Here is a 56,794-nt window from a genome sequence, read left to right on the forward strand (position 1 = left end):
TTATGTAAAAGACTCTCCGCAATAGTTGCGGAGAGCCTTTTTGTTAGTTATTGTATGAATCTACATATTTAATAGTCTGCGGTTTCTTTTAATTTCGGTGCTGCCTTTAAAGCGGTAAATAATAACCCGGCCCCTATGATAAACAGCGTTCCGGTAATGAAAAATACGGAAGAGATTCCAGCAATACCGGACAGGATCCCTCCAAGGACTGGTCCGATCACATTACCGAGGAATCTCAGGCTTACGTTATAGCCCAGTACTTCTCCCTGGATAGATAGCGGTACAGCCTGGCGAATGTAAGCTGTCATACATGGGATCAGTCCGCCAAGCTGGATGCCAAACAAGAATCGCAAAATAACAAGCTGCCAGAGATTCGTAACAAATCCCTGAGGTATGAAAAAGACGGCAGCGAGAATTAAAAGAACAAGCAAGATTTTTTCATGGCCGATGCGATCCCCTAGCTTCCCCCATTTTCTGGTTGCCAGCAAATTCCCGAGTCCTGTAATAGAAAAAACGATTCCGGCAAGAAAAGCTATATTTTCAGCGCGGTTTAATTGAGTGACATACAGGGATAATATCGGTTGGATGCTGAAGTTTGCAATTTGGATCAACATGGCGATGCTCATAACAGTAACGAGCACAGGTTTAGAGAAAACATGGCGAAGTACCTGTTTCATCGAATAGTTTTCCTCAGGCTGCTGTTTATGGTTTTTCTCTACAACAACTTCTTTCGTCCCGAATAATACTAGTACACTAGCAAACAAAATGACGCTGGACGTTAAAATAAATGTGTACGTAAATCCTACTGAGTCTGCAAGGGCCCCTCCGATGATTGGTCCGAGCAGGGAACCTGAAACAGTGCCAGTTTGCAGGGTGCCAAGCGTCTTACCAGCAATTTTCTTGGGAGTTTGTGCAGAAATAAATGCGAGAGAAGTAGGAATAAAGCCTGTCACAAACCCCATAAACAACCGAAGTAGAAAAAGCTGCTCTACGGAATGGACATATCCCATAAGAAAAATACTCGTTGCAATTCCTGCACTTGTAGTAACAAGTATTTTCTTACGGCCGTAGCGGTCTCCGAACCTTCCCCATAATGGAGAGACAAAGAAAGCAACTAAAAAAGTGACCCCAAAAATAAATCCTGCCCATTTTTGGACATATGCATCAGAATAATTGCCGAATGTTTCGATGTATAACGGTAAAAAAGGCATAACCATCGTGGCGCTTGCCGCTACAAAAAAATTGGCGAACCACATGATGGCAAGGTTTCTTTTTTCTGTCTGGATAAAAACACCTTCTTGTGATTATTATTTCGTATCACTAAATATTATAATCGATGGGAAAGTTAATATGAAAGAATATGCTTCTTCTATTTCCGGATGAGCAGACCAAAAAAAATCGAGACAGGAAGGACAAAACCTGAGGAGTTATAATAAGTGTGATTTGTATCACACTTTCATTTGAAATTCTTTGCTAAAGTTAAATTGAAACAAGAAGTAATATAAAAGAAGGTGGCTTATATGGATATAACCAGCCAGACAACGTATGACTTAATCGGCGGTGAAAGATCGCTTCAACAGTTGGTAGAGGCGTTTTACCCAAAGGTCTATTCTGATCCGCTTTTGAGCCCTCTGTTCAACGGAGATATGAATGAAATCATGAGAAAGCAAAAAATGTTCCTGACCCAGCTTTTAGGGGGGCCGCCCCTGTATAGCCGAGAGTTTGGACCTCCTGCAATGAGGGCAAGGCACATGCCGTTTGAAATAACGCCTGTTAGGGCACAAGCATGGCTTCGCTGCATGAGAGAAGCGCTGGATGAAGTTGAAATGGATGGGACAATCAGGGAGCTCTTCTTTGCAAGGCTCTCGCAAATCGCGGGTATTATGGTTAATGCGAGCGATAAAAATGAAAGGGAGGATTAATCATGCAAACCTTTGCCATTATCGTTATTGTCTTTTTAGTCATTATGTCACTCGTCGGCACACTAATGATCGGCGGCAAAAGTGATAGGGATTATATGAACCGCTCGAAGAAAAATACGCTGACAATTTCTTTTATCTATGTCGTAAGCACTTTCATTTTCTTAGGCATACTTGGTATATATATGTATTTAACATAAAGAATACAAAAAAGAGAGGAGCTCCTCTCTTTTTTTTGTTAATAGCAGATTTGTTATTTATCATGGAATGCGTTTATATTCTAAACTTTTCCGGGCGTCAAGATTCGCTGGGCGCTGAATTTTCGTCTTCTTTGAGCAAGGCAGGGAAAAGGATGTTATTTTCCAGGTGTATATGTTCAAATAAGTCTGCTTCGAGCTCTTCTAGCTTATTATAAGTGAGCTGGTAGGTCATACATGCTCCTTCAGGGGTTTGATAATCCCTGGTGACTTCTCTTAATCTTTTTAACAAAAAGCCAGCTGTTTCATGTTCTGTCTCCAGATCGCCGATACCGTATTTTAATATCTTTAACAAGGATGCTGAACGGGATTTCTCATATTGCTTTATTAATGGAAATGTGTCAGTTTCTTCCTGGATGGTATGTTGTTCAAGTTCAAGCTTCAGGTTGTGGAAAAGTTGGTGTACCTCTTTTAACTCTGGATGATTCCTTCCATGTACACGAAGGACCTTTGTTACATATCCGCTGATCTCAGGCAAAACTGCGTTTAGGTAGGCGTGATGCATATTGATTATATGGTCTATCAACTGGGAGTAAGGCGCATCCTTCCAATTCTTTTCTTGTTTGTTTTGTGTATTAGCATACACGAGATTTAATTTATTAAGAACTTCTTGTTCGTTAAGTTGCTTTTCTTTTATGGCTTCACCTATCGGCCTGTTTCCTCCACAACAAAAATCAATACGATATTCTTTTAGAATTCCGCTTGCAGCAGGTAATTGTGTTACAATGTCCCCTGTTTTGGTGGTGCTCGAAAATATCGCTTCCATCTTTAGTCCTCCAATCTATTATTTCTATGGTTAAAGTGTAATATGTTTTATGTCGTTTGTTCGTGATGCACATCACACGTGACCTATGTTTTTAACACGTTTAGCGCTAAAACAGTATCCAACTTGTTGGAATCGAATATATATACCGTAGCAGGAAATCCATTTTCCAAAACAATAGATTAGGAGTGGGCGCTGATGAGAGTGGGAGAAAGAATGCCAGAACTTATCGGAGAATCTGCCTGGCTAAATGGCAGAATTGATAAAAGATATTTATTAGGTAAACCATCTATTATCCATTTTTGGTCTGTGAGCTGCGGATCGTGTAAGCGTTCGATGGAGCAGTTTAATCAACTTCGGGACCGTTATGCTGATCAGCTAGAGATCGTTTCGGTCCATATGCCCCGTTCAGACAAAGACCTTGATATCGATCTGGTAAAAAAAACAGTCAGGGATCTTGGAATGACGCAGTCTGTATTGATCGATAATGATCATGCTGTAACCGATGAATTTCGTAATCGGAACGTGCCGAGTTATTATTTGTTTGATCATGAAGGTAAGCTTTATCATGTTCAATCCGGGGACAGAGGAATGAGACTGCTTGAAAGAAAAATAGAGAGGCTTTTATAGTATTTTTCATGACCCAAAACGGGTCTTATTTACCGTATAAGGAAGTATATTTTTTTAGCAAAGATGGGCTACACGTCGGTGAAAAGTTTAGGAATATAGCTCTAGGAGCAGCTACGACTCCGTCTGCCCCTAAAGGCAATCGGTGGGTTTTCTTTATTTGGTGTCCTACTTTCCCTTTTCCAGGAAGGACAGTTATTATTAATATATGGAAAATAGTAAGGGAAACCTTTCCTAAAGGAAGAGGAGATATTGTGATTCGAAGAGACGGACTGGTTCCGACAACAGAAAAGGAGCGGATAGAATCGATCGATGTGATGAGAGGATTGGCTCTTTTGGGAATCTTCTTTGTAAACATGCTTGATTTCCACTCTCCCTGGTTATACATAGACGAAGATATGTGGTGGGAAACAACAACTGATAAAGTTACTGTTTTCTTCATTGATGTTTTTGCTCAGGCAAGTTTTTATCCGCTGTTCTCGTTTTTATTTGGATTTGGGATGATTCTCTTTTTTGAAAAAGCACGCCAAAAAGAAGTTGCGTTCTGGCCGGTCGCATTACGAAGACTGCTTGCATTATTGGTGTTTGGAATAGTACATGCTTTTTTAATCTGGCATGGAGATATTCTCATCACTTATGCTGCCGCAGGAACCCTGCTTATATTATTTCTTAGGGTAAGGGAAAAGGTTCTGTTTTACCTTGCGATGGGATTATGGCTTATTCCGTCTTTTTTATTAACCGGCCTGCTGGTAATGAATGACGTATATACACAGGGGGATGGGAACTACCAGCAGGAAAGTGAGATTAAACAATCGATCCAGGTTTATGGTTCTGGTTCTTATGCGGACATTACGATACAGAGAATCCACGACTGGCTTTATGTAAATGGAGGATTTTACTTCTTCTTTATTATTCTATCTATTTTTCCGCTCTTTTTGTTCGGAGCATATTTTGCAAAGAAAAAAATAATCCATTATCAATACAGAGATAGAAATGCTTTAAAGGCTGTACTTATCTGGTCAATTGCAATCGGACTTCCGATTAAGCTTTCGCCTTACTTGCTTTCTGGGAGCGGAGTGGAATTTTTACAGGATAGTATCGGGGGCCCACTTCTTGCTTTAAGCTATATTGTAGCTGTTGTATTGCTTGAAGATGCAGGCAGGATGAAGAGAGTGTTTTCGGGTTTGAAAAAGGTTGGCCGGATGTCGTTGACGAATTATCTTTTCCAGTCGATCATTAGCACTTTCATCTTTTACAGTTATGGCATTGGGCTCTATGGGAAGATCAGTTCACTGACAGGCTGCTTGTTTGTTGTGGTGATCTTCTCGATTCAAATTTTGTATAGTACTTTCTGGCTCAAGTCTTTTTCCCAGGGACCGATGGAGTGGGTCTGGCGTACAATAACATATTTAAACGTACAGCCTTTAAAAAGAAGGAAAACAAGTAGTTAGTAAGGAAAAGTATCTGATTGGTTTGTTGAGAGATACTAATGGGTAGAGGTTTTCCAAAGGAGGCTGCCATAATGACTTATGATTGCATAATAGTAGGGGGTGGAATCGCAGGATTACAGGCTGCGATTCAACTTGGCAGATATAAACGAAATATACTGGTGATCGATTCTGATGACGGGCGTTCCACTCTTTGCCGGAGTTACCATAATATTCTAGGATGGCCTGATGGTGTCAGTGGTGAACATCTGAGAAAGTTAGGAAGACGGCAGGCAACAGAGCTGGATGTTGCGTTCCGGGAAGCCAGAGTAGAACAGGTTAACAAAGATAACTCCGGTCATTTTGTTGTTTCTGATCAAAACGGCGAACAGTATAAAGGAAAGTGCATGCTCCTTGCAACAGGAGTGAAGGACCGAATTCCTCCGATCCCTAACATTGTTCCATGTCTTGGATTGACGGTATATGTTTGTCCTGATTGTGACGGCTATGAGGTTTCCGATCGAAAAACAGTAGTGATGGGGTCGGGAAACGTTGGTGCAAATATGGCGATCACGCTCTCCTATTGGACAGATGATCTCATCTACGTAAATCATGAACTTGTAGAGCTAGACGAAAAAACTGCTCGAAAACTAAAAGAAAAAAACATCCGGTACATTGATCAAAAAATAGCGAAAGTAATCACGGAAGAAGAAGGAACTTTTTTAGGTGTTGAGTTAAAAAATGGTGAAACCGTGGAAGGCGAGCGTGGTTTCGTTGCATTTGGCGGTAATGAAGTGAAATCTGGCCTTATCAAAGAGCTGGGGATAGAGCGGTTTGAAAATAAGCATATCGTGATTGATCCGAGGACCAAAATGACCAGTGTAGAAAACCTCTGGGCTGCCGGCGACGTAGTCGCTCACTCTGAACTCGTATCCACTGCCATGGGGGACGGGTCTCAGGCTGCAATCTGGATTCAGAAAAAATTGCTTGAAATGGATAACTAAATCATTTGAAAAGCTGACTCTAATGGAAGATACTCTCATTGACACTGTAATTTATTTAAAAATAATGTGTAGAGATGTCTAACCTTCTTTGAGTCAGTTTTTTTGATTAACACGAGCGGGAGGAAAAGGGCTATGATCATTGAAAAGGCCATTCAAATTGCTTCTAAAGCACATGATGGACAGTATAGAAAAGTTACTGATATTCCATATATTTCGCATCCGTTTACAGTTGGAATGTATTTGTTAAAAGCTGGGTGCGATGATGAAGTAGCCGCTGCTGGAATACTTCATGATGTAGTGGAAGACACTGAATTTACTTTAGAGCAGATAGAAGAGCTCTTTGGTAAAAGGGTTTCCAGTATTGTAGAGGGATGTTCCGAACCGGATAAATCTCTTCCATGGGAAGAAAGAAAAATACATACGATCAACTATTTAAAAACTGCTTCCCTTGAAGTGAAACTCGTTGCATGCGCTGACAAACTCCATAACCTGCAGACTATTTATGAGGATTATCAAGAGCTGGGGGAGAAGGTATGGGAAAAGTTTAACAGAGGGCGAGATATGCAGGAATGGTACTACAGGGGTGTAAGCTTAAGCCTGAGCGAGAATCTTTCAGGAAGCGGACGTGACCACTCCCTTTTTTCAAAACTGCAGGAATTGGTTGTAACGTTTTTTAGATAATGATCTGTAAAATAACAGTAATACATTCCAATGCATAATTTCAGGACAAACGGGTATTAACTTATATAGCCAAATAATAAGACATAATAAGGAGGTAACAAAATGGATTGGTTAATACCCGTTAGTGTTGCAGTAATTGCTATTGCGTTTGCTGTACTTACTTATTTCCTAGTGAAAGTATTAAAATCAGCAGAAGATACGTTAAATCATACAGCTGAAACAGTAGATAACTTACAAACTCAATTAGATGGAATCACAAAGGAAACGACAGTCTTGCTTCATAAGACCAACTTGTTAGCTGAAGACATCCAGGATAAGTCAAATGCGCTGGATCCAACGTTTGAAGCTGTAAAAGAAATGGGAGACTCTTTGAAGGCGGTAAATAATGATCTGCAGGATACAACGCAAACCGTTTCTAATGAAGTGAGTCAGAGATCAGACAAAATTTCTGAAGTTGTTAGGTGGAGTAACACAGCGATGGCGCTATGGAGAAAGTGGAAGTTAAACAAAGCGGAGACGAACAGACTTAAGGAGGAATTGAATTGAGTCAAAATCGAGAAGTGATCGATGTTCATACCGAACCTCGTCTTCCGGCTAATACTGAAAATAACCTTACGCCTGTTGATCGGGAGAGAGAGGTTATTCGAGTGCAGGACAATGATAAATCGCTGCTTGATAAAGTAAAAGTGCCTGCGACGGCCGCTGTGATCGGAGGAGCTGTCGGAGCTGCGGCAGGCGTACTTCTTGCTCCAAAGTCAGGAAAAGCACTTAGAGAAGATATTGGAGAAAAAGCTAATCAAGCAAAAGAAAAGTCAAAAGATCTTACTCATAAAGTCTCAGATAAAACTTCCCAGCTAAAAAACAAAGTGAAGAGTATGAAAGATAAAGGGAAAAAAGAAAAGACAAGTTCCTCTCAAGAACCGAATGGCTATACGGTACGAGCCGCAGCGGATGCTCCGATAACGGAGGAAAATGCTGATGCTGTTGTAGCGAGGGACATCGAGGTAGTTGTTGAGGAAACACCCCGGGCGAATTCACTCGAAGGTGTGGTTGAAGCAGATATCGAACGTACCGAAGAACGGGCACCCGGCGATCCTGACACGCTTGATGAAGTAGTCGATGACGATGCACAACGAACAGTCAATCGAGCGCCTGGTGATCCTGAAACGCTGAATGATGTGGCAGAACAGGATTTAGAAGAAGCATATAAAGATGACGATAAATAAAGTGGAGCGTCCGTTTATAACGGGCGCTTTTTTTGATTGAATAAGAAACAAGAATAGCTGCGCGTCCACAGCCCCCGGGAAAACAGTGTATGGTTCTGAAATAAAATATTAAACGACAATGTTTGCAGGAATTTAATACTTTAATGTAGTAATTTTACATAAAGGAAAAATCAAGAATTTCCCAACTAGAGGAGTGGAGGAACTTGGGAAAAACAAATAGAGTGGATTCTCTTGCTGAAAAGGCACTGTTTGAAAGTAATAAGCGGCTGGAGAAGTCTGAAAAAATGGCCCATATCGGCCATTGGGAATGGAACCTGCAAACGGATAAAATCTCACTTTCGAAAGAGATGCTTCGAATTTTAGGATTAAATGGGCTTTCTTCCATAACGTTAGAAGAACGATTATTACTTGTTCATCCAGAAGATCTGCATTATTACGCTGACAGCATTACAAACAGCAAAGAACTTAATCTTCCTTATGATATTGAATATCGAATCATTCAACCTTCCGGGGAGGAAAGGGTTGTTCGTGAACAGGCCGATGTAAAGGAAAAGCATGGCGAAACATATATTGTTTACGGAACAGCGCTTGATATAACTGAAAGCAAACAATCAGAAAAGGCGCTCTGGAAGAGTCAGTATAATCTGGCAAAGGCCCAGCGGATCGCACGTCTTGTTAACTGGGAATACGATTTGATTACCGGGGAACTCACCTGGTCTAATGGTGTATATGAAATCTTTGGGATGGTACCTGAAAAAATTGAGGATTTTGCAAGGCTCATTCATCCTAATGATATTGATTTTGTCGTGAAAACTGGAAACGAAGCAAAGCAAGGAAAACCATACAATATTGAATATCGAGTCATATGTCCTGACGGAGTGGAAAAAGTGATTTATGAACAAGCGGAAGTAATTTATAACCGGAACGGCAGAGCAGAGCGGATGCTTGGAACAGTCCAGGATATTACAGAGCGAAAAAAGACAGAGGAGCATTTACTCAACTCTGAAAAACTTTCACTTGTAGGCCAATTGGCTGCAGGGGTTGCCCATGAGGTGAGGAATCCACTCACTTCGATCAGAGGGTTTCTTCAACTTCTTCAGTCAGGGGTAGAAAGCAATCCAAAATATTATGAAATCATGTTAAAAGAACTTGACCGGATCGAATTTATAGTAGGGGAGTTTTTGTCTCTAGCAAAACCTCAGACCCCTACAATTAAAGAGGAAGATTTAATCAATCTTATTAAACAGGTGATGGCGCTCTTATCCACTCAATCATCCCTGCACAATGTTCAGTTTGTTGAAAAATTTGAACTGGAATCTATCACGGTTTCCTGTGATGCAAACCAGATCAAACAGGTTCTTATCAACGTGTTGAAAAATGCGATCGATGCAATGCCAGGTGGTGGAACGATCACTATAACAGCAGGGCAACAGGCAGACGGGAAAGTCCTCTTGCGATTTGCTGACCAGGGATGCGGCATCAAAAAGGAACGGCTGAAAAAAATTGGCCAGCCTTTTTATTCAACGAAAGAAAAAGGAACAGGCCTGGGGCTGATGATCTGCCAAAAAATCATTGAAGGCCACCATGGTGATCTTCGAATTGATAGCACCTATGGCAAAGGTACGGTTGTTACTGTTATCTTGCCTGTGAGTTATAAACAAAGCCCTGTTCACTAAAATAACTGGATTTGTATACGAGTGCAAATTCCAGCACAATCTACAATTGATCATGCAAGAACTTATAGGCAAGCCAGAAGGCAGTTATAATAAAAAGCATAAAAAAGAGGTTGCCCTCGGAAGGTTCTCTCTTAAAAGGAACTGATTCTTAAGGGTCAACCTCTGTCTATATTAACCAATTATGTTATTTAACATTAGTGCGAAGAACGGTAATCATTCTTTGTTGCTTCTTTAACAACGCGGCGAGCCATAGCAGCATTTTGCTGTTCACGTTTCGCTTTTTCCTCCATCATTTTAATCTCGATTCTACTGGGACCAGTACTCATTTCATATTACCTCCTAAAAATAAGATAGTTTACCTTTCCACAAAAAAAGCAGTTGAAAACCTATTATTTGGAATAAAAGATTAATATCCTACCAAATTACTAAATTAAGGAAAATGTTGAGAAAGGACGATTTTTGTAAATTTATGACTACTTTAAACGAAACGATTTAAAAGAATGATTATTTGTTGCAAAATAAGAATAGTCATTATTTATACTTGTCCTTGAAAAATAATAAATTACTAAACTAAAGGTGGCGCATGGGATGGAAAAAAAAGTGTTAATCGTCGATGATCAATACGGGATTCGTATATTGTTAAGTGAACTTCTAAAAAAAGAAGGATACAAAACATATCAAGCTTCAAATGGTGTTGCAGCTCTTGAGATTGTTAAAAAGGAAGATCCTGCATTGATTATTCTTGATTTAAAAATGCCAGGGATGGATGGCATCGAAGTATTTAAAGAAATCAAGGCGATGGAGTCCAATGCAAAGGTCATTTTTATGACAGCTTATGGAGAGCTTCAGCTTATTAACGAATTTATGGAGCTTGGTGCTCTTACCCATTTCACAAAACCTTTTGATATTGAAGAAGTAGCCAAAACAGTAAAGAAAGAGCTGCCGCTTAAACAAGGCAATAAAGAAATCCATACAGCCGGTGTGACTTCTGTTTAACAAACAACTGCTTATGCCCTTACAGCCTGTTTTACAGGCTTTTTTTCTTATGGATTTTTTGGGAACCTAAGATAATTTTGTTCGTATAAAAGTTAGAAGTTAATTTGAATTAGGGGGAAGTACATAATGAATAACCATGAAATCGATTATCAGCTTTTTGGCGACGACATGCAGTTTGTGCAAGTAGAACTAGATCCAAGTGAAACAGTAATTGCTGAGGCAGGAAGCCTTATGATGATGGATGACGGTATCAAAATGGAAACGATTTTTGGTGACGGATCTGCATCAAGAGGTGGGGTGATGGGTAAGCTCCTTAGTGCCGGCAAGCGTGTTGTTACAGGGGAAAGCTTATTTATGACTACTTTCACTAATGATGGAGGCGGGAAGAAGCATGTTTCGTTTGCATCTCCTTATCCAGGGAAAATCATCCCGATGGACTTAAGTGAACTCGATGGTAAAATCGTTTGCCAGAAGGATGCTTTTCTTGCAGCTGCAAAAGGAGTGTCAGTAGGAATCGAATTTCAAAAGAAAATCGGCACAGGCTTTTTCGGCGGAGAAGGTTTCATTATGCAAAAACTTGAAGGAGACGGGATGGCTTTTGTCCATGCCGGGGGTACGATCCATGAAAAAGAGCTAGCACCAGGAGAGATTCTGCGTGTTGATACAGGATGTCTTGTCGCGATGACCAGAGAGGTTGATTATAACATTGAAATGGTTAGAGGCGTCAAAACAGCGCTGTTTGGAGGGGAAGGTTTATTCTTTGCTACTCTAAGAGGTCCAGGAAAGGTCTGGATCCAGTCACTGCCATTCAGCAGGCTGGCAAGCAGAGTGTTTGCAGCGATGCCTGCAACAGGGGGATCTAAAGGGGAAGGCAGTGTTGCCAAAGGCATTTTTGATATGTTGAACGGAGATTGAGCAAAGAACATAATAAGCAGCCGTGCGGCTGCTTATTTCTTTTTCCTTTTATCAGTGGTTCTTGCCTGATGATTAGGCCATTTTTCTTTTGAAAGCGGAAGGTTTAATTCTTTACCTAACTTTAGCAAATGTTTTTCTTCCTCAGGGGTGACAAGTGTGACAACCGTGCCTTCTTTACCCATTCGGCCAGTTCTGCCTGCCCGGTGAGTATATTTTTCAGGCTTTTCTGGTACATCATATTGTACAACATGTGTTAACTCAGCTATGTCAAGGCCTCTTGCAGCAACGTCTGTTGCCAGAAGAACGTTTATTTTTCCGTTGCGAAAATTTTGTAATGTGGCGGCTCTTTCTGTCTTTTTACTTCCGCCTTCCAGTATTCCAGCATTCACACGTTTTTCTGTTAGCCGCTCGGCAAGCCGTGGTATGAATGATGCATTATTGATAAACACAAGCGCTTTTGCATTTTCGGATTTTATTATTTTTCTTAGCAGGTCAGGCTTATCGCCCCTGTTGGATACAAAGTAAGTATGCTTTAAATTGCGTGTTGAACGGTCATTTGTAACGTTGACTAATTCAGGATTGTTTGAAAGCTCTTTTGCCTTTTCGACTGTTTCTGGAGATAAAGTTGCCGAAAAGAACAACAGCTGTCTGTCTTTTAATGTTGCGTTTGCAATGCCTTCAATTTCTTCAAAGAATTTTTCTTCAAGCATCTGGTCAGCTTCGTCAATAACAATCCTCTTTACTTCATGTACCTTTAGTTTCTTCATCTGGATTAATTCCAGGATGCGATTTGGCGTCCCTACTACAACCTGGGGATGTTCTTTCAGCTTTTTAATTTGACGTTTGATGTCTGCTCCTCCAATAAACGATGCGCTTTTGATAGTCGTATTTTGTGTGAAAGCCTGAACAACCTGATTAACCTGCATCGCAAGCTCTCTGGAAGGAGCGAGAATGATGCATTGAGCCTTCTTTAAGTCCAAGTCCAGATCGTTCAAAACAGGCAAAAGGTAAGCGAGTGTTTTCCCTGATCCTGTAGGGGCTTCGCCGATCACATCGACTTTGTCGAATATCTTCGGAATGGCCTGTTTTTGTATTTCGGAAAAATCCTTAAAGTCTAACTTATTCCATGCCTCTTGTAAAAACGGCTTGAAAGCTTGTATTGAAGTCATGTTAATCTCCTTTATGTGATTCAGTATTTCTGTCTTTTGTATATGCATAGCCTGTTTATTTTACCACACGTTTCCTATGTATAAACAAGAGGGAACATAAGCTTTTAGAAATTTATATTCTTGCTTAGTTTGGCAAGACTAATATCAAACGGTTTGGAGGAGGATAGAATGAAAGGTAAAAAGGAAAAGACAGGAATGAAATCCCCAGAAATGGATGGTACCCTTCCCCATCAGATAAATGCACCATCCTTTACCGATACGGATGAAAAGCTGAAGAAGCCGTTTGTAAATGACTTCGATGTAGTGATCGGAGACAGCTTATATAACTCGAATAATTCACCATTAAATAACTGGAGCGACGAGGTTGACCCGGCCGTTATGGCAGGCGATCAGTGGGTCCATCCGACAAATGATATAGGCTGGAATACAGAGGAGAACAGGGAACTTATCGAGAAGAAGGTACGGCCGAAGGGAACACCCTTTATGCATCCCTCAAAGGATGTCAGCTACTTGCGCGATTAATGAACAAGACTAACAACATAAGGTTGTCAGTCTTGTTTTACTTTATCATCATTTCCGAACATACGTTCAAATTGTTCCATCCCATCTGGTGTTTGTACCGCAATACTTCCGAAAAGATTCCGTTTTCCAGGAAATTCTGGATTCTGGTCCATTCGAATACCCATCTGAGGACCGCCTCCAGGGTCTGATACTATGTTTTCATTATCTCCATCGAAATGAGGAGACCTTGGGTGAAAATCCCTGTCTTCTGCCATTATTCCACCTCCTTTATATAGCCTTCTTCATAAAGTGAAAAGTATACTTCAAAACAGCTTAAATAGGTTTGTTTTGAACTCTGGAAGGGGAATTGGTAACTAGAGGAGTGATACGATGAGTGGTTTTGTTTTACGCAAAATATCCATTTATCTGATGATTGCGGGTATTGTAATCGGATTTATTGTAGGGATTGTTTTAGGCGACTATCCACCTCAATTTGAAGGGATTCAAGAACCGCATCCTTTAAGATGGTTTTTTGCATTTATGGTAGCAGGCATATTTGGGATTATTTCTTCGGTTCTATACGCAGGAGCAGTTGTAGCCGAAACAATAACCGATACGTTTAATGGAGAAGAAATCAAAGATCCGACCGAAAAAGACCTCACTTGATTCGTGAGGCCTTTTGTGTTTATTATTTATGTTTTTTCAGATAGTCATCGATCAGTTCTTCAAGCTTTTCTTCGTTTGGTTCATTTCCTGTATAATCAAAAGTAATTTCATCCACAAAATCTCCATTACAATAAATATGGAGAGCGCCTGTTCTATGGATCGTATCATGTTCAATTTCAAAAATATAACCTTCCCGTTCTATTGCTCCCATTTGCCAACCTCCTTTTTTAGTTACGATTCCCCGGAACGTATTTCTTTAATCCATAATTGATCCTCTCTATACAGTCAAAGAAGGCAAAAAGGCACCCGTAAAAAGGCGCCTTTTCCCACTTAAAGTCATTTATCAACCAGTATTGCGAAGTCCTGCTGCAATGCCGTTGATGGTCAAAAGAATATCCTGGAGCAGTTCTTCGTCAGCTTCGTTTGATTGCCTGTAATTAGAAATCATCTCTACCTGCAGGAAGCTTAAAGGATCAACGTAAGGATTGCGAAGGCGGATCGATTCTTTTATGCTCAAAGAATTATCGAGCAGTTCTTCCTGTTCTGTGATTCTAAGGATAATGCTTTTTGTTGTTTCATATTCCTTCTCAATATTAGAAAAGATTCTTTTTGCTGTTTCTCGATCCTCGATCATGTTTGTATACTCTCTGGCGGTAGTCAAATCAGCTTTTGCAAGTGCCATTTGCAAGTTGTCCACTGTTGAACGGAAAAATGGCCACTTCTGGTACATCTCTTTCATTAGTTCCATATTTTGGTCGTCCCGTTCAGCGAATTCCTGTAATCCTGCGCCTGCTGCATACCATGCCGGCAATAGCTGACGGCTCTGGGTCCAGGCGAACACCCATGGAATAGCCCTTAGATCTTCGAACCTGTTGCTGCCCTTTCTGCTCATCGGCCTTGATCCGATGTTTAGCTTGCCAAGCTCAGGAAGCGGTGTTCCTTCTTTAAAGTATGATAAAAAGTCAGGATCCTGAAATACAAGGGATTGGTACTTAGAAAGAGATGTCTGTGAAATTTCTTCCATCGCGTTTTCCCATATTGTGTTTGATTCGTCTTTTGGATTGTTTAACTGAACAGCAGCTTGCAACAGGGTAGATGTTGCCTGTTCAAGACTTCTGTATGCAATATCATACAGCAAATAGCGTGATGAAAGGACTTCTCCCTGTTCTGTTATCTTGATTCCCGCTGTATAGGTTTCTTGAGGCTGGGACAGGATGCTTCTTCGCAATGGTCCGCCGCCTCTTCCAAGCGCACCGCCCCGGCCGTGGAAGAACTTTAGCTTTAATCCATAGTCATGTGCGACCCTTGTGATTTCCTGCTGGGCGCGATACAGTTTCCAATTTGCTGTAAGCGTCCCGCCATCCTTGCTTCCATCAGAATAGCCGAGCATGATCTCCTGGGAGTTGCCAAGCTTAGCAAGGTGTTCCCGGTAAGCTTTTGTATTGAATAGCTTTTTCATGATCTTCGGTCCGGCTTTTAAGTCGTCGATGGTTTCTAACAACGGTGCAACATGGAGGTTGCTCTCGATTGTTCCATCTGCATGCAAACGATAGATTCCCGCTTCTTTTGCAAGGACGAGAACTTCTAGCACGTCACTTGCCGATTGGGTCATACTGATCAAGTAAACAGAGATAGAACGAGGTCCAAACTCCTTATGTGCTTTTTTAATCATCTGGAAAACTTCAATGATTTTTTGTGTCGAAGCGGAATAATCTTCATACGTTGATAATACTGGACGCGGATCATTCAATACTTTTTCGAGAAGCGCTACTTTTTCTTCTTCATGAAGAGAAGCGTAGTCTGTGGTAAGGTTAACCCGTTTAAATAACTCGTGAATAGCAGCTTCGTGTTCCCCGCTGTGATTTCGAATATCAAGAGTGGCAAGGTGGAAACCGAATAATTCGACCTGGCGGATCAAATTTCTTAGATCGGATAAACGGTAACCCTCTGGATAATGGCTTTTTAAGCTATCGTGGATCAGCATAAGGTCTTTTAGAAAATCTTCAGCGGATTGATAGCCATCTGCACTGTTGCCAACTTCATTTAGCTTTTTAAGCATAATAGTAAGCTTGCAGCGGTAAACTTCATGGCTGACACGCCACTTTTGTTTGTCATCCAACAGTTCGATTTCCTTATTGATAGTATCTAATAATTCTTCTGTTACATGGATTCGATTCGTAGAATGGCTCAGGCTTTTCATTAAGTTCCTGACGGATTCTTTGTATTTCTTTAACGCTTTTTTTCGCTGCTTCTCAAGCGTTTTCCATGTAACTTCCGGAGTGACAAACGGGTTTCCGTCTCTGTCTCCGCCGATCCATGAACCAAACCTTAGAAAATTCGGTACCTGCCAATCTTCCTCAGGGTAAGCTTCAACTAGATTATCCTCTAATTCCTGATGGATATGCGGGAGCACTTCAAATAGTGTCTCGTCAAAATAAAAGAGGCCGTTCGAAACCTCATCCATTACTGTCGGCTTTTTATCACGGAGTTCATCTGTTTGCCACAGCGTTAAGATTTCATTGTATAACGTTTCTTTCAGATTTTCCTTTTCTCTTCTGGTAAGAAAAGGATTGTCCATTTGCTCTAGCTTATCGGCGATCCGCTGATGAATTTCAAGTACCGTCCTGCGCATTGCCTCTGTTGGGTGTGCTGTTAAGATTAACTCAAGCGAAAGTGTATGGATATATTCATGTATATAAGAAGCTGGAACATCCTGCTCTTTTAAAAGCATAACAGCTTCGCTGATTGAGCCCGGCTGGGGCCTTTCACTTGAAGTTAACTGGTATTCCCTCCGTCTTCGAACACGGTGGTTTTGTTCAGCGATGTTTACCAGGTGGAAATAAATCGCAAAGGCGCGAATAACTTGTCGGCGAAGGGAGGGTTCAAGGGTTTTGATTGTGTTTTTTAGTTTCGTAAATGTTGAGGAATCAGGATGGATTCGCAAAGACTTTGTCATTTCCCTGATGTATTCAACCTGATCAAGTACTTCTTGGCCGCCATGATGGTATAGGACATCTCCAAGCAGGTTCCCAAGCATCTTGACATCTCTTCGCAGCATTGCGTGGTTTTCTTGTTGTGATGGTTCTTTTATTGTTGTCATTGTCTCAACCTTTCTTAGAATTAATTTTTCTTATAAATATAATTTTTAGAAAAATCGGTATATTACTATTAATAGCAGGGATTTATATGTTTGTCATCTTTTATGAGGCCAGTGGGGACAAGGGTTGCAGGCTATGAGCAGGAAGATATCAGCGATGGAAACGATTACAAATTTTTTTTGAAAACGGTGAATCGTTGTTATGATTTTCACATCTTTGGCAACAGCAAAACACTATAATTAGGCTATGAAAAATTAACAAAAAGTGCTTAAGATCAATTTTCAGGGCTCTCTTTTCATCATTTTTGTTGTTCTATAAGCTTCACATTTGAGAGGAACTGCGAAGCAATTGCAACATTGATTTCCACTCCGGGCAGTTCGCTTTCCGCGCAACGCTTCAGCTTCTTCGTCAGCAAAAACCGCCTCCAGCCTGATCTTCAGCGATGCTCTTCCCGAAGGACAAGGAAGGCTTCGGCAGCGTTACATCGCACCAAGAAAATGTGAAAATATTTTCGAGGAGTCGACTGCCCTTTGCTCCAATCAATTGATGTTTTTCAAAGATGTTGAACGTCAAAGTATAACTTAGCGGAGGAAATACACGTAGACTCCTGCGGGACAGCGAAGACGTTGAGACCCCGCAAGGAGCGTTTTGTGCGAGTGAGGAGGCTCAGCGCGAGCCCGCGGAAAGCGTAGTTTATTTCCGTAGCGGCCATCCATCCGTTATGTCGCAGTTTACCTTTTTTGTGCAAAAACAACAATCTTTTCGAAAAGAGCCATTTTTAGAAACTAACTATGTGAAAGACATTGGGATTTGCAAAGCTTGCAGAAGAAACAGGAGTCCCGCTGTGGGTCAGGCATGTTCTTGTACCGGGCTTTACTGACCGGGAAGAAGACTTGAAAAAGCTTGGGGAATTTATTAATAGCCTGCAAAATGTAGAAAAAGTAGAAATCCTTCCGTATCACAAAATGGGAGAGTACAAGTGGGAGGCACTGGGCATTCCGAACAAGCTCGTAAATACGAGGCCTCCTTCACAAAGGGAAATGGAAAGAGCTTATACAGCACTCAGAAAGTGTTAGAAATACCGGATAAATAAAACGGGGCTGACTCTTTGTTTTTGAGTCAGCCCCATTGTCTATAATAGTGGCGTTCTATTATTGATTTTAGTTGCTCCCTTGGAACCGCGGTAATATTACCATTTGTGTAACCTTTGGATTTTTCAAACAACGAAAGCCCTGCCTCTCTTTCATCCTTGCGGCTCCGAAGCCGCGCCAGTGCGAATGAGTCTATCGAAAAGCTTTTTAGGGCAATGCCAGAAATAATATTTCTGATGGTGTGAGAAAACACCAGAAACGGGAGCACTTTTAGGTTTGATTTTGTAGGAAATCATTCACAAATTTAAATGATACACTATTTTTTTTGTTTTGTCAACTCTTGCAGGTGTCTATGGAGTTCAGCATTATAGCTTGCTTTCTATAAAGGTGGAAAGCCTGTTGACAAGTTTCATTGTTCCAGAAGCGATATCGCTCTGGTCAATGGTCAATAATGCCAGTTTTTCACCCATGTCTATTGCTTCCTGGAACAAATCGACCAATCTTTTTCCGCGCCTGTCGATCTCAAGCATAAGATCCACTTTGTCTTTTCCAGGGAAAAAGATTACTTCCAATTCATCTAGCTCTCCCCTGAACTCTCTGGTTGGAACAAACTCAAACTCCTGCACAAAAGGAAGCCGCTTCTTAATCTGACGGGGGGCTTTCTCGCATTCTGCTTTTCGCAATTCAAAGCCCAGTTTGTCAAGTGCATCGAGAATGGCTCGAGTTAACCGGTCGGGAACGATGTTTATTTCATCATAGTCAGTCGGGTCTACAGCTTTCTTTATATCCAGAGCAGTTTTCAGCCACACAGGGGTCTTTTTTGTCGTAATTGGTGTATCTGATGGAAGCGTAAATACAAACGGGAGGCGCTTTCTTTCATTCGCATTTACCTTCAGCGGTTCGGTTAGCTTAACTTTTTCGATAACAGTTTCTTCCCGAATCTTTTTATCATCGACTTCGCGCAGGTATTCGGTCATTAAAAGTAAGTAGACGGAATCGATTTCCTGCGCTGTTTTGCCGCCTTGGATAACAACATGGCCATTCATTTCTTCTCCAGGATAGAAAAAATCCTTTTCCAGCTGTGTATCTACTCTGGCGGAACCTATCCCAACGCTTGCCAGCATGCGGTTCATTATTGTCATCGTTCTTCCTCCTAGTATAGCGAATATTTCCTTTTCTTTATTTCTATTATAGAAATCATACTGCTTTCCTGCCTGGGAATTAGATAGTTAGCTTGAAAGGTAAATGGAAACTATTAATAACAAATTCTTTTTCGCTTTAAAGTTATGTGGTAAAGTATTAATGTTATAAAGATATTTATGATTGGTCGTTACTTTTGCACGGCGAATTGAATGCATAGATTAGTAAGGGAGAAAGCGAAATGAATAAAGTAGCAGCCGATATGATTTTGCTGGTCATCACATTCGTCTGGGGAGCGACTTTTGTAGTTGTCCAACAGGCTATAGAAGATCTAAAGCCATTTGGGTTTAATGGGATTCGTTTTTTGATTGCGGTTCTGTTTCTTGTGTTATGGCTAAGTTTATTTAAAAGGCAGTTATGGAAAAAATTTAATATCCAGCTACTGAAAGACGGGATGCTGCTTGGTCTTTTTTTATTTGCAGGTTATGCTTTGCAAACGATCGGTTTGTTATATACCACTTCTTCAAAGGCGGGATTTATTACAGGTCTAAGTGTAGTTCTTGTACCTGTTTTCGCTTATTTTATAATGAAGACTAAACCTTCGCCTCAGGCAATTCTAGGGGTGGTGATGGCTGCTGTCGGGTTATTTCTTTTATCAGGCATGTCTTCCGTTATGATGAACAAAGGAGACTTATTCGTTTTGCTATGCGCCATGGGATTTGGTTTGCATATTGTTTTTACGGCTAAAGTAACTGCGAATCACTCTGCATTATTACTAACAATCGTCCAGATCGGTACCGTAGCAATACTCAGTACAGGGTTCTCTTTTATAGTAGAAGGTCCGCGGGAAATGCTCTCAGCTGTCGCCAACCCTGAAGGATATGTTGTTTTTGCCCTTCTGTTCACCGCTGTTTTTGCTACTTCCTTAGCATATCTAGGCCAAACAGCACTTCAGAAGAAAACCGCTCCAACACATGTAGCATTAATTTTTGTGATGGAACCGGTGTTTGCGGCTGCAACAGCATTTCTCTGGGCAGGGGAAAGATTAAGCAGCACAGGGATTGTCGGTTGTATTTTAATTCTTTTTGGCATGCTTTTAGCAGAAATTCCGTTAAAATTTATCCAAAGAATAAAATCCACATCGCTTAAAGCGTAACAAAGGCGTCCGAGACGGACGCTTTTTTCATATGGAAAAAAAGTATTGTTGCTGGAATTATATAAGAAATAAAGAAAGTGCGCATACATTGTTGTGTGGTCGTGATGCGCGCTATACTTGTGTTTATTTTATTCGCTGCCGTCGTCTTTTTCTTCTTGCTCGTCATTTTTTCCATTTTCCTGTTCACTTGCAGGTACGTCGATAATATCGGTTCTTTCAGGTTCTTCTTCAACTTCATGTCTCACTGTTTCATCCATATCTACCTGCTCACGGATTTCTGAGCTTAACGGAAGGTATTTAAGATGCTGCTTGATAACGGTTTTCTTTGCCATCGCATCAAAGTCTTCCTTCCAGGGACCGATGATTTCCCCTTCATATTTTGAACGGGTGAAGCGTCTCATATGGTTTTCAATTTGTTTCCGGCTCATTACTTCAAAGCTTTCAGAGCCATCTTTAAAACGGATATAAATATAATATTTTGTTACCCGGCCACGATCTTCTGTATCTAAATTCGGTTTGTGGTAAAGAAGCTGGTTAGATCCATAAACTGCTTCAAAATCATCCGCCTCATAGACACCCTGAACGGTAATGGAGGCTACCTGACCAGTGCGGTAAAGCAGTTGAATAAATCCTTTATAACCAATTTGAAATTCGACTTCTAACTGGCCTGTTCTGGAATTATAAAAAGGGATTAAATAAGCTTCTCCGAGCACTCCGGGTTTTAACCCTAATTCTGCTGCCTGCATCACCGCCAGCAGTAATGTCCTGATATCAGCCTGCTGCAGCTTCGGGTTCTTTCTTACCTGCGTATATGCGATTTGCAACAGTTGTTTTGCACTTACCTGCTTAGGAAGGAGTTTTTCAATCTGGGGCCTCATGCGTTCAAAATAATCCTGTAAAGACAATTGGTTTTTTCTTTCCGGGTTTGTTTCAGCCTTTTGTGCCAATTTTTGTTTGATTTTATTGGCGTTTCCGTTTCCGCTTTGTTGATTTGCCATGGAAGACACCTCCTATTCTTTTGCTGAAAACCTGCGATGCGACGTTTTCTTCAGATACTTCTTATAAACTTCTGGCTGTTCTTCCTTAAGTTTTTTGCTGTCAATCCGGTTAGTCGAGAAAGACTTCCAGCTGATGACCGGCTTTCCATTATAAAATCCGGTTTCTTTGTTACCCAGTACGGCCTTTAATTTATTTTCAGCTTCCTGCCGTCTTTCCGCCGCCATTTCTTCTGACTGTTTTGCTTGAAGATAATCATCAAATAAACGCTTTTGTTCATTCGATAATTCAAGGGAACTATCCTGTTCACTATGCGGGTACATTTTTTGGAGAAGTTCATTTGCAGCTTCTGAGCCGTCTACTGGAGGAGGGTTTCGTTTTTCGACATGCTGTGCCCAGAAGTTTTTCTCAATCGTAATCAAATAGTTTATGATATCTTCATCGCGCTTAACGGCTTTATATACAAAGGTATTTCCGCCTATCAACACTGCGATCCACCACTTTTTAAATCCCGTAACCGCCATGTAATGCTGAACCTGTAAAAAATAAGTGTCCGGAATTTGGTCTTCCTTCCAGTCTTCCTTTAAATAAGCAGAAGTCGTTTTGCATTCCAGCCCGACTTTTTTTCCTACGATTAAGCGGTCAACATTTGCGATCATAAACGGATGCTCAGAGTGCTGCAGGATGGCATTTCGCCGTCTTACTCTTAATCCTGTTTGTCTTGAAAACTCATCCGCTATCACATCCTCGAGTACATTTCCCCAGTAGATGCTTTCATTATCAACCTCTTCTGACCATTCTCCTGTTTTTTCAAGGTAAACTTGAAGAGGAGTTTTGTAAGGGTTTAATCCGGCGATTGCAGATGCATCAGAACCTCCAATGCCACGGGCGCGTTCCTGGAGCCATCTGGCCCGGTTCATATCACTCGTAGTTGCTAATACTTTCATATTTAATCCTCCTCATCTTTTTCGATGAAGGCATGTTTTTTATTCTTTTCCACTTTTTGCATACGGTTGAAACATATTGAACGAAAAAAAACACAACCATGGAAGGTTGTGCAAAAAAACGACTAATCAAGAAGAGCACTGAGCAATCCTATTCCTATACCAAGGAGGGATCCGCCGGCAACTTCTGCGGGCTGGTGTCCAAGCAATTCCTCAAGTTCTTCTTTTCTACTCATATGGAACAATCCGGGATGGTTTCCCGATAAAACTTCAATGTCTGCATCAAGGTCGTTTACAAGCCTGGCGATTTCCCCAGTATGCCTTCGGATTCCTTGAGCATCATACATGACGATTATTCCGAAAATAACTGCAAGCGATGTGTCGACCGACTTCCAACCGCTTTTCAGGGCAGTATACGAAGCTAATGCAGAGACGCCTGCAGAATGAGAGCTGGGCATGCCGCCGGTTTGGAAAATTGGCTTCCAATCCCATTCTCCTGTTTGTTGTTTATGGGTAAAAACCTTTAATCCTTGAGCTATCCCTATCGCTGAGAGAGACGTGATAATGCCGCGATTCATAAATTTATTCACCTCTACCCTTAGTGTTTGCCCCCGGCACAAACGTTATTCGATGATTTTGGATTAATGGATTGACGCAATGGAAAACCTAAAATGAAAAAATAAAGGAGGGAAAGGAAATGAAAGCTGTAACGTTTCAGGGAAGAGAAAACATAAAGGTGAAAAAAGTTGATGACCCCAGGATAAAAAGGATGATATGATCGTGCGCATCACAAGTACTGCGATATGCGGTTCTTCATCTTTACAAAAAAACGATAAAAATCCAGGGTGATTATATTATCGGGCATGAGCCGATGGGAATTGTGGATGAAGTGGGGCCTGAAGTCAAAAACGTTAAAAAGGGAGACAGAGTTATTATTCCTTTACGGTAAATTGCGGGGAGTGCTATTTTTGTACCCATGGCCTGGAAAGCCAGTGTGATAATTCCAATGATCATTATGAATCTGGGGGTTATTTCGGCTATACAAAGAAATTCTGAGATTTTCCGGGTGGGCAGGCTGAATACTTATGGCTTCCTTTTGCTGATTCAACTTCCTTTGTTGTCCCTGAAGAGTCGGAGCTTGAGGATGAAGAAATTTTATTTTTGTCAGACATCATTCCTACCGCTTACTGGAGTGTTGACAACAGCGGAGTCAAAAAAGGGGACACCGTTTTCGTCCTGGGATGTGGACCAGTTGGGCTTCTTGCCCAGAAGTTCGCCTGGATGAAAGGGGCAGAGCGGGTAATAGCTGTGGATTGTGTTCCTTATCGCCTTGAACATGCACGCCAAACAAACAAGGTGGAAGCATATAATTTTGAAGAAGTGAAGGATATAGGCCTTTTTTTGAAAGAAGAAACAAAAGGCGGAGCTGATGTGGTAATCGATTGTATTGGGATGGACGGGAAAAAATCTGTTGTAGAACAAGTGGAATCAACATTACGGCTTCAGGGGGGAACGATGGGTCCTATACAATTGGCAACTGGAGCTGTAAGGAAAGGGGGCACCATTCAGCTTACAGGCGTTTACGGTTCGGTATACAATTTATTTCCGTTAGGTGACCTGTTTTCTAGAAACATCACGTTAACGATGGGACAATGCCCTGCTGCACATTACATGCCTGAACTTTATGAAAAAATCAGAAAAAAAGAATTTGATCCTACCGATATCATTACACATAAACTGCCGCTGGAGCAGGCTTCCCATGCATACCATATATTTGACAAGAAAGAAGAAGATTGTATTAAAGTTATTCTTAAACCTTAATCTATAGTGGAAAGGTCATGAAATAACAAGGAAAGGTTAGGCTAAGAAAAAACGGAGGTAAAAAAATGATTCTTAACAGAGAAGATCTGGCAGTTATCCAGCAAGCCTTAAATGAAATGGTCCAAAATAAGACGGATAGTCAGAATATGCAGCATTGCCAGGAACTTTTAAACAAACTTAACAGAACAGAAAAAAATACGAATCCTATGATGAACTTCGATGTTGAGAGTTTCATGAACGATGGGTTCCGATACGATTATGATGACAGCAGTGATTTATATTAAAGTTAGGAGGTCAGGGAATTCATGTTAAAGAAAAAACAAGAAGAACAACCATCTGTAGCACCGGGGGTCGATGACAGGGAAGAATTGGAGCTGGATGCTACCAAAGAAGACATACAATCAGGAAACTATACGGAAGTAACGACTTTATCACTTGATGAAGCAGATCCAAGTTAAAAACTGGGACAAAAGGATATTAGTCAAAGGAAAATCCGAACTATCGACTCAAAATTCTTGAAACAGAATTCGAATCGGTTCGGGTTTTTCTTTTGGGCCGTTTTAGCAGGGGGAGAATTTAGAAGGTGAGGTTTTTAATAGGTAAACCTGTCAATGAGGTTTCTATATAAGGGAAGGTGGTAAAGAATAGTGACTAGACCAGTAACAGCTTGAAAGAAGTTATTAAGTCTTAATCCTCAAAATAAACATGGTTATAAAAGAGTACTATCCAGCAGAAGTTTTTTAGGATCTGGGAGGTGAGATAATGAGTTTAGAAGATAAATTTCAGATTACAAGAGATTATATTCCTATAGGGAAATCGCGGCCTGGAACAAATAATAAAGGCATCACTTTTCTGGTTTCCCATGATACTGGTAACCCTGGATCAACCGCTTACAATAATCGGGCTTATTTTGCGCAAAATGTTGTCTCTGCTTCAGCCCACGCATTTATTGATGACAATTTTATCCTGGAAATTATTCCTCTCGACGAAAAGGCATGGCATGTAAGGTATAATGTTCCATATGATAATAGAATTTTTGGAAAAGATGCTAACGATGCATCGATCGGAATCGAATTATGTTGGGGCGACAATATAAATTTTAAAGAATCTTATGAACGTTATGTCTGGTATCATGCTTATTTATGCCGAAAATATAACCTTGACCCTGAAACAGATATTGTTGCACATTCAACTCTTGATCCGGCGAGAAGAACAGATCCTGAAAATGCGCTTAATCGATATGGGATAACATGGGGAGAATACCTGGCAGATGTGAAAGATTATTATAATGAATTTTTGGATTATGAGGATGTAAAAGCAGGACAAATGGCTGTGCCAGGGTTAGAAATAAGAGGTGTCCAAAAAGATTTTGTCATCCAATACGGAGACAGAGGCCCTGGAGTCAAACGGATTCAGGAATATTTAATAAAAGCAGGAATGGATTTAAGAGAACATGGAGTAGATGGAATTTTTGGGCCGGAAACGCTTGGTGCTGTTCGGAAGTTTCAGAGAATGTATGGCTTGATAGAAGATGGGATTGTGGGACCAAATACGCTAGGCCAATTAAAAAAAGTGTTAAGAAATCCTGGTTTGCAGGGCCAGGAAAATCCGGTAAGGCCCTACCCCGGGCATTATGTCATGATAGGGGACAGAGGCAGGGATGTTGAAGCGATCCAAAGGGCCGTAAACGTTACACCCGATGGGATTTTTGGACCTGTTACAGAACATGCGGTACGGCAATACCAGGGGCGAATGGGACTTCAAGTAGACGGGATTATAGGGCCCGCAACCTGGAATGTTCTGTTTTGATAAGGAATGAAGAAGAACGGGCTGCAAGAAGCAGCCCCATCTTTGTTGAACTATTGTGACGTTCAGAGAACCTTTTATTTTGTATTAAAAGTAAGTTCTGGGATCCATTGATTCATATGGGCGTTAATTTCCTTATACAGCCCCGTATTGCCTGATGACTCGATCGGATGAACGACAAAGTTTTGATCCACATAAGTAGAGATAAAAGATGGATTTTTAACAGTTACAACTTTTTCGCCTCCAACAGACGATTTTTCCACATGCAGCTGCAAGATTCCACCGATATCCTTATAATCCGCATGCTGTCCGGAAAGGAAGTTTCCTAAAGAATAAGCGACAAACGTACGCTCCCCGTTACTTCTTTCTAGCCATTCAAAAGGTTGAAGCACGTGAGGATGGTGACCTAAGATAACATCTGCTCCGGCGTCAGCTACTTCTTTCACAAGCTGCTTTTGTTCAGCAGATGGCAGGCGCTGATACTCATTTCCAAAATGCAAACTTACAACAACAGCATCTGCTTTTTTCTCAGCGTCCTTTATATCCCTTTTGATTCTTTCTGGATTGATAAGGTTTACAAGATAAGGCTTGCCGGCTGGTACAGGAATGCCGTTTGTTCCATAGGTGTAAGAGAGAAAAGCAAGCGAAATATTATTTTTTTCAACGATACGTGTTACTGCTTGATCTTCCTTTGATTTATAACTTCCTGTATAAACCATGCCTATTTTTTCCCAATAGGTAATTGCATTAAAGATCGCTTTTTCCCCACGGTCAAGCGTATGGTTATTCGCGATGGAAACAACGTCTACACCTGCATTTTTTAGGGCATCCCCAATCTCGAATGGACTGTTGAAACTTGGGTATGAAGAAAGCCCTATCGCAGTTCCGCCTATCATTGTTTCTTGATTGGCTATTGTAATATCTGCCTGATCTAAGTAAGGTTTTACTTGCTTAAAAAGAGGATTAAAATCATATGTACCGTTTCCTGAAGCAGCTCGCTGGTAAACAGTATCATGAATCAAAATATCCCCAACAGCTGCAAGAGTAACCGAAGACACGCTAAAAAAAGAGTGAAGCCTTACAGGGTCTATAGTACGGTGATTCGTATAATCAACATCTGCTTTTAACGGATTATCATGAGCGCTCTTTGATTCTGTGCCAATAAAGCCGCTTGATAATAATAAAATTCCGCCGATTAATAAGATAATAAAGCCGAATAAAACAACTGCCCCTTTTCTCAATACCTGCACCTTCTGCCAGCTTATTTTTATTTAATTTAATCCCGTTTCCAAAGTTTTACAAGTCCTTTTTTTATAAAATATGTAATAATTTAAAATATTATGTGTTGCCGGTATAAAAAAAGGGTAAATAGAATGATTCTATTTACCCTAATAACGATATTTTGTTTGTAGAAATTTCACTTTTGGCTGTTTCATAATCAGCCTTCGTTTGAATCGAAAAGACAAATTTCTTGCTTATATCTTCAGGCCAGTCCCTGATAGGCAACCAGGTGATTTTCTTCAGGAAAGATGCCATGGAGAAGTCACCCTTTTTAATCAACTGGTTCAAGGAGAGTAAAGCTTTTTGTGTATAGATGCCATGCAACGGATATGGATTTCCGTCGATTACTGGAATGGCTCCCTCATACCTTTCTGATCCCAACTGATTGACCATATATTCTGCTGCTGATGACGAAATAAAAGGCATACCAGAACCGGCTAGCCAGATATACGGAGCTTTTGCCAGAGAAAAAGCAGCATGCATTCCGCCAAATACGCCAATGTTCTTATAAAAGTCAGTAATGATCCGAACAGTCGGAGGAACGTTTGGCAAAAAAGCACGAGGATCATCAGTCACAATCATCACTTCCCGGGAAACTTTCCCAAGTTCTTTTAATTGGTAGTCCAAAACAGTCCTATCATTGAGCTGAAGGAATGATTTCCTAGTGCCATTAATAAAATCCTTTTTTCCGCCGGCCAGGATAACACCTGTAATCATTTTTACCACCTTCCACAGGTTGTTGATTTTTCTTGCAAAATTGAAGAAGCAACTTCTGGTCCGGCTATTAAAGCCTGGCCAGGCCATTTTCTCTTGCGAAGAATGGCTGCCACCTTCGATTTCTTACTTTTACTTTAAGGGAATTTGAAAATGGATTCTGTTAAATAAATCACAATCCGCTCAAATTCATGTTAGAAAACAAGAACTGTGATGTTGGTCACATCTTGCGGAAAAAAGAACATCTATAATGAATTCATATAGGAACGGAACTATTTGGAGGGACTTTGATGAAGTTAACATGTCCATTTTCTGCGATAAACCAGGGAAGCGAAAACACTCAGTCATTCTCAAAAGAAAACTTAGCTTTGCTTCAGGATGCCATGTATGAGCAATTTTATCCTAAGGGGTCTACTGTTTTCTGGGAGGGAGATGAATCTGACAAACTTTTTTTCATTAAAAATGGTGTGGTAAAACTGACCAAAACAACAGATGACGGAAAAGACCTGGTATTATTCCATTTCCAGACAGGAGACATGTTTGGGGAACTGGAAGACCACAATCATATGGTATATAGCTTTAATGCAGAAGCGATAGCTGATTGTACAGTCGGCATAATCCAACAGCGTGACCTTGAAACATTGCTATGGCAGCATGGCGATCTTGCAATTCAGTTTATGAAGTGGATGGGGTACATGCAACGCTTTACCCAATCGAAGCTTCGCGATCTCATGTTTTTTGGGAAGAATGGTGCTCTTGCATCTACATTGATAAGGATGGCAAACCCATATGGTATTCAGGACGGTTCTAAAGTGCGATTCGCAACAAAGTTTACGAACACTGAACTGGCTGAATTAATAGGAGCTACAAGAGAAACGGTAAACCGCATGTTGAATCAGTTAAAAAAAGATAAAATAATCGACTATGAGAATGGATCGATCGTTATTTTAAACCTGGATCACTTAAAAGGCGTTTGCCATTGTGATGGATGTCCAAAGGATATATGCCGATTATAAGAGGGCCTGCTTTGTTGTTAAAACGAGGCAGTTTTTTTCTTTTGGGTGGAAAATTGGAGGAATGGAGGGGAGGATTCGAAGTTTAAGAGGAAGTTAGTAGGAGGTTCGTAGAGGTCTATAAGAATTTTTATATGTATGAAGCGGGATCGAGGCAGTTGTTAATCAGTTATTCTTGCTTCAGGACAGCTTATTCTTGATTCGCAGAGGTTTATTCTTCCTTCAGGACAGCTTATTCTTGCTTCGTAGAGGTTTATTCTTCCTTCAGAGCAGCTTATTCGAGGTTCATAGAGATTTATTCGAGGTTCATAGAGATTTATTCGAGGTTCATAGAAATTTATTCGTGCTTCAGAAAGATTTATTCCGGCTTCAGAAAAATTTATTCGAGATTCAGCCCATGTTCTGCCCTCGAATACTCCTTTCGTGCAAGCAATTTTTTCGCTTTTCCCCACTTCTGTTCCCACGGAAAAACAACTTTCAACCAAATTGCTCACAGATTTCCCATTCCCTTAGAGGTGTTCATAAATTGGTCAAATATAAAAAAACGGTTTAGTGATTATTATCACAGAATAGAGACTTTTGTTCCAATACAATGTAACCATCAGGAAACAAAAGGAAAGCAAAAGGAGGAAACAACCGATGAGCGTAATCGAAAAAAAGCAATCTGCCAACACGGCACCAAAACACAAGGTTAAAAAGGAAGAAGAAGTTAAGCTTAACGGGACGCTTGTTTCAGTAATGCTGCTTGGATTATTTATTGTTTTATCCTGGGGCGGCATTTACTTGTGGTATTTATCAAGATTTTAAAACAAGAAGCGTATAGGGGGGTTAATACATGCACTTACACAAATTCGAAAAATTATGGTTGATTGTTGGTTCGGGCGCTCTGGTTGTGTTTTTGTTGATTATCGGAATTAACGCGTTTGCGATGGGACATACGCCTCCAAGTGACAATTCAACACTGGATCCGAAGCAGGTGGATCAAACTGCTCCTTTTGATCAGCCGGGTCTGAAAAAGATCGGCGAAAACGAATATGAAGCAGTTATTGTTGCACAGGCATTTACTTTTAATACTGGCGGAGATCTTAAGATTCCAAAAGGAGCTAAAGTCCACTTTAAAGTTACAAGTAAAGACGTAGTTCACGGTTTCCAAATTCCTAAAACGAATGTCAATATGATGATAACACCGGGCCATGTTAACACACTTACTCATACTTTTAACGAAGCTGGCAATTATTTAATTCTTTGTAACGAGTATTGTGGTGTTGGACACCAGGCGATGGGTGTAACGATTGAGGTGACTCCATAATGAGTAAATTGAGTACAGTTGTTGATCGCAGGGACGCTAAGCTAAGTATGGCGCATCTTTATGTAGGGTATGTCGCGGTTTTGATCGGGGCGATCGCAGGCTTGCTTCAGACATTTGTCCGAAGCGGAGCGATCACATTGCCGGCTGGCATTGGATACTACCAATTGTTGACGGCACACGGCATTTTGCTTGCACTAGTTTTTACAACTTATTTTATCGTTGGTTTTTTATATGCCGGAATGAGCAGAACGATGGGCAGGTTTTACGATCTTCCTTACCGCTTAGGATGGCTCGGATTCATAATCATGACAGCAGGTACTGTGTTGACCACCATCATGGTACTTCTGAATGAAGGTACTGTATTGTATACCTTCTATGCACCATTAAAAGCTTCACCATGGTTCTATATCGGTTTGACCCTGTTTATCGTAGGTAGCTGGGTAGCCGGGTTCGGAATGTTCAGGCAGTATTTTATCTGGCGCAGGGTTAATAAAGGCAAACTTTCTCCTTTATTCAGTTTTATGGCCATAATGACAATGGTATTATGGCTTGTTGCGACACTTGGCGTTGCAGTATCGGTAATATTCCAGTTCATTCCCTGGTCTTTTGGATGGGTAGACACGATCAACGTGCTGTTGAGCAGAACTTTGTTCTGGTATTTCGGGCATCCGCTTGTATATTTCTGGTTATTGCCTGCTTACATTGCATGGTATGTTGTGATTCCAAAGATTATCGGCGGGAAAATTTTCAGTGATTCACTTGCTAGATTATCATTTGTTTTATTCTTGCTTTTCTCAATTCCGGTTGGATTCCACCATCAGTTGCTTGAATCAGGAATATCACCGTTCTGGAAATACATCCAGGTTGTCTTGACATTCATGGTTATTATACCTAGCTTAATGACCGCGTTCTCTTTATTCGCAATGTTTGAGCTATCAGGACGTGAAAAAGGTGCCAGAGGTTTGTTTGGCTGGGTGAAAAAGCTTCCGTGGGGTGATGCTAGATTTTTCGCTCCATTCATGGGTATGTTGATCTTTATTCCAGCTGGTACAGGCGGAATTATCAACGCAAGTAACCAGCTCAACCAGATGGTCCATAACACGTTATGGGTAACAGGACACTTTCATCTAACAGTTGCTTCAACGGTTGCTTTAACGTTCTTTGGAATCAGCTACTGGCTCATTCCGCACTTGACAGGCAGAACACTCACAAAACGAATGAACCTATTTGCGAATATCCAGACGATCCTCTGGACAGTAGGAATGTTCTTTATGTCAGGTGCTATGCATACAGTCGGACTTTTCGGTGCACCAAGGCGTACAGCTTACACTACTTATGGAGACCATCCGGATGCGCTTGGCTGGATTCCTTATGAAGTAACGATGGCCGTCGGCGGAACGATTCTATTCATTGCAGTATTGCTTCTTATGTACATCGTGGTAAACCTGGCGTTCTTTGCTCCGAAAGGCGTGGAAGAATTCCCGATTGGAGAAGTTGCAGAAGCGGCTGAAAGAACACCTGCAGTGCTTGAGAACTGGAGACTATGGATCGCTGTATCCGCTTGCTTGATCTTACTTGCTTACACTATTCCGGTAATCGATATGCTGGAGCATTCACCACCGGGTTCAACAGGTTTTAAATTGTGGTAATTCGAAACTATTTAACATACATTAGGGGGAATTAAAATGAAAAAGAAACTGTTAGTTTTAATGTCTGCTTTGTTAATGCTTGCTCTTGCAGCCTGCGGTGGTTCTGACGATGCGAGTTCGGATAGCGGAAAAGGCAGTGATGGCGGATCAGTAACGTTAGAAGCGAAAAACTGGGAATTTGATAAAGAAGAGTATACTGTTCCAGCCGGGGATGTGACAATCAATCTAAAGAATGCTGAAGGATTTCACAGTGTTACGATCGATGATACGGATGTAAAAATCGAAGGGGACGGAAAAGCGACTGCAAATCTAGAAGCTGGAGAATATACAATACGTTGTGCCACTCCTTGTGGAGAAGGGCATACAGATATGACAGCAAAATTAGTTGTTGAATAAAGTGGACCGGGCTGAGTTTAGCCCGGCCTTTTTTATTGTATAGAACAGTTTAACTTTTTAGCAAAGGAGAATGCCAGACTCAGTTAAAAAGTTTTGAATATAGATAAGTGCAACTACGCCCCTGATAGTTTTATGGCCAAACATATTACTGATATTCGACCTATCTCCTAATGAAGCGGGAACGGGTTAAATGCTGTTGCTTTATGATAAACTAAAAATCACTAAGAACAAAAAGCAATAAGGAGCTGTACTATGAAGAAACCAACCATATTATTTATCGGGGCTGGAAGAATGGCTGAGGCTATTTTTGCAGGGCTTGTTAAAAACAGCATGGATCATATTCAGGAAATCATCGTTTCAAATCGTTCAGACCGGGAACGTTTGCAATCGATGGAAAAGAAACATGGTGTAAGCATTACAACCGATTGGAAGCCAGAGGTTAAGCTTGCAGATGTTATTTTACTTGCGATGCCACCAGGAGTCCACTCTCAAATTTTAGAAGAAATGTCACCACTGGTAAAAGGCCAATTTGTTATAACAGTAGCTGCTGGCATAGGTCCTTCTGATCTCGAACAACGGTTACCGGAAGGAACGCCTGTGGCCTGGATTATGCCAAATACAGCAGCTGATAAAGGGGAATCCATGTCTTTATATGCACCAGGCAAGAATGTTGAAGAAAAACATATGCGAATTCTCCAATTAATTCTGGATGGAATAGGGGAGTCTGAAAAGCTGACAGAAGAACAGGTTCACGATTTAACTGCGATTACTGGCAGTGCCCCTGCGTTCTTGTATCGGTTCGTTGAGCTGTTGGAAAATGCTGCAACGGAGCACGGCATCTCAAGGGAACAGGCTAAAAAACTAGTAGGGCAAATGGTATACGGTTCGGCAGTTATGCTGAAAGCAGGCAGTGATGCGAAAGAATTAAGAGAACAGGTAACATCACCAGGAGGTGCTACAGCAGCCGGGTTAGATGTCTTTAGCGAGTATCAGTTTGAAAAGATTGTTAGTGAAGCGGTTAAAGCAACCAACAAAAAGGCACGAGAAGGACACTGATACACGAAGGGAGCTGACACATTGAGTCAGCTCCCTTCTACTGTTACTTTGCCTTTAACGTCAATTTTTCTGATTCCTTCCGATACGCTTCAGGAGTAACATCTGTAAGATGATACTTTCCTGTTGTCCATTCATCGATTTGATCATCATACCATCTGCTCAGTACATGGCCGGATTGGCCAGGTCCTACCACATTGAAACTTTTCGCAATATCTGCTAGATCAACGACAGAACGCCATGATGCTCCATGGTTAACTTCGCCCGTTGCAGAGCTCCAGCCAGCAGCTCCAACAGTCACCCTGCTGCCACCCATCGGTGTGCTTCCAGGGTTAAACAATAAATTCAAAGGTTTTACAGCACTCAATGGATGATTGAATGGAACAGCATGATAAGTTCCCCATTCCCACTTTGCAGGAGTTTTGCCCTGAAGTTCGATGGATTTATCAACGGCCCGTTGAAAAGAAGTAAGCATTATTTTTGGAAGGCCGCCTGCTTTCTGTATCCAGGGTCCAGGGTTACCCCTGTCAGCCTGGCGAATAAGTTGGTCGACGATTTGCGCTTTCCCTTCAAACAGGTCCATCATGTCGGTGTCGATTTTTTCTTCAAATAAAACGTTTGCTGCCTCGAGCATCCAGATATGAAACAGCAGAGGTGCACCGCTGTCAGGATCATCTTGAAAATCCCATTCATTTAGTAGTTGAAGTGCCTTTTTGTCAACAGGTCTCATTTTCTGTCCTTTTAAATGGCTTTTCAATATCGGGATGAATTCTTTTGCTTGCAAATCCAAGTGGTCGAACTGAAGAGACTGCATATCTTTAACAGAAAGCTTGTCTTTCGCTGATAAAACCTCTCTGATCCGGTTCTGGCGATATGGCTGTGCCCATGTGTTCGTTATATGGTAAGGATAAGTATCTCCTGCAATTTTGTTGTTTGCAGTCGATATAAATCCTTCCTCTGGATTAACAATTGTCGGAAGTTCCTTCCATGGAATGAACCCTTCCCATTCATATTCATCTGTCCAGCCAGGGACTGGAACGGTACTGTCTCCATTTTTTCGGATTGGAATGAGACCGTTGGCGCGATAAGCTATTGTCCCGTCGGTAGATGCAAACACAAAGTTTTGTGCCGGTGTATGGAAGTAGGTCAGTGCCTCTTTAAATTCATCCCAATTTTGAGCTTTTCCGAACCGCAGTACTGCTTCCAGTTCTGTAGAAGGCTGTAGTGCTGTCCATTTCATTGAAAGAGCAGTTTCAGGACTATCGTCTTTGGCAAATTCAGAAATAACCGGTCCATGTCTCGTGATTGTCACCTTGTAATCTATCGGTTTCTGATCTTTTACAGTAATTTTCTCGTTAATTACCTCTGCTTTTTCCCAATTCCCATTATACTCAAATTCATTTTTGTCATTCGGATTTCGCTTTTCGATATAGAGATCCTGCACATCTGGACCAACATTCGTTACTCCCCATGCAATGTGTTCATTTTTGCCGAGAATGATTCCAGGAATGCCTGCGAATATAACACCGTTAACCTTAAAGTCAGGAGAATTCAGATGAGTTTCATACCAGATTGCGGGAGTCGCGAGTCCCAGGTGGGGGTCATCTGCAAGATAGGGCTTCCCCGATTCTGTTTTCTTGCCAGAAACTACCCAGTTATTGCTCCCATTAAAAGCGTTTGGAACAACAGCTGATGCAAAGCGATCAGATAAATCAAGCGGTGTTTCCCTTAAAGCCTGCAGCACTTTTGAACCGTCTTCCGGGTAAGAAGGAAAAAGGTCAAGCGCCTCTTCTTCCGTAAAGTTCTGCAGCAGGTAATATCTGAAGGCCTGCCCTTCCCAGTGTCCTCCAAGATCGAATGCCATGTATTTTCCAATGGTGAGTGAGTCAATGCTTGTCCATTTTTTAGGTTCATATCCGAGCAGCATAAATTCGATCGGAAGGGAGCCATTATCTTTCGACTGCTTTATATATGCGTTTACACCTTCAGCATACCAGTCTAAAATTTCCCTGGCTTCTTCTGAATATCCATCAAGAGAAGCTTCAGCAGCTCTCCGTAATCCTAATGTTCGAAAAAACTTGTCTCTTTCAATGGTTTTCGCTCCGATAACCTCACTCAGTTCTCCGGAAGCTTGCCGTCTGCTAAGATCCATCTGAAACAACCTGTCCTGTGCAGTTACAAACCCCTGTGCTATAAACAAATCTCTCATGTTTTTAGCTTCAATATGTGGAACCCCGGATTTGTCCCTGTACACGGAAACGTTTTGAGAAAGCTGGGTGAGAGGGAGCTCCCCCCTGGTAACTGGCAAAGATTTATACAGGACCCCATAACCTACCGCTCCTGCAATGATAACAATTAGCAACAACCCGAGTATGACTGGCTTAATCCGGCTATGACGCCGGGGCTCAGGTCTGACTGGTATCGGTGTATTCATGTTCATCCCCCTAAAAACCTTTTTTTTCTAATTTTACCATTGCTTATCTAAATTTTCTGTCATTTTTTGATAGGAAATGTTTAATAATTGGAAAAAATATAAGATAATAGACTTGTAAAGAAAATTGAGGGGGAGATTTCCATCAGTCCACATTCACAAACAAATTTCAAGAATTATGAAGATTTTTGGCCTTTTTATGTGTCACAGCACAGTAAGAAGTCAACACGGTTCTGGCATTTTATCGGTACAAGTTTTGTGTTTATATGTATATTCCTCGCTGTATTTTTTAAATGGTGGATCGTACTTCTTGCTCCTGTTATCGCTTATGGGTTTGCATGGTTCAGCCACTTTTTTATAGAAGGTAACAAACCGGCAACCTTTGGTCATCCGATCTGGTCTTTAAGGGCAGATTTTAGAATGTACCGTTATATCCTTATAGGGAAGATGGAAGAGGAAGTTAAGCAAGTAGGGAATAAATAAACATTCACTGCAGGAGAATAATACTGCAGGACTGTTGAAACCATGGCCTCCTCGGGGGCTGTTTTTGTTTAGTCTTAATATGATCATTTTGTATAATGAATACATAATCCATAAAAAAAGACAGGGAGGCTAAAGGATGGATGTATTAGAAGCGATTCGAACAAGACGGAGTATCGGTGTTGTTAAACAGGATTCCGTTCCAAAAGATTTGATAGAAAAAATTCTAGAAGCAGGTAATTGGGCACCAAGTCATTATAAGACGGAGCCGTGGAAATTTTTCGTGTTGGAAAATTCGGCGCGAAACAAACTCGGGGATGTATTGGTGGAAATAGCGAAAGAATCAATGGATGACCCAACGACCGAAGAGAACAAGAGGAAGTTAAAAAAGACGGCTGCCAAGCCTTTGAGAGCTCCTGTCATAATAGCTGTTGCGGTCACGCCTTCCCAAAAGAAAAAGGTTATTGAACTGGAAGAATATGCGGCAGTAAATGCCGGTATACAAAACATGCTTCTGGTAGCTCATGCACTTGGCCTGGGAGCAATTTGGCGGACCGGTAAACCTTGTTATCATTCCAAAATGCTTGAACTGTTTCGTTTGTCAGAAGAAGAAAGGGTTCTGGGATTTATTTATATTGGATATCCAGACATGAAGGCACCTTCTGGGAGCCGGGGGCCTGTAGAAGAAAAAACCGTTTGGATAAATTCTGATAAAGACCTGGAAAATTTATAGTAAAATAACAGTATTTTCCAGATTGAATCGATCTGTAAATTCCAAAAGATTTATCTTCTTTCGTAGCGGGTTGAGGTACCCAAGTATCGTTTTAAAGGATAATATGTAGCCGATATATAATGAACAGGAAAAATTACTTAAACGACCAAAAAAAATCCGAACTGATTTAAATTCTGATGAAAGAATTTTGAATCATAGTTCGGATTTTCCTTTGGCTAAAATACTTTTGTCCCAGCCTCTTTTTTTATATAAGTATCTGCTGTGAAAAAGATAGAATCACCTTTTCCATAACCTTTTTTCATTCGAGGAATAAAATACCCCAAATGAATGTTAAAAGGGATGAGATAGTTGGATACAAATCTAATATTAAAGCGGATTGATAGTCTTAAAGAAGAGCTGCTTTCCCTTCAAAAAGAAGATGGTACCTGGCGTTTTTGTTTTGTGAACAGCTTGATTACAGATGCCTATATGATAATTGTATTAAGAACGCTGGAAATACAAGGGACAGAAGAAGAACAAATAATTAAGAGCCTTGTTCAGCGATTGCTATCGCAACAATCAGAGGATGGAGCCTGGCGGTTGTATGAGGATGAAAGGGAGGGAAATCTTGATGCGACCATTCAAGCTTACAACGCATTGCTATTTTCAGGCTATGTAAACAAAAACGATGAAAATATGAAAAAAGCGGAAAAGAGTATTTTTCGACAGGGAGGACTTGAAAAGGCACATCCGATTACAAAAGCATTTCTGGCCGCAAACGGTCAATTCAACTGGCCGCTAAACTTCCATATCCCAATCGGCATAATGCTTCTTCCCAGGGTCCTTCCGATAAACTTTTTCGATTTCAGTTCTTATGGCAGAATTCACTTCGCTCCGTTGTTAGTATTGCTTGATAAACGTTTTTCCATTCAGACTAAATGGACCCCTGACCTGTCGAATCTGCACAGGAAAAGTTTACATTCAATCAAGGAAGAAGAATTGAGAGCGTTATTGCCGTTTGCAAAGGAAATGAACACGCTTCTTAATATTCCGTCCGATTTATATCAAGCTGCATTAAAAAAAGCAGAGGAATACATGTTAAAGAGGATAGAGTCTGACGGAACCCTTTACAGTTATGCTACCGCTACATTTCTGATGGTATATGCACTCCTTGCACTTGATTATTCAAAATCTTCACCCGTACTGTTGCAGGCTGTCAACGGACTGAAGGACATGATTTGTAAAACAGAAACTTCTATTCACGTACAAAACTCGCCATCTACTATTTGGGATACTTCGCTTATCAGCTATGCATTGCAGGAAGCAGGAATTTCCTGCGAATCTACGTCAATAGAAAAAGCAAATGATTATTTGCTGATGCAACAACACTATAAATATGGCGACTGGGCTATTAAAGCTCCGGATGTTGCCCCCGGCGGTTGGGGCTTTTCAGAGACAAACAGCATTCATCCCGATGTAGATGATACAGCAGCGGCTCTAAGGGCTATTACTTGTTCAACGGAAAAAAGCAGGACTTATCGGAAAGCATGGCATCGGGGATTTAACTGGGTGCTTGGAACGCAAAATTCAGATGGGGGATGGGCAGCATTTGAAAAAGACACAACGAACGCTTTTTTGAGTGCTCTACCAGTCCGGAATGCTATAGATGTACTAGTAGAGCCATCGACAGCTGATGTGACAGGAAGGACGCTCGAATTTCTCGGGAACAAGGTAGGGTTAAGGCAGGACCACCCACAAGTAAAGAGGGCCATTCGCTGGTTGCTTAAAAATCAAGAAAAAAGCGGATCCTGGTATGGTAAATGGTCGATTTGTTATATATACGGAACCTGGGCGGCATTAACAGGATTGAAGGCAGTGAACATTTCCTCCTCTAACAAAGCGATACAAAAAGCCAGGAATTGGCTGGTGACGATACAGCATCCAGATGGAGGATGGGGAGAGTCCTGTAAAAGCGATGAGGCAAGGCAGTTTGTCCCCTTAAACTTTAGCACACCATCACAAACTTCATGGGCCTTAGATGCATTGATCGCCTGTGATAGACAGCCATCTTCGGAAATTGATGCCGGAATCCAAAAGCTGGTGAAGGATGAATGGGAAGAGGATGCAGAAATATATCCTACAGGAGCAGGGCTCCCTGGGGGATTTTATATCCATTATGATAGCTATAAGTTGATTTGGCCTTTGCTTACGTTAAGCCATTACATGAAGAAATATAAAAAGTGAAAAGCCCATATCACAATGGGCTTTTTGTCGTTGGATTTTTCATTTTAAGTTCCCCGAGTCCTCTTGGTATTTCAACTGAATGCATCGTTTTTGCATCCAGTGCTTTTGCAATCATTAATGCGGCGTCTTTTGGATTGATAGAATCACCGCAAGTATAGACATCAACAGATGCATAACCGTGTTCCGGAAAGCTGTGTATAGTAAGATGGGATTCGGCGATGATCACTGCACCGCTTACCCCTTGTGGATCAAATGGATGAAAAATAACTTCTCGAATCTCTGCTCCTGCATTGAGGGCAGCATGAGCGAATGTTTCTTCAATTAATTGCAAGTCGTTCAGCTTGTCATGATCACAATCCCACAACTCTGCTATGATATGATATCCAAGCGTTTCGATAAAGATTACCTCCCTTTAACACGCAACACTAACGATTATTTTGATGAAACGCGCCTGTATTTATACCGAATTCCCTACTTTTTCCTACATTAAAACAAAAATTTGGACGTATTCATTTCTGCTATTTGCTTGTCCTGGTTTTATATTAAAACATTACCTGTGATACAAGGTGCATTTCTTGTTTTTTTGCATAGGATGCCACTAGGTAAACGTCTACCATTCTCTTTGTAGGAGGGAACTTATGAGCAAGGTAAAAAACTTTTATGCCGGATCCAATTCGAGTATCGGCTTTTATTCCCTGTATGATGAAGCATTAAAAGACCTTGAAACCCTTTATATTTTAAAAGGCGGTCCCGGAACAGGAAAGTCATCTTTCATGAAGAAGGTTGGCTCCGCAGTGGCACAGGCAGGTTATAACATTGAAGTTCTTCACTGTTCTTCCGATAATAAATCCATCGATGGAATTATTATTCCTGCTCTTAAAATAGGGTTTGTTGATGGTACAGCTCCTCACATTGTCGATCCAAAGTATCCCGGTGTAGTGGATAAAATCATTAATCTCGGTGATTACCGGGATGATACAAAACTAAAACAACATCGGGAAGAAATTGTTCAGCTTACAGATGAAATCAGTGACTGCTTCAGGGAGGCTTACCAGAAATTTGCGGATGCCAAAAAAGTACATTTAAAAAAAGAAGAAATTTATATTGAAGCGATGGATTTTAATAAAGCGGATGAAATAACACAGCACCTGATGGAGAAAATATTTGAGCGAACTGCAGATCCTGGTAAGAACAATAAAAGCAGAAAAATATTCTTCGGTGCAGCGACTCCTGAAGGACCTGTAAACTATATCGATAATATAACAGAGGATGTGGCAAAGCGTTATATTATTAAGGGGCGTTCGGGAAGCGGAAAATCTACCCTGATGAAAAGAATCGCAAAAAAAGCAGAAAGCATGGATCTCAATGTGGAAACCTATTACTGTGCGTTTGATCCTAACAGCGTGGATATGATTATTATTCCTTCCTTAGATGTTGCCGTGCTGGATGGAACTGCTCCACATGTTATTGATGCTACAAGGGCAAACGACGAAATCATCGATATGTTTGAACTGTGTATCGATAAAACGGTAGAAGTAGAACGGCGAGAAGAGATCAAAGAATTGGAATCACGATATAAGCACATCATGAGGCTTGGCACCGCGTCCTTGCAAAAAGCAAAAGATCTGCACGACCGGCTTGAGGCTTATTATATCGCGGCGATGGATTTTGCAGCGATTGACAGAAGGCAAGAAGAGCTGCTTGAAGAAATTTTTGCGGCGACCCGGCAACCTTAACTGTTGCTGAAACTTTTTACATCATAGAACCCGGGGCTTTTTCCGGGTTCTTTTCCTTTCAATTATTTTCTGAAGTTCTGCCAATCAACAAGCTTTCTTTATGTCTTAATTATCAGGCGGTGGAAAACTGCTTCAATTACAGTAGTTTAGGTTTCGAAATAGGGGGAATTTTATCAATACTAATTGTCCATGAGGAGGAAGGATTATGCCTAAAAAAAAGATGGGGATAAATATAAATAATAAGTCTGTTGAACAAGTGGCAGACGGCAAAGAAGGGATGGTAGCGACATCACATCCGTTAGCTTCCAGGGTGGGAGCTGCAGTTTTAAAAGAAGGCGGAAACGCAGTAGATGCGGCGGCTGCGATCGTATTTGCCTTAAATGTTGTAGAACCGATGATGTCAGGGATCGGCGGAAGCGGTTTTATGATGGTCCATCACGCCGAGGAAGAAAAAACAGTCGTTGTAAACGGCCATACTCGTGCCCCTTTAGCCGTTACACCGGAGCTTTTTTTAGATGAAAACGGAGAAGTGATCCCTTTTAAAGAACGATCTACAAGCGGCAAAGCAATAGGGGTACCCGGCACGTTGAAATCGGTTGAAAAAGCGCTGGAAGAGTTTGGGACGATGAAGCTGGAACAGCTGATCAATCCTGCCATTCGGCTTGCAGAGGAAGGAGTTCCGGTAAACTGGGTGCTGGCTCATCATATTGACCAATTTGAACACAGGATGTCTAAGGAAACAAAAGAGCTCTTCTTGCCGAATGGACAACCTTTAAAAGAAGGAGACCTGCTTGTTCAGAAGGATCTTGCAAATACATTGCGAAAAATAAAGGAACACGGGTGTGACGTTTTTTATAAAGGAGAAATTGCAGAAGACATCGTTAAATTCGCCCGGGAAAAAGGAAGCGAATTAACGAAGAATGATATGGCGACCTATGAAGCTACCCTCGATAAGCCTGTTTGGGGAGATTTTGAGGGACATAAGATCGCTTCTTGTCCACCGCCGAGTTCTGGTGGAGTTACGACACTGCAAATTTTAAAAATGGTAGAATTATTGAACATAGGAAACCATGATATTGCATCCCCGGACAAGTGTTTTATTCTAAGTGAAGCGATGAGGCTTGGGTTTGCTGACCGAGAAGCTTTCATGGGTGATCCTGAATTTATAGATATTCCGGTCGATGGGCTGTTAAATTCAGAGTATCTGAAAGAGCGTATCGCGCTGGTTGATTTAAACGTACGAAATCCAAACATCACGTTTGGCAACCCGTGGAAATATCAAAAAGGCTCTGATCCATACACTCCTGTTGTCCATCATGAGGAGAAGCCGTTTGGTGAAACGACCCATTTTTCAGTAGCCGATAAATACGGCAATGTTGTTTCCCACACTTTAACACTTGAACATCCTTTTGGAAGCGGCTTTTTAGTTCCGGACTTAGGCTTGATGTTGAATAATGAGGTAACTGACTTTGATCCACATCCAGGCGGCTCAAACCAGGTCGAAGGTGGAAAACGCCCTCTTAGCAGTAAGTCACCTTCTATTGTTTTTAAAGATGGCCGTCCGGTAATGGCGGTCGGATCTCCTGGGGGGCCGACTATTATTGCATCTGTAACCCAGGTTATTTTAAATGTTTTGACATATGGACTTCCTCTCAAGGAAGCTGTAGATGAAGCCAGGATCTACAACGGGGAATACCCATTAATGATCTACGAAGAAGGAGTTTCTAAAAAAGTAATAAAGGAGCTAGAAAAACGTGATCATGTCTGGGATGAAAACCCTCTTCCACAGGGATTAGGGAATGTACAGGCCGTGAAGATCGGCCCTGATAATAAAAGTTTTTCAGGAGCCTGTGATATGACAAGGCAGGGTGAAGCGATTGGAATTAACGAGACGAAATGATTAATAACAACTACCTCTTTGTACAGGCTTTGTTGACCTGTTTAAGGGGTAGTTTTTTTGCCGTATAGGATAAATCAGAGGAGAATTCTCGACTCCGTAAAAAAGTTTAAGATAGTTATTAGTGCAACTACGCCTCCTACTCTGCCTAAAGGTTACCAGATCGGCAGGTTTTCTTTATCATACCAAGAATGGAATTACCTTTGACCAGGTTACCTTTTTTCAACCGGCAAATGAACAGGAACATCAAACAACCATAGCCAGAATACAGCGAGTACAGCAGAAACAGCGTACGCTATAAGTGGCTTTTTATAATAAAGCCGCAGCATCGGGAACATTGTGATATCAAAAAAAGCAGACCAGCCAAGGCTCCATCCGTATTGGTAATCTATATGATGGGTTACCGTGTAAATCCATTCTACTCCCACATAAACGAAAACCCATTTAAAGTAATAAAAGATCAAGGTTCCTGAGTTGCTGCGCTCAGGATAACGGCTAATAAATAAGAGAGAGGTGGCAGGGAAAACAATAAACGTGTAAAGCATCTCCGTAAGAGTATGGTTTGATATAAAATCTGCATCAAGGCGCCATAAAAAGTGATTAGCGGTTAAAAAATTATAAAGAAGGTTACCTAAAGCAAAATAAAGCATAACGGTATGGTATTTCTCCCAGTTTCGCCAATCTCCCCACTTCCAGACTGCATAAATCATAAATAGTGCTAATACCACATGCATAATATCATTCCTTGTATTCTTTGTTGTTAGTTTGACCTAAAGTGAAATCTTTATAACCAAAGAAGTTATTATTGGTATGAAGTGTATGCAGCATATTAGTGTTGTTCTGGAATGTGACCGGTAACAGGTAGTATTTCTGCTTCACTAGTATAATAGATGGAGTTTTAGTACAATTTCTAATGAGAGATCTTATGGAGGTGTACATATTGAATCAAGAATCGAAACATTTTTTAATGGAATTGCTTTCAACTCCATCCCCATCTGGAGCTGAAATGGAGATTCAGAGAAAGTGGATTAACTATGTAAAAGAATTTGCAGATGAAATCAGAACGGATAACGCTGGGAATGCGATCGGTATCCTTAATCCTGAAGCGGAGTTTAAAATTCTTCTGGCAGGACATTGTGACGAGATCGGATTTATGATCAATAAAATCGATGACCGCGGTTTTTTGAGGGTTGCTAAGCTCGGCGGAATCAGCCATAAGCCTGCGATCGGAATGAAGGTCGATATTTTAGGAAGCGGAGGGCGCATTACAGGAGTTATCGGAGCGAACGCCGAGCATCATGGCGGCGTAGACAAGGACTTCGAGTTTGAGGATCTGTACATCGACTGTGGAGCAAATAATAAAGAAGAAATGGAAAAGTATGTCCAGGTAGGCGATCTTGGTGTCTATAAGCGAGAGCCAGAGATTCTTCTAAACGATACGATCAGCGGCAGGGGACTGGATAACAGGACAGGTTCGTTTCTCGTAGCGGAGGTTCTAAAAGAAGTGGCAAAGAAAAACCCTAAGATTGGCGTATATGCTGTCAGCACGGTAAATGAAGAGACGAATATGGGGGGCGCATATTTTGCAGGTGCTGGCATCAATCCGACGATGGCGATTGCCTGTGACGTGACGTTCGCAACTGATTATCCGGGGGTAAATACTGATAAGTACGGCGAGGTATCGCTTGGCAAAGGACCTGTTCTGGCAAAAGGTGCGCCGATTAACGTTAAAATCAATAAAATGTTAGAACAGACAGCTGAAAAGCTTGATATGGAGCTGCAGTATGAATTGACGCCAAGAATGACAGGGACAGACGCCGATAAACTTCGCCTTACAGGAAAAGGTGTTCCAATTGGATTAGTGTCTCTTCCACTTCGTTACATGCATTCACCGGTGGAAGCTGCAAGTTTCAAAGATATGGATGAGGAAGTCCAGCTTCTAAGCGATATGATAGCGAATATGACCGGAGACGAAAGTTTAAATCCACTTGATTAATGTAAAAGACTCTTTTCTAAGAGATTTCGCTTGTATTACAGCTACAAAGTAACTGGAAACAGCGAGTGAAAAACCAATTGACACAATTGTGTGAAAAGTGGTAAACTTACTTGGCGAAAATAAAATGAACGAGAATGGAGGGTGCGCTATGAAATGCTCTGTTGTTTTTGAAGGAATGAAAACAAACTTAATAATGATGGCGTACCCTGTTCTTTTATAGCTCATTAATTAACAATTAATTGGCTGGCGTATGTCACTTAGATGACGTGCGCTTTTTTTATGGCTTTATCTTCCGATGAGCAAATAGCGGATGATGGAGCCTCTTTTTTTGTGGTCATGTAGTAATAAAGTACTTATTACGGATGGGATGAAGCATTTATTATACTTCATTTCAATAAAAATTCAGATGGAGGGCTTAAAAATGAGGCTTGCAATTTTATGGATTGTGCATGTAGAGGATTGGATAGATGATGGTTAGCTTAGAAATCAAAAAAAGAATAAAGGAAATGAGGCGAATCGATGTTTTCGGTGCTTGTAAAATTAAGCTGGTTTTTTAAGAAGTATTGGAAGCGGTACACAGTGGGTATCGTATTGCTGGTTATTGTGGGAATATTAGAAGTTATTCCTCCGAAACTTGTCGGTATGGCGATCGATGAGATAAACCTGGGAACTTTAACAGAAAAGCGTTTGAGCGACTTTCTCTTGTTTTATGGGGGATTGCTTGTTGTCATTTATTTTGTTACCTATATCTGGATGTATCAAATTTTTGGTGGAGCTTTTCTAGTAGAACGTATTTTACGTTCAAGGTTGATGAGGCATCTATTGAAGATGACCCCAACTTTTTATGAGAAGAATCGGACGGGAGATTTAATGGCCAGGGTTACAAACGATCTGAAGGCTATTTCAATGACAGCCGGGTTTGGGATTTTAACCCTTGTAGATTCAACGATATTCATGTTCATCATCTTATTGACGATGGGATTTCTGATTAGCTGGAAGTTAACCTTTGCTGCCATTGTTCCTCTTCCGCTTATTGCGCTAGCGATCAGCCGATACGGGAAAGTGATCCATAAAAGATTCACAGCAGCCCAGAATGCATTTGGCGATATGAACGACCAGGTACTTGAAACAATCGCAGGTGTTCGTGTTTCAAGGGCTTACGTACAGGAAATCGCTGATCAAGAACGCTTTAGGGGTATGACAGAGGATGTTTACCAAAAAAACATTGATGTAGCCAGAATCGATGCCCTTTTTGAACCAACGATAAAGGTGCTTGTTGGTATTAGTTATCTGATAGGGCTGGGATATGGTGCATTTCTAGTATTTCATAAGGCGATAACCCTTGGTGAACTTGTTTCGTTCAATGTTTATCTTGGTATGCTTATCTGGCCGATGATTGCTATCGGGGAGTTGATCAACGTTATGCAGAGGGGGAACGCTTCCCTTGACCGGGTGACGGAAACACTCGATTATAAACCAGATGTCCAGGATCAAAAGAACATTGTTTCAGTAATTTCACCTGAAAAAATAACATTTAAAGATGTTACTTTCCGTTATCCGAGTTCACAGGTCAATAATCTTGAAAATATTTCTTTTGCGTTAGACAGAGGACAGACGCTTGGAATCGTGGGGAGAACTGGAAGCGGTAAGACGACGCTGTTAAAGCAGTTCCTCCGGGAGTATCCATTAGGCAGTGGCAAAGTATTAATTTCAGGTGTTCCGCTGCAGCAAATCGGAATGGATACAGTCCAGAGTTGGATAGGGTATGTGCCACAGGACCAGATGCTTTTCTCCAGAACAGTGAAGGAGAATATCCTTTTTGGAAATAAGGATGGTACTGATGAAGAGGTTGACAGAGCGCTATCACTGGCCTCGTTCAAAAAAGACTTAAGTGTTCTCCCGGATGGCTTAAAAACGCTTGTCGGGGAGAAGGGAGTCGCTTTATCAGGAGGGCAAAAGCAGAGGGTTTCTATCGCGAGGGCCCTGCTTATAGATCCTGAAATCCTAATACTCGACGATGCGATGTCGGCTGTCGACGGAAAAACAGAATCTGAAATCATTCAAAATATCCGGACAGAGCGCAAAGGAAAAACAACTTTTATAGCGACACATCGCCTGTCTGCTGTTCAGCACGCCGATTGGATCCTTGTTCTTGATGACGGGAAGATCATCGAGGAAGGAACACATAAAGAATTAATTCTTAAAAACGGCTGGTATAAAGAGCAGTATGAACGGCAGCAAATCGAAGAAAATCTGGAGGGGGCAGGCTGATGAAAAGAAATACTGGAAAACGTTTAGTAAACTATGCCCTGTTGTTTAAAAAGCAAATAATCATTGCATTGCTTTTGCTTGCTGTCTCAGTAGCGACAGAACTTACCGGACCTTTTATCGCTAAAACAATGATTGATAAGCATATACTGGGAATCGAATTTTCCTGGTATGAAACTTCCGGTACAGAAGATGCTGTCCAATATAACAACAATTATTACAAGCGAAGCGATCACTTTGAACCCGGAGAAGAAAAAGGGAAAGAAGTGCGCATCCTCCAGGTTGGAAGAGAGTACTATTTTATTGGCGGGCCTGTTTCCTTTGATGGTGAGAGAAAAGTTGCTGATGATCGTTTAACGATTACAAAAGGCGGCCGATCGAAGGGCTATGAAGCTGTAAAGTTAACAAACGACCAGCTACTTGCATTCTATAAACCGCAAATCAGCCCTTTGCTTATCTTGATTGCGATTTATTTTGGTTTGTTGCTCATCGCATCTATTTTTCAATATGGCCAGCGTTACCTTCTTCAATCGTCTGCAAATCGAGTGATCCAAAAGATGAGGAATGATGTGTTTGCCCAGATTCAGCGCTTGCCGATCAACTATTTTGATAATCTGCCGGCAGGCAAAGTTGTTTCACGGATCACAAACGATACGGAAGCGATCAGGGAGCTTTATGTTACGGTGCTTGCAACATTTTTCACGAGTATTATTTACATGGCAGGAATATTTATTGCGTTGTTTTTGCTTGATGTAAAGCTTGCTGCTATCACGCTTTTAATCCTTCCAATCTTAGTCGTGTGGATTATTTTTTATCGAAAATATGCTTCGAAGTACAATCATATCATCAGATCGCGGTTAAGTGACATCAACGGGATGGTAAACGAATCGATTCAGGGAATGCCGATTATTCAGGCGTTTCGCCGTCAAAAAGAAACAGAAAAAGAGTTTGAAGAGTTAAACGAAGATTATTTTGCGCATCAAAATAAAATGCTTAATTTGAATTCCCTGACATCTCACAATCTAGTAAACATCTTAAGGAACGTGAGCTTTGTTACGCTGATATGGTATTTCGGAGGTGCCTCCCTCGGAGTTGGATCTGTTGTTTCGCTCGGTGTTCTATACGCGTTCGTCGATTACTTAAACCGTCTGTTCCAGCCAGTTACGAACATGGTGAATCAACTGGCGAATTTAGAGCAGGCGCTCGTGTCTGCAGATAGGGTGTTTGAGTTGATGGATGAAGCCGGAGAAGACGTTGCCGAAGGAAACATTCCAAGATATAAAGGTAACGTATCTTTTGAAAAAGTCTGGTTCGCTTATAAGGAAGGGGAATACGTATTAAAAGATATTAACTTCGAAGCAAAACACGGAGAGACCGTTGCCTTAGTAGGACATACCGGCTCGGGAAAAAGCTCGATCATGAACCTGTTGTTCCGCTTCTACGATATTAAAGAAGGCAATATTTTAATAGATGGAAAAGATATACGCGATACTCCAAAACAGTTGCTGCGGAAGCATATGGGCATCGTGTTGCAGGATCCTTTTCTTTACACAGGTACAATCGCAACAAACGTAAGCCTTAATGACCCATCCATTAGCAGGGAAACGGTTGAAAAAGCTCTCAGGGATGTTGGTGCAGAAAAGTTGTTGAAAAATCTTCCGAACGGATTCGATGAGCCAGTAATTGAAAAAGGAAGCACCCTTTCTTCAGGTCAACGCCAGCTTATCTCTTTTGCCAGGGCGCTTGCTTTTAACCCGTCGATTTTAATATTGGATGAAGCTACTTCTAACATTGATACAGAGACTGAAGCAGTTATCCAGGAAGCACTTGATGTACTGAAGAAAGGCAGAACTACTTTTATAATCGCCCATCGTTTATCAACGATCAAAAATGCAGATACAATACTTGTCTTGCATAGAGGGGAAATTGTAGAGCACGGAGACCATGATACACTGATGCAGAAAAAGGGCAGATACTATCAGATGTATCAACTACAACAGGGAAAAGAAGTCAGTAAAGCGGTATAACAAAATGAAGCAGGGGAGAATATCCCTTGCTTTTGTTATTCGGCAAAGTTTTTTGCGTGATTCATAAATTTTCCCATTAAGATCAATTCTTTTTTGTATGCGAAACACTATGGATAAGTTAGAATGGAATCATTGTAAATGATACACGGGAAGAAGTGGTCGTATGTTAAAATCAAAGTCTTTCATCTATATTTCCCTGCTCGTCATTATGATCATCTGGGGGTTTAATGTGGTTGCTATCAAGTTACTGGTAGAATACTTTAAGCCACTTACCATTCAATCGATCCGAATATTCACGGCTTCTTTAGTTGTGTTTTCTGTCCTTGGAATGAATAAACCTTTTAGAAGGCTGACTGCTAGAGAATGGCTTTTACTGGGGATGGGAGCTCTGACGGGAGTTGTGGCGCATCACTCGCTGCTTGCAATAGGTCTTACCCAAACAACAGCCTCTAACACAGGCTTAATACTGGGGCTTGTTCCGCTTATGACAGCCATATTTGCGGTGATCTTTTTAAGGGATAGATTGACACCGTTAAAAATAGTAGGGATTATTCTTGCGTTTGCCGGTGTGACGTTTGTTGTTTTGAGCGGAAACAGCAGAATAGGGGAGGTATCCTCCGGAGACCTGTTCGTCTTTTATCGGTGGTAGCGCAGTCTCTAAGCTTTATTTTTATTAAGAAAGCGACGAGAACGATAGACCCAAGGTTCATGACAGGCGGGATGCTTCTGGCTGGTTCTGTTACGTTATTTATTGTTAGCATTTTTGTAGAACCCCGGGGAAGAGCACAATTGTTAGAAAGCCCAGCCTGGATCTGGCTCGTTTTCATCGGATCAGCGGTTCTTGCCACCGGGTTAGGCCATATGTTTTATAATAAAGCGATTCAGCAAATAGGTGCCGGGGAAACGGCGATATTTAATAATATGACACCGTTCTTTGCTCTGATTGGCTCTGCGCTTTTTTTGAACGAGGCGATCACTGGTGCACAGGTTGCTGGTTTTATGCTGATTGTGTGCGGTGTCATTCTCGGTACAGGCGTTATTGACCGTACCATCGTGCAGAGGAGATATAATGAAAAAAACACGGAAGCGTAGATTTTATAACCTTTCTTAACATAGGACCTACCAAAAAAGAGGATGGCCATGTCGGTCATCCTCTTACTAGTTATCGCTGGGAAGGGCGGAATCCGGCTTTTTTTGCCTCTGATTCTGTACAGAACATCTTTTCAGGTTTCGTCACCTCATAATAAGCACCATCTGGCGTATGGTAGATCTTTTCCCCGTCGCTGTTAATGTTTCCCTTTATTGTGCAATCCCCGTTTTCTTTAGAAGCTGTTTCTTCCTGCTTGATCCTGTTGTGATGAAATCCATCTTCTTGTGCATAGTTTTCAATACTCCAGATGCCGACCCCTTTATGCTGAGCTTCTTTCTGGAGCTGCTGGAAATCATCAATATATTTTGTATTAGGTGGAAAGATGTAAGCGACACGGGCAAGCCCCTCTTTAAGAAGCATTTTATTAACCATCTTATCCTCAATCCATACGTAAGCAAGCAAACGGCCATATTTATCCCTCTCTGAAATTCCGGGTTCTATCTTTACTTTTTTACCTGAGAGGATTTCCTTTGCATATGCCGATGCTTCCGGGCCAAAAGGCTGGACTGGTTTAGATGGATGCTTCGTTTCAGGGGTATCTATAAGAAGGAGCCTTATTGTTTCCACTCTGTTATTCAGCTTCACTTTTAACGTATCCCCGTCAATAACTTCAAGAACATCTGCCGAAAGAAGGTTAGCATTTGCCGGCTTTGGGTCTTTGTTTATATTGTCATTATGACTCGCTTGTGTTGAATGTGAATCAGGGATATTAGTAGGGGGTGCAGTGGTTGAGCACCCTGCCGATATCAGCATTGCTAATACGGCCATTAATAATAAAATTCTTTGCATGCTGTTCCTCCATAAATGAAGTCCTGTTGTTACAAAAAATAATTTTATCATATTATGGCAAGTACAACATAAGATAGTTTCGTCATTACAAGTGACAAGTACTATAAATAAAATTTTTAAGTTAATAATATATGCAGGGTTATTTCTAACAAAAGTTTCTTGGATTTCATCTAATATAGTTGGCAAAGCGACAGAGGAGGAACATTATGCGCTTAAAAAGCTTATTAAATAAAAGATATACCATATTTCTGGTCTCTTTTATTTTAATATGGCTGAAAACCATTATCGTGTATAAAACTAACTTTGATTTGCCGGTTGAAACATGGAAACAAGAATTTATCTTGTTAATCAATCCTATAAGCACCATTCTTCTTTTGTTAGGGATCAGTATGTTTTTTAAGGGGAAGGTACAGGCCAGGTTTATTGTGATGATCAGTCTGGCAAGTTCGATCGTTCTTTTTGCCAATGCGATTTTTTATCGTTTCTACAGTGATTTCATTACGATTCCGGTACTTTTTCAGACAAAAAATATTGGGGACCTGAGTGGGAGTTTTACCGAACTTGCAAGACCGTGGGATATCCTGTTCTTTTTCGATACGTTAGTGTTATTGTTTTTATTTAAAAGAAGAAAACTTAAAACGTTTACAATAAAAAAAAGAGAGGCATATATTTTTCTTGCAGCTGCAATGGCTCTTTTGGCTTTTAATCTTGCCCTTGCGGAGACGGAACGCCCGCAATTGCTGACGAGAACGTTTGACAGGGAAATATTGGTTAAGAACCTGGGGACGTATAACTATCATGTTTATGATTTTATAATGCATTCCAAAGCAAAAGCCCAACGAGCCCTTGCGGATGGAAGTGAGACGTCAGATGTAGAAAATTACATTAATGCGAATTACCAGCCTCCAAATGTGGGACTGTTTGGTGCCGCCAAAAATAAGAATCTGATTATCATATCGCTTGAATCTACGCAGGGCTTTGTTATTAACAGGACGATCAATGGCAGGGAGATCACTCCTTTTTTAAATGACCTGGCAAAAGATAGCTATTATTTCTCTAACTTTTATCATCAAACCGGCCAGGGGAAGACGTCCGATTCCGAATTTTTATTGGACAATTCCCTTTATCCTTTGCCCAGCGGAGCAGTTTTTTTTACACATTCTCAAAACGAATATTACGCTACACCCGAAATAATTAAAGAAAAAGGTTATTATTCTGCAGCGTTTCATGCAAATAACAAAAGTTTTTGGAACAGGGACATTATGTACCGATCTCTCGGCTATGATAAATTCTTTTCAGAAAGTGATTACGAAATTAACGATGAAAATGCTTATAACTGGGGAATGAAAGATATCCCTTTCTTCGAACAATCTGTGGAATACTTAAAAATGCTGCCACAGCCGTTTTATGCAAAGTTTATAACGCTCTCAAATCACCATCCGTTTATTCTGGAAGAAGAAGACCATATGATTGGCGAAGTTTCTACAAATGACAGGACGGTTAATCGGTATTTTCAAACTGTGCGTTATACAGACGAAGCGTTAAAACGATTTTTCGATAAATTAATAAGGGAAGGGCTGTATGAAGATTGTGTTTTTATTATCTATGGTGACCATTATGGTATTTCTGAGAACCACAATAAGGCCATGGAACAGTTGATGGGTATTAAAATGACACCGTATGTTTCCACACAACTTCAGCGAGTGCCGATGCTTGTCCACATTCCGGGACATACAGAACGAAAAGATATAAATACTTCTGTTGTTTCCGGACAGATTGATCTGATGCCAACGATATTGCACTTGCTTGGAATCGGAACGAAAAACACGATTCAATTCGGCCATGATTTGTTTTCAAAGGAGCGGGAGAACGCCGTTTTCCTTAGGGACGGAAGCTTTATTACGGAAGAGCTCGTGTATGCGAAGGGAAAATGCTACTACAAACCGGATGGGATAGAGATCGATAAAGAAGCTTGCCGGCCGGTCATCGAAAGGGCTAAGAAAGAGCTGGAGCTTTCTGATAAAGTCGTTTATGGAGACCTGTTCCGATTTTTCGTGGAAAAAGACGTAAAAGAATAGGTAACATTTAGCCACGACGAATTTATAGTCTAAACGAAACTCACACCTCTTTCTCCATCTAAGGCCAGGCAAATCTGAAAGTTTTCTTTCTTTTTTGTGATTTTAAATCATTGGTTAAGCCCTCTTTTCATATATACAGATTAATGGGAGGGATGAACATGAACGGAAACTGTTTGTACTGCAAAAAGGAACTGTTTTACCCCTGGGAGCTCAGACGTTATGTTTGTGATGACTGCGAATATGCAATTACTGATACCTACCATGAAGAGTGGAAGGAAGAGAAAAACGGGGTCTGACCCCGTTTTTTCTGTGGATAACTTTTTAAGTTGAGAATGGGTGATAGATATTCGATGTCAGGCTTCGCTTTGTTTTGAGGGCTTGTCTACAACCGCGATGGTACATCTGGAAATGCAGATGAGCTGCTGTTCTTCACCGGTGATTTTTACTTCCCAGACCATCGTTTTTCGGCCGATATGGATAGGGGTCGCAGTAGCCGTAACTTTCCCTTCTCTAACGCTTTTTAAATGGTTTGCGTTGATCTCCAAGCCAAGCGGCATTTTGTTTTCGTCTTTTACGTTTAAAAAAGCTCCGATGCTTGCAGCAGTTTCAGCTAGTACGACAGATGCACCACCGTGAAGATAGCCCATTGGCTGCTTCGTTTTAGGCCCTACGGGCATTTCGAAAATCACTTCTTCAGGTTCCAGCTTCAATGCTTTAATATCCAGTGCTTCCATGATTGTATTTGATAAGTCCACGTTAGTTCCCCCTCGATTTTTTAGTGTAAAAAAGCAAAGATTGCTAGAAGCGAATCTTTGCTGAATAAGTTAAAAAGAATTAAAATAAATAGTTAAAAAGCAAACCTACAGATAATAAAAAGCCGAAAATCGTATGCATTTGGGCAGTTGCTTTCATGGCTGGAACCATCTGTACAGCTTTTGTTTTACCGACGAAAAGCTTGTATGCTTTCATTGCTTTTGGCAAACTGATGAAAACAAGAAGCAGCCAGGAGGACGCATAACCTGCAAGGACGAGTCCGATAATCCATAGATATGAAACGATGAACATTCCAGCGAGGAACAACACCGCTTTCTTATGTCCAAGAAGAATTGCAAGGGTTTTTCTTCCCTTTTCTTTATCCCCTGTTAAATCCCGGATATTATTTGCCATTAAGATTCCGCCGACCAGGATTGAAACCGGAACGGAAACTAAAATGCTCTCGGCAGTTACAGTGCCGGATTGAATGAAAAATGAAATCAAGATTAAAATCAATCCCATGAATAATCCAGCTGCAAGTTCACCAAAAGGCGTGTAGGCAATTGGATATGGCCCGCCGGTGTAATAATAGCCGACCGCCATGCTGAGTGCACCGATTAAGCCGATCCACCAGGAGCTGTTCATGCAAATATATATCCCCAGTAGAACAGCTATTCCAAAGAAACTGATCGCGAGGTTTAACACTGTCCTTGCGCTGATACCTTCTCGAACAATAGCACCGCCGATACCGACTGATTCTGCGGTGTCCAATCCACGTTTAAAGTCATAATACTCATTAAACATGTTCGTGGCCGATTGAATAAGTAAAGATGCGACCATCATTGCCGCAAAAACACTCAAGTCAAGCTCTCCGTATGGAAGTGCAAGCATTGTTCCTACAAGGACTGGAACGAATCCTGCAGTCAAAGTGTGTGGTCTAAGCAATCTCCACCAAACTTGCCAATTTACTCTGGGAGACGATTTTCCCAAATCATGGGTGCTATTCTTTAATCGCTCTTCCATTTTTCTCTCTCCCTTTATCCTCTATTTATGTTTTGTAAGTAAAATCTCTTAAAGCTCAACAATTAAAAAATTTAAATACAGGCCTAACATTATAAGTTTATGAGAATGACTACTAACTGTCAATAGAATGGAAGTGCTGGCAGCATGCTAATATTAAAAACATAACCTGAAAAAGAAAAGAAGCTTGTTTATCCGGAAATAGGATAAGACCTTCTCTAACCTGGTGTTAGCTCTCGAAACGAAAAAAACCACCATGCTTTTCATGGTGGAAAAACCGGCTAATAGAAAAATCCGTACGGTCTAAAAAACGCAATGGAAGCAAGCGATACGCCAAACAGCCCTCCAAGAAACCCGCCTGCGAATGCCCCGCCGAATCCCCATAAAAAAGTTCCGGGACCAGTGGGCCCTTCTCTTGGCGGACCATCAAGTGGAGACAGGTAAACAAACTCATTATCAACCTCATGAATAACCCCTCGATGTACTTTGCCGTCGAAGCATTCAATTTCAACTGGCTTACCTCTGTTTTCACAGCACAAATTATAATATTGTCTTGACATGTTTAACCCTCCATTAATCAGGATATAAGCAAAGAGAATCTATTCTATTTTATTAGCTTATGCAAGACTGTGGCAGATGGTATAGGTAACCTGCACAGGGTAAAGCAAAGATCTTTATCAGTGATTACATAAGAATAATGCCATTCTTTCAAGGTAAAATAGCTATAGTGCCAGTTCGTTGACAGTCTTGTTAACAGAGGTGTATTCTTGAAGTATCATTGGGCTGACTTTGTCGGCCTGCTCGGTATGGAATCAATTGGGGGGAAAAATGGTGTCTGTAATTAAGCAACAAGAATTGCATGAATTACTTTATCAGGGGGCAAGACAAGCTGATGAAAGAGGTCAGGCAATATTGGTCAGCCAAGTTAGAAAAGTAGCGCCAATTGATCCCCTTTCGTTTTTTTCTGTTGGAAAAAAACACTTTCCGGGAGAGCGCACGTATTGGACAGAGCCTACCAGAGAAACCACGCTTGTTGGCATCGGTTCTGCCTATAAGTTTTCAGTTGATCAAGAGGATGAGCATCGTTTTGATACAATCGAAAAGCAGTGGAATGCCCTTCTTGAAAATAGTATCGTTGGGCCTTCCGCTATAAGCAGCGGAACGGGTCCCGTCATCGTAGGCGGGTTTTCATTTGATCCCTTCAAAGCCAATGTTTCTCACTGGGAGGGTTTTTCAGCTGCAAGTTTTTTACTTCCAGCATTCCTTTTAACTGTTAAGGAGGAAGGGACCTGGCTAACTGTTAATCACGTTACAACCCGGGACATGGATGTTAAACAAACAGCTGAAAATATGTTGAATCTATTCGATTCTTTAATTGAAGATTGCGCAAGTTACAATCCGTCTCAAGAGGAACAAACATACTCTATTATGGAAAGCGATACAGAGGCTTGGAAGAAGACGGTAAAAGAAGCTGCGAGGGATATTCGAAACGGTAAAATGGAAAAGATTGTACTGGCTAGAGAGGTAGAGGTCGATAGCAAAAGAAAGTTTAACCCGGGTGAAATCTTGCAGCGTTTAAACAGCCAGCAGCCAGATAGCTTTTTGTTTGCAATCGAAAGAGAAAATAAGTGTTTTATAGGTGCTTCCCCTGAGAGGCTTGTCAAAAAAGAAGAGGACAAGTTCTTTTCAACCTGCCTTGCGGGTTCAATAAAAAGAGGGAAAACAGCTGAAGAAGATGAACTCCTTGGAGAAGAGCTTCTTAACGATGAGAAGAATCTTCATGAGCACCAGCTTGTTGTCAAAATGATCAGAGATGCTATGGAAACCGGCTGTGATTTTATTCAGGTTCCAGAAGAGCCTGTATTATACAAAGTCAGGGATATTCAACATCTATATACACCAGTTGTGGGAAAGGCGAA

59 protein-coding genes and 2 pseudogenes (2 of these 61 cut by a window edge) are annotated in these 56,794 nt (G+C 41.1%); 40 read left to right on the top strand and 21 right to left on the bottom strand.

Annotated elements, in window-relative coordinates:
• A protein-coding gene (locus tag FCL54_RS01180) for a hypothetical protein (RefSeq protein ID WP_138122318.1) crosses the window boundary here: on the top strand, positions 1 to 25 show its 3' portion. The gene continues 503 nt to the left of window position 1, outside the view; 25 of the gene's 528 nt are visible here — the last part of the coding sequence; its start codon lies beyond the left edge, outside the window; the stop codon is at positions 23 to 25.
• 43 nt (positions 26 to 68) lie between these two features.
• On the opposite strand, the gene FCL54_RS01185 is transcribed toward FCL54_RS01180, so the two are convergent.
• The gene (locus tag FCL54_RS01185; RefSeq protein ID WP_138122320.1) at positions 69 to 1,256 is read right to left on the bottom strand and encodes an MFS transporter; all 1,188 of its coding nucleotides are present in this window, start codon (positions 1,254 to 1,256) and stop codon (positions 69 to 71) included.
• Between the two features lie 264 nt (positions 1,257 to 1,520).
• Between FCL54_RS01185 and FCL54_RS01190 the strand changes: the two genes are divergently transcribed.
• A complete protein-coding gene (locus FCL54_RS01190; protein ID WP_138122322.1) occupies positions 1,521 to 1,922 on the top strand; it encodes a globin domain-containing protein in 402 nt (133 codons plus the stop codon).
• A gap of 2 nt (positions 1,923 to 1,924) precedes the next feature.
• The gene (locus FCL54_RS01195) at positions 1,925 to 2,119 is read left to right on the top strand and encodes a hypothetical protein (protein ID WP_138122324.1); all 195 of its coding nucleotides are present in this window, start codon (positions 1,925 to 1,927) and stop codon (positions 2,117 to 2,119) included.
• 97 nt (positions 2,120 to 2,216) lie between these two features.
• Here FCL54_RS01195 and ric read toward each other — a convergent pair whose 3' ends face one another.
• Positions 2,217 to 2,942, bottom strand: coding sequence for an iron-sulfur cluster repair di-iron protein (gene ric, locus FCL54_RS01200; RefSeq protein WP_138122326.1), 726 nt, complete (start codon positions 2,940 to 2,942; stop codon positions 2,217 to 2,219).
• A 195-nt stretch (positions 2,943 to 3,137) separates the two neighbouring features.
• On the opposite strand from ric, the gene FCL54_RS01205 reads away from it, so the two are divergent.
• The 7 genes from FCL54_RS01205 to FCL54_RS01235 all read left to right on the top strand — a co-directional run bounded on the left by FCL54_RS01205 (position 3,138) and on the right by FCL54_RS01235 (position 9,580).
• Positions 3,138 to 3,569 (top strand): TlpA family protein disulfide reductase, encoded by a 432-nt coding sequence (locus tag FCL54_RS01205; protein ID WP_138122328.1) that lies wholly within the window; start codon positions 3,138 to 3,140, stop codon positions 3,567 to 3,569.
• Positions 3,570 to 3,820: 251 nt separating this feature from the next.
• Positions 3,821 to 5,017: a DUF418 domain-containing protein gene (locus FCL54_RS01210; RefSeq protein WP_171016621.1), complete on the top strand. Its 1,197-nt coding sequence runs from the start codon at positions 3,821 to 3,823 to the stop codon at positions 5,015 to 5,017.
• 71 nt (positions 5,018 to 5,088) lie between these two features.
• Positions 5,089 to 5,997: an NAD(P)/FAD-dependent oxidoreductase gene (locus FCL54_RS01215; RefSeq protein WP_138122332.1), complete on the top strand. Its 909-nt coding sequence runs from the start codon at positions 5,089 to 5,091 to the stop codon at positions 5,995 to 5,997.
• Between the two features lie 132 nt (positions 5,998 to 6,129).
• Entirely contained in the window at positions 6,130 to 6,678 is a 549-nt protein-coding gene (locus FCL54_RS01220; RefSeq protein WP_138122334.1) for an HD domain-containing protein, read from the top strand.
• Positions 6,679 to 6,780: 102 nt separating this feature from the next.
• A complete protein-coding gene (locus FCL54_RS01225) occupies positions 6,781 to 7,224 on the top strand; it encodes a DUF948 domain-containing protein (protein ID WP_138122336.1) in 444 nt (147 codons plus the stop codon).
• Positions 7,221 to 7,904 (top strand): YtxH domain-containing protein, encoded by a 684-nt coding sequence (locus FCL54_RS01230; RefSeq protein ID WP_171016622.1) that lies wholly within the window; start codon positions 7,221 to 7,223, stop codon positions 7,902 to 7,904. The genes FCL54_RS01225 and FCL54_RS01230 overlap by 4 nt, the downstream gene beginning before the upstream one ends.
• A 203-nt stretch (positions 7,905 to 8,107) precedes the next feature.
• Complete coding sequence (locus FCL54_RS01235; RefSeq protein ID WP_138122340.1) at positions 8,108 to 9,580, top strand: PAS domain-containing protein; 1,473 nt, start codon at positions 8,108 to 8,110, stop codon at positions 9,578 to 9,580.
• Positions 9,581 to 9,774: 194 nt separating this feature from the next.
• On the opposite strand, the gene FCL54_RS24540 is transcribed toward FCL54_RS01235, so the two are convergent.
• The gene (locus FCL54_RS24540) at positions 9,775 to 9,906 is read right to left on the bottom strand and encodes a hypothetical protein (RefSeq protein ID WP_281281337.1); all 132 of its coding nucleotides are present in this window, start codon (positions 9,904 to 9,906) and stop codon (positions 9,775 to 9,777) included.
• Between the two features lie 262 nt (positions 9,907 to 10,168).
• On the opposite strand from FCL54_RS24540, the gene FCL54_RS01240 reads away from it, so the two are divergent.
• Both FCL54_RS01240 and FCL54_RS01245 read left to right on the top strand, forming a co-directional pair.
• Entirely contained in the window at positions 10,169 to 10,576 is a 408-nt protein-coding gene (locus FCL54_RS01240) for a response regulator (RefSeq protein ID WP_138122342.1), read from the top strand.
• A 126-nt stretch (positions 10,577 to 10,702) separates the two neighbouring features.
• Complete coding sequence (locus tag FCL54_RS01245) at positions 10,703 to 11,491, top strand: TIGR00266 family protein (protein ID WP_138122344.1); 789 nt, start codon at positions 10,703 to 10,705, stop codon at positions 11,489 to 11,491.
• A 32-nt stretch (positions 11,492 to 11,523) separates the two neighbouring features.
• Here the strand turns inward: FCL54_RS01245 and FCL54_RS01250 are convergent, their stop codons facing one another.
• Positions 11,524 to 12,660 (bottom strand): DEAD/DEAH box helicase, encoded by a 1,137-nt coding sequence (locus FCL54_RS01250; protein WP_171016623.1) that lies wholly within the window; start codon positions 12,658 to 12,660, stop codon positions 11,524 to 11,526.
• Positions 12,661 to 12,828: 168 nt separating this feature from the next.
• On the opposite strand from FCL54_RS01250, the gene FCL54_RS01255 reads away from it, so the two are divergent.
• Complete coding sequence (locus FCL54_RS01255; protein ID WP_138122348.1) at positions 12,829 to 13,182, top strand: DUF3905 domain-containing protein; 354 nt, start codon at positions 12,829 to 12,831, stop codon at positions 13,180 to 13,182.
• Positions 13,183 to 13,208: 26 nt separating this feature from the next.
• Here the strand turns inward: FCL54_RS01255 and FCL54_RS01260 are convergent, their stop codons facing one another.
• Entirely contained in the window at positions 13,209 to 13,436 is a 228-nt protein-coding gene (locus tag FCL54_RS01260) for a hypothetical protein (protein WP_138122350.1), read from the bottom strand.
• 115 nt (positions 13,437 to 13,551) lie between these two features.
• Here FCL54_RS01260 and FCL54_RS01265 point away from each other — a divergent pair, with 115 nt between their 5' ends.
• The gene (locus FCL54_RS01265; protein ID WP_138122352.1) at positions 13,552 to 13,827 is read left to right on the top strand and encodes a hypothetical protein; all 276 of its coding nucleotides are present in this window, start codon (positions 13,552 to 13,554) and stop codon (positions 13,825 to 13,827) included.
• Positions 13,828 to 13,849: 22 nt separating this feature from the next.
• Here the strand turns inward: FCL54_RS01265 and FCL54_RS01270 are convergent, their stop codons facing one another.
• Together FCL54_RS01270 and ppc are read right to left on the bottom strand one after the other, a co-directional pair.
• Positions 13,850 to 14,038: a DUF5370 family protein gene (locus FCL54_RS01270; protein WP_138122354.1), complete on the bottom strand. Its 189-nt coding sequence runs from the start codon at positions 14,036 to 14,038 to the stop codon at positions 13,850 to 13,852.
• A gap of 132 nt (positions 14,039 to 14,170) precedes the next feature.
• The gene (ppc, locus tag FCL54_RS01275; RefSeq protein ID WP_138122356.1) at positions 14,171 to 16,927 is read right to left on the bottom strand and encodes a phosphoenolpyruvate carboxylase; all 2,757 of its coding nucleotides are present in this window, start codon (positions 16,925 to 16,927) and stop codon (positions 14,171 to 14,173) included.
• Positions 16,928 to 17,728: 801 nt separating this feature from the next.
• Between ppc and FCL54_RS01280 the strand changes: the two genes are divergently transcribed.
• Positions 17,729 to 18,001: a pyruvate formate-lyase-activating protein gene (locus FCL54_RS01280; protein WP_138122358.1), complete on the top strand. Its 273-nt coding sequence runs from the start codon at positions 17,729 to 17,731 to the stop codon at positions 17,999 to 18,001.
• 380 nt (positions 18,002 to 18,381) lie between these two features.
• Here FCL54_RS01280 and FCL54_RS01285 read toward each other — a convergent pair whose 3' ends face one another.
• Positions 18,382 to 19,158 carry a sporulation protein gene (locus FCL54_RS01285; RefSeq protein ID WP_138122360.1) on the bottom strand — a complete coding sequence of 259 codons (777 nt, stop codon included), beginning with the start codon at positions 19,156 to 19,158 and terminating at the stop codon, positions 18,382 to 18,384.
• Between the two features lie 239 nt (positions 19,159 to 19,397).
• Between FCL54_RS01285 and FCL54_RS01290 the strand changes: the two genes are divergently transcribed.
• Positions 19,398 to 20,312: a DMT family transporter gene (locus tag FCL54_RS01290; RefSeq protein ID WP_138122362.1), complete on the top strand. Its 915-nt coding sequence runs from the start codon at positions 19,398 to 19,400 to the stop codon at positions 20,310 to 20,312.
• Between the two features lie 128 nt (positions 20,313 to 20,440).
• Here FCL54_RS01290 and FCL54_RS01295 read toward each other — a convergent pair whose 3' ends face one another.
• From FCL54_RS01295 to FCL54_RS01305, 3 genes are all read right to left on the bottom strand, one after another.
• Positions 20,441 to 21,310: a recombinase RecT gene (locus FCL54_RS01295; RefSeq protein ID WP_138122364.1), complete on the bottom strand. Its 870-nt coding sequence runs from the start codon at positions 21,308 to 21,310 to the stop codon at positions 20,441 to 20,443.
• A 12-nt stretch (positions 21,311 to 21,322) separates the two neighbouring features.
• The gene (locus tag FCL54_RS01300; RefSeq protein ID WP_210238515.1) at positions 21,323 to 22,255 is read right to left on the bottom strand and encodes a YqaJ viral recombinase family nuclease; all 933 of its coding nucleotides are present in this window, start codon (positions 22,253 to 22,255) and stop codon (positions 21,323 to 21,325) included.
• A 122-nt stretch (positions 22,256 to 22,377) separates the two neighbouring features.
• A complete protein-coding gene (locus FCL54_RS01305) occupies positions 22,378 to 22,830 on the bottom strand; it encodes a divergent PAP2 family protein (protein WP_138122366.1) in 453 nt (150 codons plus the stop codon).
• Positions 22,831 to 22,949: 119 nt separating this feature from the next.
• Here FCL54_RS01305 and FCL54_RS01310 point away from each other — a divergent pair.
• From FCL54_RS01310 to FCL54_RS24285, 5 genes and pseudogenes are all read left to right on the top strand, one after another.
• Positions 22,950 to 24,073 (top strand): annotated as a pseudogene (locus tag FCL54_RS01310) (alcohol dehydrogenase catalytic domain-containing protein).
• Between the two features lie 65 nt (positions 24,074 to 24,138).
• The gene (locus FCL54_RS01315; protein ID WP_138122368.1) at positions 24,139 to 24,357 is read left to right on the top strand and encodes a hypothetical protein; all 219 of its coding nucleotides are present in this window, start codon (positions 24,139 to 24,141) and stop codon (positions 24,355 to 24,357) included.
• Between the two features lie 21 nt (positions 24,358 to 24,378).
• A complete protein-coding gene (locus tag FCL54_RS23755; protein WP_171016624.1) occupies positions 24,379 to 24,531 on the top strand; it encodes a hypothetical protein in 153 nt (50 codons plus the stop codon).
• A gap of 304 nt (positions 24,532 to 24,835) precedes the next feature.
• A pseudogene (locus FCL54_RS24280) lies at positions 24,836 to 25,369 on the top strand (peptidoglycan recognition protein family protein); the annotation flags it as partial.
• Between the two features lie 30 nt (positions 25,370 to 25,399).
• Entirely contained in the window at positions 25,400 to 25,882 is a 483-nt protein-coding gene (locus FCL54_RS24285) for a peptidoglycan-binding domain-containing protein (protein WP_281281345.1), read from the top strand.
• A 74-nt stretch (positions 25,883 to 25,956) separates the two neighbouring features.
• Here the strand turns inward: FCL54_RS24285 and FCL54_RS01325 are convergent, their stop codons facing one another.
• Positions 25,957 to 27,129 (bottom strand): CapA family protein, encoded by a 1,173-nt coding sequence (locus FCL54_RS01325; RefSeq protein WP_425467081.1) that lies wholly within the window; start codon positions 27,127 to 27,129, stop codon positions 25,957 to 25,959.
• Positions 27,130 to 27,262: 133 nt separating this feature from the next.
• A complete protein-coding gene (mobA, locus tag FCL54_RS01330) occupies positions 27,263 to 27,877 on the bottom strand; it encodes a molybdenum cofactor guanylyltransferase (RefSeq protein WP_171016625.1) in 615 nt (204 codons plus the stop codon).
• A 287-nt stretch (positions 27,878 to 28,164) separates the two neighbouring features.
• Between mobA and FCL54_RS01335 the strand changes: the two genes are divergently transcribed.
• On the top strand, positions 28,165 to 28,890 hold the full coding sequence (locus FCL54_RS01335; RefSeq protein WP_138122374.1) for a Crp/Fnr family transcriptional regulator: 726 nt from the start codon (positions 28,165 to 28,167) through the stop codon (positions 28,888 to 28,890).
• A 158-nt stretch (positions 28,891 to 29,048) separates the two neighbouring features.
• Here the strand turns inward: FCL54_RS01335 and FCL54_RS01340 are convergent, their stop codons facing one another.
• Positions 29,049 to 29,351, bottom strand: coding sequence for a hypothetical protein (locus FCL54_RS01340; protein ID WP_138122376.1), 303 nt, complete (start codon positions 29,349 to 29,351; stop codon positions 29,049 to 29,051).
• Positions 29,352 to 29,526: 175 nt separating this feature from the next.
• Between FCL54_RS01340 and FCL54_RS01345 the strand changes: the two genes are divergently transcribed.
• The 5 genes from FCL54_RS01345 (at position 29,527) to proC (ending at position 33,297) form a co-directional block, all read left to right on the top strand.
• On the top strand, positions 29,527 to 29,694 hold the full coding sequence (locus tag FCL54_RS01345) for a cytochrome c oxidase subunit 2A (RefSeq protein WP_138122378.1): 168 nt from the start codon (positions 29,527 to 29,529) through the stop codon (positions 29,692 to 29,694).
• A 28-nt stretch (positions 29,695 to 29,722) separates the two neighbouring features.
• Positions 29,723 to 30,196 carry a cytochrome c oxidase subunit II gene (locus FCL54_RS01350; protein ID WP_138122380.1) on the top strand — a complete coding sequence of 158 codons (474 nt, stop codon included), beginning with the start codon at positions 29,723 to 29,725 and terminating at the stop codon, positions 30,194 to 30,196.
• Entirely contained in the window at positions 30,196 to 31,845 is a 1,650-nt protein-coding gene (locus tag FCL54_RS01355) for a b(o/a)3-type cytochrome-c oxidase subunit 1 (protein ID WP_138122382.1), read from the top strand. Before FCL54_RS01350 ends, FCL54_RS01355 begins: the two co-directional genes overlap by 1 nt.
• Positions 31,846 to 31,881: 36 nt before the next feature.
• Complete coding sequence (locus FCL54_RS01360; protein ID WP_138122384.1) at positions 31,882 to 32,241, top strand: cupredoxin domain-containing protein; 360 nt, start codon at positions 31,882 to 31,884, stop codon at positions 32,239 to 32,241.
• Between the two features lie 252 nt (positions 32,242 to 32,493).
• Positions 32,494 to 33,297, top strand: coding sequence for a pyrroline-5-carboxylate reductase (gene proC, locus FCL54_RS01365; protein ID WP_138122386.1), 804 nt, complete (start codon positions 32,494 to 32,496; stop codon positions 33,295 to 33,297).
• Between the two features lie 43 nt (positions 33,298 to 33,340).
• Here proC and FCL54_RS01370 read toward each other — a convergent pair whose 3' ends face one another.
• Entirely contained in the window at positions 33,341 to 35,734 is a 2,394-nt protein-coding gene (locus FCL54_RS01370) for a penicillin acylase family protein (protein WP_425467082.1), read from the bottom strand.
• Between the two features lie 117 nt (positions 35,735 to 35,851).
• Between FCL54_RS01370 and FCL54_RS01375 the strand changes: the two genes are divergently transcribed.
• The 3 genes from FCL54_RS01375 (at position 35,852) to shc (ending at position 39,161) form a co-directional block, all read left to right on the top strand.
• Entirely contained in the window at positions 35,852 to 36,208 is a 357-nt protein-coding gene (locus FCL54_RS01375; protein WP_138122390.1) for an Mpo1-like protein, read from the top strand.
• Positions 36,209 to 36,344: 136 nt separating this feature from the next.
• Positions 36,345 to 36,938 (top strand): nitroreductase family protein, encoded by a 594-nt coding sequence (locus FCL54_RS01380; RefSeq protein WP_138122392.1) that lies wholly within the window; start codon positions 36,345 to 36,347, stop codon positions 36,936 to 36,938.
• A 348-nt stretch (positions 36,939 to 37,286) separates the two neighbouring features.
• Entirely contained in the window at positions 37,287 to 39,161 is a 1,875-nt protein-coding gene (gene shc / locus FCL54_RS01385; RefSeq protein ID WP_138122394.1) for a squalene--hopene cyclase, read from the top strand.
• Positions 39,162 to 39,171: 10 nt separating this feature from the next.
• Here the strand turns inward: shc and speD are convergent, their stop codons facing one another.
• The gene (gene speD, locus FCL54_RS01390; protein WP_138122396.1) at positions 39,172 to 39,558 is read right to left on the bottom strand and encodes an adenosylmethionine decarboxylase; all 387 of its coding nucleotides are present in this window, start codon (positions 39,556 to 39,558) and stop codon (positions 39,172 to 39,174) included.
• 241 nt (positions 39,559 to 39,799) lie between these two features.
• On the opposite strand from speD, the gene FCL54_RS01395 reads away from it, so the two are divergent.
• Positions 39,800 to 40,897, top strand: coding sequence for a PRK06851 family protein (locus FCL54_RS01395; protein WP_138122399.1), 1,098 nt, complete (start codon positions 39,800 to 39,802; stop codon positions 40,895 to 40,897).
• Between the two features lie 205 nt (positions 40,898 to 41,102).
• Positions 41,103 to 42,797, top strand: coding sequence for a gamma-glutamyltransferase (gene ggt / locus FCL54_RS01400; RefSeq protein ID WP_138122401.1), 1,695 nt, complete (start codon positions 41,103 to 41,105; stop codon positions 42,795 to 42,797).
• Between the two features lie 209 nt (positions 42,798 to 43,006).
• Here ggt and FCL54_RS01405 read toward each other — a convergent pair whose 3' ends face one another.
• On the bottom strand, positions 43,007 to 43,528 hold the full coding sequence (locus tag FCL54_RS01405) for a CBO0543 family protein (protein WP_138122403.1): 522 nt from the start codon (positions 43,526 to 43,528) through the stop codon (positions 43,007 to 43,009).
• Positions 43,529 to 43,761: 233 nt separating this feature from the next.
• Between FCL54_RS01405 and FCL54_RS01410 the strand changes: the two genes are divergently transcribed.
• From FCL54_RS01410 to FCL54_RS24735, 5 genes are all read left to right on the top strand, one after another.
• Entirely contained in the window at positions 43,762 to 44,790 is a 1,029-nt protein-coding gene (locus tag FCL54_RS01410) for a M20/M25/M40 family metallo-hydrolase (RefSeq protein ID WP_425467092.1), read from the top strand.
• Between the two features lie 519 nt (positions 44,791 to 45,309).
• Positions 45,310 to 47,061 (top strand): ABC transporter ATP-binding protein, encoded by a 1,752-nt coding sequence (locus FCL54_RS01415; protein WP_138122407.1) that lies wholly within the window; start codon positions 45,310 to 45,312, stop codon positions 47,059 to 47,061.
• On the top strand, positions 47,061 to 49,085 hold the full coding sequence (locus FCL54_RS01420) for an ABC transporter ATP-binding protein (protein ID WP_138122409.1): 2,025 nt from the start codon (positions 47,061 to 47,063) through the stop codon (positions 49,083 to 49,085). Before FCL54_RS01415 ends, FCL54_RS01420 begins: the two co-directional genes overlap by 1 nt.
• A 163-nt stretch (positions 49,086 to 49,248) precedes the next feature.
• Positions 49,249 to 49,734, top strand: a complete 486-nt coding sequence (locus FCL54_RS24730) for a DMT family transporter (protein ID WP_342773839.1) — start codon at positions 49,249 to 49,251, stop codon at positions 49,732 to 49,734.
• The gene (locus tag FCL54_RS24735) at positions 49,728 to 50,177 is read left to right on the top strand and encodes a DMT family transporter (protein WP_342773840.1); all 450 of its coding nucleotides are present in this window, start codon (positions 49,728 to 49,730) and stop codon (positions 50,175 to 50,177) included. Before FCL54_RS24730 ends, FCL54_RS24735 begins: the two co-directional genes overlap by 7 nt.
• Before the next feature lie 70 nt (positions 50,178 to 50,247).
• Here the strand turns inward: FCL54_RS24735 and FCL54_RS01430 are convergent, their stop codons facing one another.
• Positions 50,248 to 51,024: a thermonuclease family protein gene (locus FCL54_RS01430; RefSeq protein WP_138122411.1), complete on the bottom strand. Its 777-nt coding sequence runs from the start codon at positions 51,022 to 51,024 to the stop codon at positions 50,248 to 50,250.
• 206 nt (positions 51,025 to 51,230) lie between these two features.
• On the opposite strand from FCL54_RS01430, the gene FCL54_RS01435 reads away from it, so the two are divergent.
• Both FCL54_RS01435 and FCL54_RS23760 read left to right on the top strand, forming a co-directional pair.
• On the top strand, positions 51,231 to 53,102 hold the full coding sequence (locus tag FCL54_RS01435) for an LTA synthase family protein (RefSeq protein ID WP_138122413.1): 1,872 nt from the start codon (positions 51,231 to 51,233) through the stop codon (positions 53,100 to 53,102).
• Between the two features lie 158 nt (positions 53,103 to 53,260).
• Positions 53,261 to 53,398: a hypothetical protein gene (locus tag FCL54_RS23760; protein ID WP_171016626.1), complete on the top strand. Its 138-nt coding sequence runs from the start codon at positions 53,261 to 53,263 to the stop codon at positions 53,396 to 53,398.
• Between the two features lie 57 nt (positions 53,399 to 53,455).
• Here FCL54_RS23760 and FCL54_RS01440 read toward each other — a convergent pair whose 3' ends face one another.
• From FCL54_RS01440 to FCL54_RS01450, 3 genes are all read right to left on the bottom strand, one after another.
• Entirely contained in the window at positions 53,456 to 53,857 is a 402-nt protein-coding gene (locus FCL54_RS01440; protein ID WP_138122415.1) for a PaaI family thioesterase, read from the bottom strand.
• A gap of 79 nt (positions 53,858 to 53,936) precedes the next feature.
• Entirely contained in the window at positions 53,937 to 54,878 is a 942-nt protein-coding gene (locus FCL54_RS01445) for a 1,4-dihydroxy-2-naphthoate polyprenyltransferase (protein WP_138122417.1), read from the bottom strand.
• A 278-nt stretch (positions 54,879 to 55,156) separates the two neighbouring features.
• Positions 55,157 to 55,435 (bottom strand): hypothetical protein, encoded by a 279-nt coding sequence (locus FCL54_RS01450; RefSeq protein ID WP_138122419.1) that lies wholly within the window; start codon positions 55,433 to 55,435, stop codon positions 55,157 to 55,159.
• Between the two features lie 271 nt (positions 55,436 to 55,706).
• On the opposite strand from FCL54_RS01450, the gene FCL54_RS01455 reads away from it, so the two are divergent.
• Positions 55,707 to 56,794 carry the 5' portion of an isochorismate synthase gene (locus FCL54_RS01455; RefSeq protein ID WP_171016627.1) on the top strand. It continues 325 nt past the right edge of the window, so 1,088 of the gene's 1,413 nt are visible here — the first part of the coding sequence; the start codon lies at positions 55,707 to 55,709; the stop codon falls past the right edge of the window.

Origin of the sequence: Exobacillus caeni (genome assembly GCF_005747095.1) — a bacterium.
Lineage (GTDB): Bacteria > Bacillota > Bacilli > Bacillales > Guptibacillaceae > Exobacillus > Exobacillus caeni.

What these genes read in the sequence shown, in the direction of transcription:
- FCL54_RS01195 (WP_138122324.1), top strand. Translation starts at nt 1,925, where the DNA reads ATGCAAACCTTTGCCATTATCGTTATTGTCTTTTTAGTCATTATGTCA.
- FCL54_RS01205 (WP_138122328.1), top strand. Translation starts at nt 3,138, where the DNA reads ATGAGAGTGGGAGAAAGAATGCCAGAACTTATCGGAGAATCTGCCTGG.
- FCL54_RS24540 (WP_281281337.1), bottom strand. Translation starts at nt 9,906, where the DNA reads ATGAGTACTGGTCCCAGTAGAATCGAGATTAAAATGATGGAGGAAAAA.
- FCL54_RS01220 (WP_138122334.1), top strand. Translation starts at nt 6,130, where the DNA reads ATGATCATTGAAAAGGCCATTCAAATTGCTTCTAAAGCACATGATGGA.
- FCL54_RS01355 (WP_138122382.1), top strand. Translation starts at nt 30,196, where the DNA reads ATGAGTAAATTGAGTACAGTTGTTGATCGCAGGGACGCTAAGCTAAGT.
- FCL54_RS01290 (WP_138122362.1), top strand. Translation starts at nt 19,398, where the DNA reads ATGAATAAAGTAGCAGCCGATATGATTTTGCTGGTCATCACATTCGTC.
- FCL54_RS01270 (WP_138122354.1), bottom strand. Translation starts at nt 14,038, where the DNA reads ATGGGAGCAATAGAACGGGAAGGTTATATTTTTGAAATTGAACATGAT.
- FCL54_RS01260 (WP_138122350.1), bottom strand. Translation starts at nt 13,436, where the DNA reads ATGGCAGAAGACAGGGATTTTCACCCAAGGTCTCCTCATTTCGATGGA.
- FCL54_RS01410 (WP_425467092.1), top strand. Translation starts at nt 43,762, where the DNA reads ATGGAATTGCTTTCAACTCCATCCCCATCTGGAGCTGAAATGGAGATT.
- FCL54_RS01345 (WP_138122378.1), top strand. Translation starts at nt 29,527, where the DNA reads ATGAGCGTAATCGAAAAAAAGCAATCTGCCAACACGGCACCAAAACAC.
- FCL54_RS01435 (WP_138122413.1), top strand. Translation starts at nt 51,231, where the DNA reads ATGCGCTTAAAAAGCTTATTAAATAAAAGATATACCATATTTCTGGTC.
- FCL54_RS01380 (WP_138122392.1), top strand. Translation starts at nt 36,345, where the DNA reads ATGGATGTATTAGAAGCGATTCGAACAAGACGGAGTATCGGTGTTGTT.
- FCL54_RS01305 (WP_138122366.1), bottom strand. Translation starts at nt 22,830, where the DNA reads ATGAATCGCGGCATTATCACGTCTCTCTCAGCGATAGGGATAGCTCAA.
- FCL54_RS01240 (WP_138122342.1), top strand. Translation starts at nt 10,169, where the DNA reads ATGGAAAAAAAAGTGTTAATCGTCGATGATCAATACGGGATTCGTATA.
- FCL54_RS01405 (WP_138122403.1), bottom strand. Translation starts at nt 43,528, where the DNA reads ATGCATGTGGTATTAGCACTATTTATGATTTATGCAGTCTGGAAGTGG.
- FCL54_RS01300 (WP_210238515.1), bottom strand. Translation starts at nt 22,255, where the DNA reads ATGAAAGTATTAGCAACTACGAGTGATATGAACCGGGCCAGATGGCTC.
- FCL54_RS01255 (WP_138122348.1), top strand. Translation starts at nt 12,829, where the DNA reads ATGAAAGGTAAAAAGGAAAAGACAGGAATGAAATCCCCAGAAATGGAT.
- FCL54_RS01395 (WP_138122399.1), top strand. Translation starts at nt 39,800, where the DNA reads ATGAGCAAGGTAAAAAACTTTTATGCCGGATCCAATTCGAGTATCGGC.
- FCL54_RS23760 (WP_171016626.1), top strand. Translation starts at nt 53,261, where the DNA reads ATGAACGGAAACTGTTTGTACTGCAAAAAGGAACTGTTTTACCCCTGG.
- FCL54_RS01350 (WP_138122380.1), top strand. Translation starts at nt 29,723, where the DNA reads ATGCACTTACACAAATTCGAAAAATTATGGTTGATTGTTGGTTCGGGC.
- FCL54_RS01295 (WP_138122364.1), bottom strand. Translation starts at nt 21,310, where the DNA reads ATGGCAAATCAACAAAGCGGAAACGGAAACGCCAATAAAATCAAACAA.
- FCL54_RS23755 (WP_171016624.1), top strand. Translation starts at nt 24,379, where the DNA reads ATGTTAAAGAAAAAACAAGAAGAACAACCATCTGTAGCACCGGGGGTC.
- FCL54_RS01215 (WP_138122332.1), top strand. Translation starts at nt 5,089, where the DNA reads ATGACTTATGATTGCATAATAGTAGGGGGTGGAATCGCAGGATTACAG.
- FCL54_RS01265 (WP_138122352.1), top strand. Translation starts at nt 13,552, where the DNA reads ATGAGTGGTTTTGTTTTACGCAAAATATCCATTTATCTGATGATTGCG.
- ppc (WP_138122356.1), bottom strand. Translation starts at nt 16,927, where the DNA reads ATGACAACAATAAAAGAACCATCACAACAAGAAAACCACGCAATGCTG.
- FCL54_RS01420 (WP_138122409.1), top strand. Translation starts at nt 47,061, where the DNA reads ATGAAAAGAAATACTGGAAAACGTTTAGTAAACTATGCCCTGTTGTTT.
- FCL54_RS01360 (WP_138122384.1), top strand. Translation starts at nt 31,882, where the DNA reads ATGAAAAAGAAACTGTTAGTTTTAATGTCTGCTTTGTTAATGCTTGCT.
- FCL54_RS01415 (WP_138122407.1), top strand. Translation starts at nt 45,310, where the DNA reads ATGTTTTCGGTGCTTGTAAAATTAAGCTGGTTTTTTAAGAAGTATTGG.
- FCL54_RS01445 (WP_138122417.1), bottom strand. Translation starts at nt 54,878, where the DNA reads ATGGAAGAGCGATTAAAGAATAGCACCCATGATTTGGGAAAATCGTCT.
- FCL54_RS01245 (WP_138122344.1), top strand. Translation starts at nt 10,703, where the DNA reads ATGAATAACCATGAAATCGATTATCAGCTTTTTGGCGACGACATGCAG.
- ric (WP_138122326.1), bottom strand. Translation starts at nt 2,942, where the DNA reads ATGGAAGCGATATTTTCGAGCACCACCAAAACAGGGGACATTGTAACA.
- FCL54_RS01450 (WP_138122419.1), bottom strand. Translation starts at nt 55,435, where the DNA reads ATGTCAAGACAATATTATAATTTGTGCTGTGAAAACAGAGGTAAGCCA.
- FCL54_RS01250 (WP_171016623.1), bottom strand. Translation starts at nt 12,660, where the DNA reads ATGACTTCAATACAAGCTTTCAAGCCGTTTTTACAAGAGGCATGGAAT.
- FCL54_RS01225 (WP_138122336.1), top strand. Translation starts at nt 6,781, where the DNA reads ATGGATTGGTTAATACCCGTTAGTGTTGCAGTAATTGCTATTGCGTTT.
- FCL54_RS01190 (WP_138122322.1), top strand. Translation starts at nt 1,521, where the DNA reads ATGGATATAACCAGCCAGACAACGTATGACTTAATCGGCGGTGAAAGA.
- ggt (WP_138122401.1), top strand. Translation starts at nt 41,103, where the DNA reads ATGCCTAAAAAAAAGATGGGGATAAATATAAATAATAAGTCTGTTGAA.
- FCL54_RS24285 (WP_281281345.1), top strand. Translation starts at nt 25,400, where the DNA reads ATGGCTGTGCCAGGGTTAGAAATAAGAGGTGTCCAAAAAGATTTTGTC.
- FCL54_RS24730 (WP_342773839.1), top strand. Translation starts at nt 49,249, where the DNA reads ATGTTAAAATCAAAGTCTTTCATCTATATTTCCCTGCTCGTCATTATG.
- FCL54_RS01185 (WP_138122320.1), bottom strand. Translation starts at nt 1,256, where the DNA reads ATGTGGTTCGCCAATTTTTTTGTAGCGGCAAGCGCCACGATGGTTATG.
- FCL54_RS01285 (WP_138122360.1), bottom strand. Translation starts at nt 19,158, where the DNA reads ATGACAATAATGAACCGCATGCTGGCAAGCGTTGGGATAGGTTCCGCC.
- FCL54_RS01335 (WP_138122374.1), top strand. Translation starts at nt 28,165, where the DNA reads ATGAAGTTAACATGTCCATTTTCTGCGATAAACCAGGGAAGCGAAAAC.
- FCL54_RS01370 (WP_425467082.1), bottom strand. Translation starts at nt 35,734, where the DNA reads ATGAACATGAATACACCGATACCAGTCAGACCTGAGCCCCGGCGTCAT.
- FCL54_RS01315 (WP_138122368.1), top strand. Translation starts at nt 24,139, where the DNA reads ATGATTCTTAACAGAGAAGATCTGGCAGTTATCCAGCAAGCCTTAAAT.
- proC (WP_138122386.1), top strand. Translation starts at nt 32,494, where the DNA reads ATGAAGAAACCAACCATATTATTTATCGGGGCTGGAAGAATGGCTGAG.
- mobA (WP_171016625.1), bottom strand. Translation starts at nt 27,877, where the DNA reads ATGATTACAGGTGTTATCCTGGCCGGCGGAAAAAAGGATTTTATTAAT.
- FCL54_RS01430 (WP_138122411.1), bottom strand. Translation starts at nt 51,024, where the DNA reads ATGCAAAGAATTTTATTATTAATGGCCGTATTAGCAATGCTGATATCG.